At 69.3% G+C, this 54443-nt stretch carries 59 protein-coding genes, 1 tRNA gene and 9 pseudogenes (1 of these 69 running past the window's edge); 29 read left to right on the forward strand and 40 right to left on the reverse strand.

Annotation, left to right across the window (positions count from 1 at the left end):
- A pseudogene (locus tag RB628_RS19160) lies at positions 1-590 on the forward strand (hypothetical protein); the annotation flags it as partial.
- A 119-nt stretch (positions 591-709) separates the two neighbouring features.
- A complete protein-coding gene (locus RB628_RS19165) occupies positions 710-1594 on the forward strand; it encodes a hypothetical protein (protein WP_318321702.1) in 885 nt (294 codons plus the stop codon).
- Positions 1595-1787: 193 nt separating this feature from the next.
- On the opposite strand, the gene RB628_RS19170 is transcribed toward RB628_RS19165, so the two are convergent.
- The 5 genes from RB628_RS19170 to RB628_RS19190 form a co-directional block, all read right to left on the reverse strand.
- Positions 1788-3803 (reverse strand): beta-galactosidase, encoded by a 2016-nt coding sequence (locus tag RB628_RS19170; RefSeq protein ID WP_318321703.1) that lies wholly within the window; start codon positions 3801-3803, stop codon positions 1788-1790.
- Between the two features lie 48 nt (positions 3804-3851).
- Positions 3852-4763: a carbohydrate ABC transporter permease gene (locus tag RB628_RS19175; protein ID WP_318321704.1), complete on the reverse strand. Its 912-nt coding sequence runs from the start codon at positions 4761-4763 to the stop codon at positions 3852-3854.
- Complete coding sequence (locus tag RB628_RS19180; protein WP_318321705.1) at positions 4760-5758, reverse strand: sugar ABC transporter permease; 999 nt, start codon at positions 5756-5758, stop codon at positions 4760-4762. The genes RB628_RS19175 and RB628_RS19180 overlap by 4 nt, the downstream gene beginning before the upstream one ends.
- Positions 5758-7065, reverse strand: a complete 1308-nt coding sequence (locus tag RB628_RS19185) for an ABC transporter substrate-binding protein (protein WP_318321706.1) — start codon at positions 7063-7065, stop codon at positions 5758-5760. The genes RB628_RS19180 and RB628_RS19185 overlap by 1 nt, the downstream gene beginning before the upstream one ends.
- Positions 7066-8787: 1722 nt before the next feature.
- The gene (locus tag RB628_RS19190; protein WP_318321707.1) at positions 8788-8925 is read right to left on the reverse strand and encodes a hypothetical protein; all 138 of its coding nucleotides are present in this window, start codon (positions 8923-8925) and stop codon (positions 8788-8790) included.
- A 176-nt stretch (positions 8926-9101) separates the two neighbouring features.
- Here RB628_RS19190 and RB628_RS19195 point away from each other — a divergent pair, with 176 nt between their 5' ends.
- Genes RB628_RS19195 through RB628_RS19205 form a run of 3 tightly spaced genes read left to right on the forward strand, consistent with a single transcriptional unit; the run spans position 9102 to position 10067 of the window.
- Complete coding sequence (locus RB628_RS19195; protein ID WP_318321708.1) at positions 9102-9506, forward strand: RNA polymerase sigma factor; 405 nt, start codon at positions 9102-9104, stop codon at positions 9504-9506.
- Complete coding sequence (locus tag RB628_RS19200; protein WP_318321709.1) at positions 9466-9741, forward strand: RNA polymerase sigma factor; 276 nt, start codon at positions 9466-9468, stop codon at positions 9739-9741. The genes RB628_RS19195 and RB628_RS19200 overlap by 41 nt, the downstream gene beginning before the upstream one ends.
- Before the next feature lie 26 nt (positions 9742-9767).
- The gene (locus tag RB628_RS19205) at positions 9768-10067 is read left to right on the forward strand and encodes a hypothetical protein (RefSeq protein WP_318321710.1); all 300 of its coding nucleotides are present in this window, start codon (positions 9768-9770) and stop codon (positions 10065-10067) included.
- Positions 10068-10231: 164 nt separating this feature from the next.
- On the opposite strand, the gene RB628_RS19210 is transcribed toward RB628_RS19205, so the two are convergent.
- From RB628_RS19210 to RB628_RS19220, 3 genes and pseudogenes are all read right to left on the reverse strand, one after another.
- The gene (locus RB628_RS19210; protein ID WP_318321711.1) at positions 10232-11005 is read right to left on the reverse strand and encodes a glucose 1-dehydrogenase; all 774 of its coding nucleotides are present in this window, start codon (positions 11003-11005) and stop codon (positions 10232-10234) included.
- Positions 11002-11502 carry a cupin domain-containing protein gene (locus tag RB628_RS19215; RefSeq protein ID WP_318321712.1) on the reverse strand — a complete coding sequence of 167 codons (501 nt, stop codon included), beginning with the start codon at positions 11500-11502 and terminating at the stop codon, positions 11002-11004. The genes RB628_RS19210 and RB628_RS19215 overlap by 4 nt, the downstream gene beginning before the upstream one ends.
- Positions 11503-11512: 10 nt before the next feature.
- Positions 11513-12388 (reverse strand): annotated as a pseudogene (locus RB628_RS19220) (penicillin acylase family protein); the annotation flags it as partial.
- Here RB628_RS19220 and RB628_RS19225 point away from each other — a divergent pair.
- The 4 genes and pseudogenes from RB628_RS19225 to RB628_RS19240 all read left to right on the forward strand — a co-directional run.
- Positions 12382-13029 (forward strand): annotated as a pseudogene (locus tag RB628_RS19225) (siderophore-interacting protein); the annotation flags it as partial. The pseudogenes RB628_RS19220 and RB628_RS19225 sit on opposite strands and share 7 nt — an antisense overlap.
- A 34-nt stretch (positions 13030-13063) precedes the next feature.
- Positions 13064-13657 carry an HhH-GPD-type base excision DNA repair protein gene (locus RB628_RS19230; RefSeq protein ID WP_318321713.1) on the forward strand — a complete coding sequence of 198 codons (594 nt, stop codon included), beginning with the start codon at positions 13064-13066 and terminating at the stop codon, positions 13655-13657.
- A 200-nt stretch (positions 13658-13857) separates the two neighbouring features.
- Complete coding sequence (locus RB628_RS19235) at positions 13858-14187, forward strand: hypothetical protein (protein WP_318321714.1); 330 nt, start codon at positions 13858-13860, stop codon at positions 14185-14187.
- Positions 14188-14244: 57 nt separating this feature from the next.
- Positions 14245-14376 carry a hypothetical protein gene (locus tag RB628_RS19240; protein ID WP_318321715.1) on the forward strand — a complete coding sequence of 44 codons (132 nt, stop codon included), beginning with the start codon at positions 14245-14247 and terminating at the stop codon, positions 14374-14376.
- A 3-nt stretch (positions 14377-14379) separates the two neighbouring features.
- On the opposite strand, the pseudogene RB628_RS19245 reads toward RB628_RS19240, so the two are convergent.
- A pseudogene (locus tag RB628_RS19245) lies at positions 14380-14693 on the reverse strand (hypothetical protein); the annotation flags it as partial.
- A gap of 258 nt (positions 14694-14951) precedes the next feature.
- Between RB628_RS19245 and RB628_RS19250 the strand changes: the two are divergent.
- Together RB628_RS19250 and RB628_RS19255 are read left to right on the forward strand one after the other, a co-directional pair.
- Entirely contained in the window at positions 14952-15248 is a 297-nt protein-coding gene (locus RB628_RS19250) for a type II toxin-antitoxin system VapB family antitoxin (RefSeq protein WP_003999914.1), read from the forward strand.
- A 110-nt stretch (positions 15249-15358) separates the two neighbouring features.
- Complete coding sequence (locus tag RB628_RS19255) at positions 15359-16006, forward strand: LytR C-terminal domain-containing protein (RefSeq protein WP_318321716.1); 648 nt, start codon at positions 15359-15361, stop codon at positions 16004-16006.
- A gap of 21 nt (positions 16007-16027) precedes the next feature.
- Here RB628_RS19255 and upp read toward each other — a convergent pair whose 3' ends face one another.
- On the reverse strand, positions 16028-16663 hold the full coding sequence (gene upp / locus RB628_RS19260; RefSeq protein WP_318321717.1) for a uracil phosphoribosyltransferase: 636 nt from the start codon (positions 16661-16663) through the stop codon (positions 16028-16030).
- A gap of 178 nt (positions 16664-16841) precedes the next feature.
- On the opposite strand from upp, the gene RB628_RS19265 reads away from it, so the two are divergent.
- From RB628_RS19265 to RB628_RS19285, 5 genes are all read left to right on the forward strand, one after another.
- The gene (locus RB628_RS19265) at positions 16842-17027 is read left to right on the forward strand and encodes a hypothetical protein (protein WP_318321718.1); all 186 of its coding nucleotides are present in this window, start codon (positions 16842-16844) and stop codon (positions 17025-17027) included.
- Positions 17028-17290: 263 nt separating this feature from the next.
- On the forward strand, positions 17291-17845 hold the full coding sequence (locus tag RB628_RS19270) for a hypothetical protein (protein ID WP_318321719.1): 555 nt from the start codon (positions 17291-17293) through the stop codon (positions 17843-17845).
- A gap of 62 nt (positions 17846-17907) precedes the next feature.
- Positions 17908-18354 (forward strand): tRNA adenosine(34) deaminase TadA, encoded by a 447-nt coding sequence (gene tadA, locus RB628_RS19275; RefSeq protein ID WP_318321768.1) that lies wholly within the window; start codon positions 17908-17910, stop codon positions 18352-18354.
- Positions 18355-18427: 73 nt separating this feature from the next.
- Positions 18428-18512, forward strand: a tRNA-Ser gene (locus RB628_RS19280).
- A 646-nt stretch (positions 18513-19158) separates the two neighbouring features.
- A complete protein-coding gene (locus RB628_RS19285) occupies positions 19159-19356 on the forward strand; it encodes a hypothetical protein (RefSeq protein ID WP_318321720.1) in 198 nt (65 codons plus the stop codon).
- Between the two features lie 47 nt (positions 19357-19403).
- Here RB628_RS19285 and RB628_RS19290 read toward each other — a convergent pair whose 3' ends face one another.
- From RB628_RS19290 to RB628_RS19360, 15 genes are all read right to left on the reverse strand, one after another.
- Positions 19404-20624 carry a site-specific integrase gene (locus RB628_RS19290; protein WP_318321721.1) on the reverse strand — a complete coding sequence of 407 codons (1221 nt, stop codon included), beginning with the start codon at positions 20622-20624 and terminating at the stop codon, positions 19404-19406.
- 9 nt (positions 20625-20633) lie between these two features.
- A complete protein-coding gene (locus tag RB628_RS19295) occupies positions 20634-20864 on the reverse strand; it encodes a helix-turn-helix domain-containing protein (protein WP_318321722.1) in 231 nt (76 codons plus the stop codon).
- Positions 20865-21038: 174 nt separating this feature from the next.
- Entirely contained in the window at positions 21039-22214 is a 1176-nt protein-coding gene (locus RB628_RS19300) for a DUF3631 domain-containing protein (protein WP_318321723.1), read from the reverse strand.
- Positions 22211-22558, reverse strand: a complete 348-nt coding sequence (locus tag RB628_RS19305) for a hypothetical protein (protein WP_318321724.1) — start codon at positions 22556-22558, stop codon at positions 22211-22213. The genes RB628_RS19300 and RB628_RS19305 overlap by 4 nt, the downstream gene beginning before the upstream one ends.
- Complete coding sequence (locus RB628_RS19310) at positions 22555-23466, reverse strand: bifunctional DNA primase/polymerase (protein ID WP_318321725.1); 912 nt, start codon at positions 23464-23466, stop codon at positions 22555-22557. The genes RB628_RS19305 and RB628_RS19310 overlap by 4 nt, the downstream gene beginning before the upstream one ends.
- A complete protein-coding gene (locus tag RB628_RS19315; RefSeq protein ID WP_318321726.1) occupies positions 23463-24191 on the reverse strand; it encodes a DNA methylase in 729 nt (242 codons plus the stop codon). Before RB628_RS19315 ends, RB628_RS19310 begins: the two co-directional genes overlap by 4 nt.
- Positions 24192-24276: 85 nt before the next feature.
- The gene (locus tag RB628_RS19320) at positions 24277-24627 is read right to left on the reverse strand and encodes a hypothetical protein (RefSeq protein WP_318321727.1); all 351 of its coding nucleotides are present in this window, start codon (positions 24625-24627) and stop codon (positions 24277-24279) included.
- A gap of 16 nt (positions 24628-24643) precedes the next feature.
- Positions 24644-25108, reverse strand: coding sequence for a hypothetical protein (locus RB628_RS19325; protein ID WP_318321728.1), 465 nt, complete (start codon positions 25106-25108; stop codon positions 24644-24646).
- Between the two features lie 204 nt (positions 25109-25312).
- Entirely contained in the window at positions 25313-27442 is a 2130-nt protein-coding gene (locus RB628_RS19330) for an FtsK/SpoIIIE domain-containing protein (protein WP_318321729.1), read from the reverse strand.
- 108 nt (positions 27443-27550) lie between these two features.
- Positions 27551-27868 carry a hypothetical protein gene (locus RB628_RS19335; RefSeq protein ID WP_318321730.1) on the reverse strand — a complete coding sequence of 106 codons (318 nt, stop codon included), beginning with the start codon at positions 27866-27868 and terminating at the stop codon, positions 27551-27553.
- A gap of 2 nt (positions 27869-27870) precedes the next feature.
- On the reverse strand, positions 27871-28263 hold the full coding sequence (locus tag RB628_RS19340) for an RRQRL motif-containing zinc-binding protein (protein WP_318321769.1): 393 nt from the start codon (positions 28261-28263) through the stop codon (positions 27871-27873).
- On the reverse strand, positions 28263-29171 hold the full coding sequence (locus RB628_RS19345) for a DUF2637 domain-containing protein (protein ID WP_318321731.1): 909 nt from the start codon (positions 29169-29171) through the stop codon (positions 28263-28265). Before RB628_RS19345 ends, RB628_RS19340 begins: the two co-directional genes overlap by 1 nt.
- Complete coding sequence (locus tag RB628_RS19350) at positions 29168-29494, reverse strand: hypothetical protein (protein WP_318321732.1); 327 nt, start codon at positions 29492-29494, stop codon at positions 29168-29170. The genes RB628_RS19345 and RB628_RS19350 overlap by 4 nt, the downstream gene beginning before the upstream one ends.
- A complete protein-coding gene (locus RB628_RS19355; RefSeq protein WP_318321733.1) occupies positions 29491-29784 on the reverse strand; it encodes a DUF6284 family protein in 294 nt (97 codons plus the stop codon). The genes RB628_RS19350 and RB628_RS19355 overlap by 4 nt, the downstream gene beginning before the upstream one ends.
- Before the next feature lie 92 nt (positions 29785-29876).
- Positions 29877-30026 (reverse strand): hypothetical protein, encoded by a 150-nt coding sequence (locus RB628_RS19360; protein ID WP_318321734.1) that lies wholly within the window; start codon positions 30024-30026, stop codon positions 29877-29879.
- A 398-nt stretch (positions 30027-30424) separates the two neighbouring features.
- On the opposite strand from RB628_RS19360, the gene RB628_RS19365 reads away from it, so the two are divergent.
- From RB628_RS19365 to RB628_RS19395, 7 genes are all read left to right on the forward strand, one after another.
- Entirely contained in the window at positions 30425-31183 is a 759-nt protein-coding gene (locus RB628_RS19365) for a GntR family transcriptional regulator (RefSeq protein ID WP_318321735.1), read from the forward strand.
- The gene (locus tag RB628_RS19370; protein WP_318321736.1) at positions 31164-31781 is read left to right on the forward strand and encodes a GNAT family N-acetyltransferase; all 618 of its coding nucleotides are present in this window, start codon (positions 31164-31166) and stop codon (positions 31779-31781) included. The genes RB628_RS19365 and RB628_RS19370 overlap by 20 nt, the downstream gene beginning before the upstream one ends.
- 229 nt (positions 31782-32010) lie before the next feature.
- Positions 32011-32247: a hypothetical protein gene (locus RB628_RS19375; protein ID WP_318321773.1), complete on the forward strand. Its 237-nt coding sequence runs from the start codon at positions 32011-32013 to the stop codon at positions 32245-32247.
- Positions 32248-32283: 36 nt separating this feature from the next.
- Complete coding sequence (locus RB628_RS19380; RefSeq protein WP_318321737.1) at positions 32284-32577, forward strand: Dabb family protein; 294 nt, start codon at positions 32284-32286, stop codon at positions 32575-32577.
- 157 nt (positions 32578-32734) lie between these two features.
- Positions 32735-33613: an RNA polymerase sigma factor SigF gene (locus tag RB628_RS19385; RefSeq protein WP_318321738.1), complete on the forward strand. Its 879-nt coding sequence runs from the start codon at positions 32735-32737 to the stop codon at positions 33611-33613.
- A gap of 317 nt (positions 33614-33930) precedes the next feature.
- Complete coding sequence (locus tag RB628_RS19390; RefSeq protein ID WP_318321739.1) at positions 33931-34848, forward strand: RNA polymerase sigma factor SigF; 918 nt, start codon at positions 33931-33933, stop codon at positions 34846-34848.
- Between the two features lie 609 nt (positions 34849-35457).
- The gene (locus tag RB628_RS19395) at positions 35458-35706 is read left to right on the forward strand and encodes a hypothetical protein (RefSeq protein ID WP_318321740.1); all 249 of its coding nucleotides are present in this window, start codon (positions 35458-35460) and stop codon (positions 35704-35706) included.
- Positions 35707-35720: 14 nt separating this feature from the next.
- Here RB628_RS19395 and RB628_RS19400 read toward each other — a convergent pair.
- Together RB628_RS19400 and RB628_RS19405 are read right to left on the reverse strand one after the other, a co-directional pair.
- Positions 35721-36234, reverse strand: a pseudogene (locus RB628_RS19400) (GntR family transcriptional regulator).
- Between the two features lie 47 nt (positions 36235-36281).
- Positions 36282-36476, reverse strand: coding sequence for a hypothetical protein (locus RB628_RS19405; RefSeq protein ID WP_318321741.1), 195 nt, complete (start codon positions 36474-36476; stop codon positions 36282-36284).
- 210 nt (positions 36477-36686) lie between these two features.
- Between RB628_RS19405 and RB628_RS19410 the strand changes: the two genes are divergently transcribed.
- The 4 genes and pseudogenes from RB628_RS19410 to RB628_RS19425 all read left to right on the forward strand — a co-directional run bounded on the left by RB628_RS19410 (position 36687) and on the right by RB628_RS19425 (position 39557).
- Positions 36687-37145 (forward strand): MarR family winged helix-turn-helix transcriptional regulator, encoded by a 459-nt coding sequence (locus RB628_RS19410; protein ID WP_318321742.1) that lies wholly within the window; start codon positions 36687-36689, stop codon positions 37143-37145.
- A 28-nt stretch (positions 37146-37173) separates the two neighbouring features.
- Positions 37174-38942, forward strand: a pseudogene (locus RB628_RS19415) (MDR family MFS transporter); the annotation flags it as partial.
- A 9-nt stretch (positions 38943-38951) separates the two neighbouring features.
- Positions 38952-39077: a DUF397 domain-containing protein gene (locus tag RB628_RS19420; RefSeq protein ID WP_318321770.1), complete on the forward strand. Its 126-nt coding sequence runs from the start codon at positions 38952-38954 to the stop codon at positions 39075-39077.
- Between the two features lie 9 nt (positions 39078-39086).
- The gene (locus RB628_RS19425) at positions 39087-39557 is read left to right on the forward strand and encodes a PPOX class F420-dependent oxidoreductase (RefSeq protein WP_318321744.1); all 471 of its coding nucleotides are present in this window, start codon (positions 39087-39089) and stop codon (positions 39555-39557) included.
- A 58-nt stretch (positions 39558-39615) separates the two neighbouring features.
- Here the strand turns inward: RB628_RS19425 and RB628_RS19430 are convergent, their stop codons facing one another.
- The 13 genes and pseudogenes from RB628_RS19430 to RB628_RS19490 form a co-directional block, all read right to left on the reverse strand.
- Positions 39616-40407, reverse strand: coding sequence for a TetR/AcrR family transcriptional regulator (locus RB628_RS19430; RefSeq protein ID WP_318321745.1), 792 nt, complete (start codon positions 40405-40407; stop codon positions 39616-39618).
- Positions 40408-40565: 158 nt separating this feature from the next.
- Positions 40566-42077 carry an MFS transporter gene (locus tag RB628_RS19435; protein ID WP_318321746.1) on the reverse strand — a complete coding sequence of 504 codons (1512 nt, stop codon included), beginning with the start codon at positions 42075-42077 and terminating at the stop codon, positions 40566-40568.
- Positions 42078-42174: 97 nt separating this feature from the next.
- Positions 42175-44424: an ArnT family glycosyltransferase gene (locus tag RB628_RS19440; RefSeq protein ID WP_318321747.1), complete on the reverse strand. Its 2250-nt coding sequence runs from the start codon at positions 44422-44424 to the stop codon at positions 42175-42177.
- Positions 44421-45971, reverse strand: a complete 1551-nt coding sequence (locus RB628_RS19445; RefSeq protein WP_318321748.1) for a glycosyltransferase — start codon at positions 45969-45971, stop codon at positions 44421-44423. Before RB628_RS19445 ends, RB628_RS19440 begins: the two co-directional genes overlap by 4 nt.
- Positions 45972-45985: 14 nt before the next feature.
- The gene (locus RB628_RS19450) at positions 45986-47716 is read right to left on the reverse strand and encodes a HAMP domain-containing sensor histidine kinase (RefSeq protein ID WP_318321749.1); all 1731 of its coding nucleotides are present in this window, start codon (positions 47714-47716) and stop codon (positions 45986-45988) included.
- 156 nt (positions 47717-47872) lie between these two features.
- Entirely contained in the window at positions 47873-48610 is a 738-nt protein-coding gene (locus RB628_RS19455) for a response regulator transcription factor (protein ID WP_318321750.1), read from the reverse strand.
- Positions 48611-48952: 342 nt separating this feature from the next.
- Positions 48953-49436 (reverse strand): annotated as a pseudogene (locus tag RB628_RS19460) (amidohydrolase family protein); the annotation flags it as partial.
- Positions 49437-49448: 12 nt separating this feature from the next.
- Positions 49449-50327, reverse strand: a complete 879-nt coding sequence (locus tag RB628_RS19465) for a DUF2797 domain-containing protein (RefSeq protein ID WP_318321751.1) — start codon at positions 50325-50327, stop codon at positions 49449-49451.
- Between the two features lie 90 nt (positions 50328-50417).
- A pseudogene (locus tag RB628_RS19470) lies at positions 50418-50645 on the reverse strand (HGxxPAAW family protein); the annotation flags it as partial.
- Positions 50645-50797 (reverse strand): annotated as a pseudogene (locus RB628_RS19475) (NTP pyrophosphohydrolase); the annotation flags it as partial. The pseudogenes RB628_RS19470 and RB628_RS19475, both read right to left, overlap by 1 nt.
- Positions 50798-50892: 95 nt before the next feature.
- A complete protein-coding gene (locus tag RB628_RS19480; RefSeq protein WP_318321752.1) occupies positions 50893-51573 on the reverse strand; it encodes a class I SAM-dependent methyltransferase in 681 nt (226 codons plus the stop codon).
- Positions 51574-51657: 84 nt separating this feature from the next.
- Positions 51658-51786, reverse strand: coding sequence for a hypothetical protein (locus RB628_RS19485; protein ID WP_318321753.1), 129 nt, complete (start codon positions 51784-51786; stop codon positions 51658-51660).
- A 175-nt stretch (positions 51787-51961) separates the two neighbouring features.
- Positions 51962-52288 (reverse strand): GYD domain-containing protein, encoded by a 327-nt coding sequence (locus RB628_RS19490; protein ID WP_318321771.1) that lies wholly within the window; start codon positions 52286-52288, stop codon positions 51962-51964.
- Between the two features lie 818 nt (positions 52289-53106).
- On the opposite strand from RB628_RS19490, the gene RB628_RS19495 reads away from it, so the two are divergent.
- Together RB628_RS19495 and RB628_RS19500 are read left to right on the forward strand one after the other, a co-directional pair.
- The gene (locus tag RB628_RS19495; RefSeq protein WP_318321754.1) at positions 53107-53889 is read left to right on the forward strand and encodes a hypothetical protein; all 783 of its coding nucleotides are present in this window, start codon (positions 53107-53109) and stop codon (positions 53887-53889) included.
- Positions 53886-54443, forward strand: partial view of a DEAD/DEAH box helicase gene (locus RB628_RS19500; protein ID WP_318321755.1) — the 5' end (the start) only. 2712 nt of this gene lie beyond the right edge of the window; only the first 558 of its 3270 coding nucleotides appear in the window; its start codon is at positions 53886-53888; its stop codon lies beyond the right edge, outside the window. The genes RB628_RS19495 and RB628_RS19500 overlap by 4 nt, the downstream gene beginning before the upstream one ends.

Below are 54443 nucleotides of genomic sequence, written 5' to 3' on the forward strand. Positions count from 1 at the left end.
CGATCCCGGTGTCCATGCCGGTGCCAGTGTCCGTGCCGATCCCGGTGTCCATGCCAGTGGCGGTGCCGAAACCGACGCCGGGTCCGGTCCACCGACCCGCCCCGCGCACCCCACCACCCCGCCCCGCCCCGCACAAGAAGCGCACCCCACGCAAGCCCCTCCCCGCCGTACCGCAACCCGCCTACAAGGGGCAGGGTCTCCTCCAGGCCGCCACCGACCTCCTCGCCGGCCTCCGCCGCCACGACCCCGACCTGCTCCTGTCCGCCTGCGACACCGCCCACCTCGCACCCGGCGTCGCCACCTGGCTGGAACGCGACACCAGCCCCACCGCCGTACGACACGCACTGACCAGCAACCTGCCACCCGAAGGCATGCGCCGCCCCGCCGCCCTCCTGGCCCACCGCCTCACCGCACTGCTGCCGCCACCGGCGCCGTACCGCGCACCCGCCGGGCCATCACCCGTCCGGCATCCACTCCAGAACTGCGACGGCTGCGAGCGGGCCTTCCGCGGCCCGGAGCCCGGCAGATGCGGCGAATGCCGTCAACTCCACAGCGGACCAGCTCTCGGAGTCCTTCACCCCTCAGGGTGAACATCACCAACTTGGCTGCTGCCAGGCCACGTTGAGCTTTTACGCTCGCAGCGCCACTCACCTTGGCATGTGCCACAGGCACTTCCCAGCCGTATCGCCTCACACTCACAGGGACCCTCATGGTCAACGCGCCGCACGAGGCGATGCACCGCATCTTCCAGGAGTACCCGAAGCTCTTCTCCCGGGTCTCCGAGGTGCTGGGCGTCGCCTTCAGCCCACCCACCTCGACCACCGTCATGCCCACCGATCTCACCGAGACCCAGCCGGTCGAACGCCGTGTCGACACCCTGCTGCGGCTGGAGACGGAGGACGACGAGCCGCTTCTCCTCGCTATCGAGTCCCAGAGCGGGAAGGATCCCGACAAGCCTGCGAGCTGGGCGTACTACGCCTCCTACGTGCTCGCGAAGTACCGGCTGCAGCCGATGCTGCTGATCGTCTGCCAGGACCGCGCGACTGCTGAATGGGCGGCCCGCCCGGTCTCCTTCGGCCCTCGCCAGTGGCCCCTTCTCACCCTGCGCCCGCTGGTCGTGGGCCCGCACAACATGCCGGTGATCACCAAACCGGCCGAGGTCCGCAAGGACCTCGAGCTCGCCGCACTGTCCGCGATCACCCACGCCAAGAACCCGGACATCGGGGCCATACTGAAGGCAATGTCGACCGTTCTGCGGGACGAGACGGACGACGTCAAGAACCCCATCATCGAATTCGTCTCACAAGGCCTGGGCAAGCTGCCCGCCGCAGCGCAATGGAGGACACTGGTGGCCGTGGACCTTTCTTTCTACAAGTCGCCCATCTTCGAAGAAGTGCGCGAAGAAGCCCAGACCAAGGGTCGGGCCGAGGGTCGGGCCGAGGACGTCCTGACCGTCCTCACCGAGCGCGGCATCGACGTCCCCGAGGAAGCCCGTGAACGCATCACCGGCTGCGGCGACCCCGAGACCCTGAGCCGCTGGCTTCGGCGCGCCGTCACCGCCGCGTCCGCTGCAGAGATCTTCGAAGCCGAGTAACGCAGACGTGGAGCCCGCGAGGCGCAGGACCACCTGACTCGCGGGCCACGGACGGCCATGAGGGCGTCGGTCTCCCTTTTCCCCTCCCGATCGGGGAGGCGAAGTAAACCCACCCCAGGTCTGCGTCGACCATGACGCGGGCGACCGACAGAGGGCGTAACCGCACCCCCGTTGAAACGTCGGAGCGTCGGAGCTAGAGCCGCGCCTCCCGTACGACCGCCACCCCGCCCGGCGGCACCCGCACCGAGCCGCCCACCAGCGCTTCCCCGGTGAGGAGTTCGGTCGCCCCCGCCGCCACCGCGACCTCGGCTCCCTCCCCGGCGTGGTCGATGAGGAACAGGTAGTCCGCGTCGGCACCCCTCCGCACGACCGCCTCCACACGCGCCGGGGTCGCCCGCACCCCCTCGACACCCGCCTCCGCGCACATACGGGCGAGCAGCGCGCCCAGCGTCGACGCGTCCGGCCGTGTCGCCAGATACCAACCGGCGCCCGCACCGACCGGGTTGCGCGTCACCGCCGGAACCCCGGCCAACGGACCGTCCGTGTACGACAACACCGCCTCCGCCCCCGCACCCTCCAGCCGCAACCGCTCCGACCAGAGGGTTCCCGTGCCGTCACCGTCGCCGATGCCGACCGACTCCCCCGGCAGCAGGGGGAACAGCTCGTCCGCCCGCACCCCGAGGGTCTCGCGGAACGCGCCCGGGTAACCCCCCAGCCGCACATGGCAGTTGGCGTCCACGGCACCGCTGTGGAACCCGACGGCCAGCGTGCCGCCGCGCTCCGCGAAGCCCGTGAGGTTCGCCACGCCCTCGTTGTCGACCAGGTACAGGCTCGGGGCCAGCATCAGCCGGTATCCGTCCAGATCCGCGTCCGGCCGGACGAAGTCCACCGCGACGCCCGACCTCCACAGCGGCTCGTACCAGTCCCGTACGAGATCCTGGAAGCGGAGTTCACCGTTCGGCTGGGAGGGGAGTTCCAGCGCCCAACGGGCGTCCCAGTCCCAGACGATGGCCACCGAAGCCGTGCCCGTGCTGCCTCGCACCTCCGCCAACGCCCTCAGGTCCGCGCCCAGTTGGACCACGTCCCGCCAGATCTGGCTGTCCGTGCCGGCGTGCGGGAGCATCGCCGAGTGCCACTGTTCCGCGCCCGCCTTCGCGGCCCGCCACTGGAAGTACGCGATGCCGTCCGCGCCGTGGGCGACATGGGAGAGGGCGTTGCGGCGCAACTCCCCTGCCGTCTTGGCCCTGTTGACCGGCTGCCAGTTCACCGCACCCGTGGAGTGCTCCATCAGGAACCAGGGGCCGCCCGCGAGCGACCGCATCAGATCGCCGCTCAGCGCGATGTCGATCTCCGACTCGGGGTCGGTCGAACGGAGGTAGTGGTCGTTCGCGACGACGTCCAGCTCCGGGGCCCAGCGCCAGTAGTCCAGCGCGTCAAAGTTGTACATCACCATGAAGTTGGTGGTGGCCGGCAGGGAAGGGGCCGCCGCCCTCAGCACGTCCCTCTCCGCTTGGTACAGCGACAGCAGCTCGTCGCTGCAGAAGCGGCGCCAGTCAAGTTGGTGGGTCGGGTTCGGGACCGCGCCCGTCGCGCGGGGCGGGATGATCTCGGCCCAGTCGTAGTACCACTGGCTCCAGAAGGTGGTCCCCCAGGCGTCGTTCAGCGCGGCCAGGTCATCCCCGTACCGCGCCCGCAACCAGCGGCGGAAGGATTCCGCGCTCTCGTCGCAGTAGCAGGCGGGGTTGTGGCAGCCGTACTCGTTGTGTACGTGCCACATCGCGACCGCCGGATGGTCCGCGTACCGCTCCGCCAGGGCTCCCGCGATCCGCAGGGCGGCCTCGCGGTAGGCGGGGCTGGACGGGCAGAACGTCTGGCGGCTGCCGTACGACAGCCGGCGCCCGTCCTTGTCCACCGGGAGCGCCTCGGGGTGGGCGCGGAAGAACCAGGCGGGCGGAGCCGCCGTCGGGGTCGCCAGGTCGGCGGCGATGCCGTTCTCGTGGAGCAGGTCGAGGAGACGGTCCATGCGGGCGAAGTCGTGGACACCCTCGGCCGGTTCGAGCAGCGCCCAGGAGAAGATCCCGACGCTGACCATGGTGACCCCGGCCTCGCGCATCAGCCGCATGTCCTCGGCCCAGACCTCCTCGGGCCACTGCTCCGGGTTGTAGTCGCCCCCGTACGCGATACCGGGGACAGCGAGTTCGCGCTTCATCGGTCGGCATTCCTGTTCTTGCGGAGGACAGCGGAGGACAGCGGGGCGTCAGCCCTTGTTGGCGCCCAGAGTCAGACCGCTGACGAACTGGCGCTGCAGCGCGAAGTACACGATCAGGGTCGGGATCGCGGTCAGCAGCGCACCCGCGGCGACCAGGTTGGGGTCGGTGAAGTACTGGCCGGAGAGGTTGTTGAGGGCCGAGGTGATCGGCATGTTCTCGCCGGTGGAGATCAGGACGAGGGCCCAGAAGAAGTCGTTGTAGATCCAGATGGAGAGCAGGGTGGCCAGGGCTGCCATCGCCGGGCGGCACAGCGGCAGCACGATCTGCCAGTACATCCGCCACACGGACGCGCCGTCGACCAGCGCGGCCTCGGTCAGCTCGTGCGGGAGCATCCGCATGTAGTTGGCGAGCACGAACGCGCAGAAGCCCGACTGGAAGGCGATGTGGATGAGGACGAGGCCGAGCGCGGAGTCGTACAGCTTGCCGGACTCGGTGATCCCCGGCAGGTCGATGAGCAGGTACAGCCGGTACAGCGGCGTGATGATGACCTGCTGCGGCAGCAGGTTGCCGGCCGTGAAGACGAGGAGCAGGAACAGGTTGATCCGGAAGTCGAAGCGGCTGACGTAGAAGGCGACCATCGACGACAGGAACAGCGTCAGCAGCACCGCCGGGATGGCGATGATCAGTGTGTTGACGAAGTAGTGCGACATGTCCGACTGCGTGAACGCGTTCGTGAAGTTGTCGAAGCTCAGCTTGTCGGCCCAGGAGACGTAACCCTTCTCGCTGGTCTCCGAGTACGGGCGCAGCGCCGCGTAGATCGCCCACAGCAGCGGCGCGAGCCAGGCCAGTGACATGACGACGAGGAACACGTGCAGCAGCACGCGGGCGGGGCGGACGGGGGCGCGCCCCTTCGCGGACCCCTTCACGGGCCCCTGGACGGCCAGGGTGGGAGCGCTCATGCCCGCCGCTCCTTCCGGAAGGTGCTGACCAGGTACGGGATGATCACGACGAGCGAGATCACCAGCAGGACGACGGCGATGGCAGAGCCGTAACCGATCCGGCTGGACTCGCCGATGATGTTGTTGGTCACGAGGATCGAGAGGAGTTCGGTGCCCTGGGCGCCGCCGTTGAAGACGTACACGAGGTCGAAGGCGCGCAGCGACTCGATGATCGTGACGACCAGGACGATCGTGTTCGTCGGGCGCAGGGTCGGGAAGATGACGTTCTTGAACGTCTGCCACTCGTTGGCGCCGTCCAGCGAGGACGCCTCACGCAGGGACGGGTCCACGCCCTTCAGACCGGCCAGGTAGAGGATCATCATGTAGCCGGTGTGCCGCCAGGACGCGGCGACGAGGATGGCCCAGAGGTTGAGGTCCGGGTCGCCGATCCAGTCGATGTAGTGGCCGGGCTTGTTGGCGCCGATGAGGCTGTTGATCAGGCCCGTGTCCGGGTTGTAGACCAGTTGCCAGACGAAGCCGATGACGGCCATGGAGACCACGACCGGGAGGAAGAAGGCCGTCTGGTAGACGCGGCTGAAGCGGATGTTCTTGTCCAGCTGCACGGCCAGGAACAGTCCCAGCGGGGTCGGGATGGCGATGAGTACGACGAACCAGATGACGTTGTGCTGGACGGCCGGCCAGAACTGCGGGTTGTCGGCGAAGAGGTCACGGAAGTTCTGGAGCCCCACCCACTCGATGGCGCCGAAACCGATGCCGTCCCAGGTGGTGAAGGCCAGCGCGATCGACGCGAGGGCCGTCACCCACACGAGGGCGATGTGCAGAAACGTCGGCAGGCCCGCCATGAAACCCAGGGCTACCCGGTCACGGCCCGTCAGCAGCCGGCGGTGGCCCGAGGCCGGCTTGCGGCTCTGCGGGGACGAGGGGGTGCCGGTACCGCCCGGGGGCGGCTCATCGGCCGCCCCCGGGACCACGGGAATCGAATCGAAGGTGCTCATCAGGACGCGAAGATCGTCTTCTTCTGGCGCTCGATGGACGAGAGCAGGCTGTCGATCCCCTTGGGGTCGCGGATGAACTTCTGCAGCGCGGGCTGCATCACCGTCGAGGTGAAGTCCGGCCGGCTGTCGCGGTCCATGAACTGGGTGAGGTTCTTCGCGCCGCTGATCATCTCGTACGCCTTCTTCTGCAGGGCGCTGTACGAGGAGGTGTCGGCGGTGGTGGAGGCCGCGACGACGTTCGGGTCGGCCTTGAGGTAGATCTCCTCGGCCTCGGGAGTGCCCAGGAACTCGAGCAGCTGCACGGAACCGGCCTTGTTCTTCGGGGACTTGCTGAGCATGAAGCCGTCGGTCGGCGCCTCGACCGTGTCCTGACCGAAGGACGGGTCGATCTCCGGGAAGGCGAAGAAGTCGAGGTCCTCAAGATCGGTGGCGTTCGTGAACTGCTGGCCCACGAAGGTGCCCAGCAGATACATGCCGGCCTTCTTCGAGACGAGCGTCTGAGCCGCGTCCTGCCAGGTTCGGCCTGTTGAGCCCTCCTGGTGATAGGGAAGAATTTCAGCCCAGTTGTCGAAGGTGGCGCGAACCTTGGCGTCGGTCCAGGATGCCTTTCCGGCCATCAGCTCGGTGTGGAAGTCGTAGCCGTTGGTGCGGAAGTTGATCTGGTCGAAGGTGCCGAGCGCCGGCCAGGCGTCCTTGTCCCCGAACGCGATCGGGACCAGGCCGTCCGCCTTCATCTGCTTGCACAGCGCGATGAACTGCGCCCACGTGGTGGGCACTTCGTAGCCGCGCTCCTGGAAGACGCTCTTCCGGTAGAACATCGCCCACGGGTACGTGTACAGCGGCACGAAGTAGTACTTGCCGTCCGCGCCCTTGCTGAGCTGCTTCATCGCGTCGGGGAAGTTGCTCCCGATCTTCTGCCACACGTCGTCGATCGGGCTGGCCAGGCCCTTTCCCGCGAAGAACTGCATGCGGTACCCGGCGAACCAGGTGAACACGTCGTCCGGGGTGCCCTGGAGGTAGGAGTTGATCTGCTCCTGGAACGTGTTGTGGTCCTTGGTGTTCACGTCGACCTTGATGCCGGTCTTCTTCGTGAACGCCGCGTAGATCTCGGCGAAGGCCTTCTTCGGGACGGCGTCCGACGAGTTCGAGCCGAGGGTGACGGTCTTCGCGTCGGAGCCCGAGTCGCTGTCGCCGCAGGCGCTCAGCAGCGGAACAGCAGCGCCGAGGGCAGCCGCGCCGCCGATCCCGCGCAGCAGGGTGCGACGGCTCGGACCGGGGACGGACAGACCGGAGGGAGTGTGGTGCATGACGGCTCCTGAGGACAGACCCCCCTGAACGGGGAGCAAGGTCACAGCTACGCTGGTCCATGCTGATCCAAATCGACCAGAAATCAACTTGACCAAACATCGTGGCGGCAATAACAGCCTCATGTCCGGTCATGCGTCAAGAGGTGACGCCAGCCGTTCCTGAAACGTGATGGACATCAAGGCGTTAACCTTTGCCAACAGGGAGATGCCAAACAGCGAGCCAGACCCTCCCCTCGGCGGTTCGGCCGAGCGGCGCGCATCCGCCGCCACGAACGGTGGCTTTCAGCCGAGGCGGGTGGACCGGCCCGGAACGACACGGGTGGCGATCACCCCACCGTCAGCCGGAGCCGGCAGGAGCCCGGCCCATGCCCAGCACGACCACCGCCCCGGCACCCACAGCACCCACCACCGCCCCTGCCGCCACCGCCGCCACGGCACCCCCGGCCCGGCCCCACATCCGGCCCACGGTCCCGCTGGGACGTCGTCCACCTGCCGGCCTGCGCGCTCGGCCTGGCGCTGGTCACCACCCTGTCCCCGCACCGTGTGTGGGGCCTCTGCGCGGCCCTCGGCCACGGCACGGCAGGGGCCCTGGCCGCCCGGTCCCCGCACCCCTGGGAGAGCCGGGCGCTGCGCGCGGCCGCCGCCGGCGCGGTACTGCTTCCCCCGGTCCTGCTGATCGCGCTCGGCGGGGCCCGGTCCAAAGTGCACCCCGCAGGCCCGTACGGCCCTGCTGTTCGCCTTCCCCGCCGTGGCCCTGCCCCTCGCCGTCGGCGGGGTCGACTGCCAGTGACCGGGCCGATGCGCCTGGGGCTCACACTGGCGGGCCGGGCCGGGGCGGTTCCGGAGCCGGACCCGGAGCCGTGGCCGGACCCGGAGCCGTGGCCGGAGTCGGAGCCGTGGCCGGAGTCGGAGCCGGAGCCGGAGTCGGGGTCGTGGCCGGAGCCGGGGCCGGAGCCGGAGTCGGGGTCGTGGTCGGACCCGGGATCGGCCGGAGCCGGAGTCGGGGTCGGACCCGGAGCCGTGGCCGGAGCCGGGATCGGCCGGACCCGGAGTCGGGGTCGGACCCGGAGCCGTGGCCGGAGCCGGGATCAGCCGGACCCGGACCCGGAGCCGGAGTCGCGGCCGGAGCCGGGATCGGCCGGACCCGGACCCGGAGCCGGAGTCGCGGCCGGAGCCGGACCCGGACCCGGAACCGGAGTCGCGGCCGGAGTCGGAGTCGGACCCGGAACCGGAGTCGCGGCCGGAGTCGGAGTCGCGGCCGGGCTGGCGATGGGCGCCGCCGCGGCCCTGAAGTGGACCGGCCTGGCTCCTCCTCCCCGACGGCCTCGTCCTGATCGCCGTCACAGCGGGCCGCCGCACGGCCGTACGGGCTACCGCGACCGCTCTCCCGACGGCCACCGCGGCCGTCGTACCGGTCGCCCTGGCCGACCCGCACGCCTTCGTCGAGCACGTGGTGCTGTTCCCGCTGGGCAAAGGACGGCGCCCACTCCCCGGCGGCGAGCCCGCTGCCCGGGCGTCTGCCTGCCGAGTACTCCCCGGCGGCTTCGTCCTCTCGGCCGAGAAATCGTTCTGGATCCAGAAGTCGCCGATCGCGCTGGCGGCGCGGGTCAGTCCGAGCAGGGCGGCGAAGGTGGCGGGACGGTGCATGCTGGTGTCTCACCTGATCTCGCAGAGGGTGAAGGGGAGTTGGGCGATGTGAGCGGGCCTGCTGCTCTCGGGCCGTCACGGTCGGCTGTCGCTCCAGGCGCGGACGCGGCGGATGCTGGTGCAGTCGGGCCGGTCGCTGTCGTGCGGGAAGGCGCCGCCCGTGGCGCGCAGATCGGTGAAGATCTGCAGTAGGTCCAGCTCGCCGTCCAGCACGCGGTCGACGTAGCCGTCGCCACAGGTGCAGGGCGCGATCGGAGCCCGGATGCGGCGGCCGAAGCCGCATGTGAAGGCGCAGTACCTGGAGTCGGACTTCGCCGATCTGTTCAGCGACGGTCCGAGGTGACGTACATCATATGGAACCCACCGGTGGCCGCACGGCAGAGCCAGGTATGGAACCACCATTCCGGGCCCGCGTCCGTGCGGGCGACGAGAACTCCTTCCGAGTGCTTTTCCAGGGGCACGGGCGGGCCGTGTACAACCACTGTTTCCGCCTGACCGGGGACTGGTCGGTCGCCGAGGACTGCGTCTCGTTGGTGTTCCTCGAAGCCTGGCGGATGCGGGAGAAAGTCGAGCCGCACGGCGGCAGTCTCCTGCCGTGGCTGCTGGGGATCGCCACCAATGTGGTGCACCACCGCAGACGTACGGCCCGGCGGCACCGGACCCTGATGGAACGCATGCCTCCGCCCGGCCTGTTGCCGGACTTCGCCGACGAGGTGGTCGGCCGGCTGGAGGACCAGGAGCAGATAGCCGCGGGTGCGCAAGGCGCTGGACCAGTTGTCGCGGCCGGACCGTGAGGTGGTGGCGCTGTGCGTGTGGGCCGGGCTGGACTACGCCGCGACCGCCGAGGCACTGGGGATACCGGTGGCCACCGTCCGTTCCCGGTTGTCCCGGGCGCGCCGCCGGCTGGAGAAGCTGGCGCTGAAGAATCTTGAGCAGGACCTGGAACCTGCGGCTGCGGAACGGCAGCAAACAGGTGACCGCCACGAGGCGGTCCGGCCGGGCAGAGGGAACGGAAAGGGACCGTGGTGAGCAGGGACCGGGAGCAGGACGGAGACGTGCGAGAAGTGCGCCGGCTGCTGGCCGTGCCGGCCGAACGGGACTTCCCCGACGGCCGACGGATTCAGCGGGAGGAACATCTGATGCGCAGTTTGCGAACGTTGGCGGGACAACGTACCGGCGGGCGCGGGCGCCGGGTGGGGCAGCGGCCGGCGACGGGGCTGGCGGCGGCAGCGATCGCGGCAGGCGTGACGGTGGCGATGCCGGGCGGGACGGACAGCGGGAAGAAAACCGAACAGGGGACCGCGAAGAAGACCGAGAAGAGGACCGAGGCGGTGCCGGCCACCCTCCCTGCCTGAAGGCCAGCCTGCTGCCGTTGTCGTTCGGAACGGCGCCCATCGACGCCCGACCGAACGGCAAACCGGCACGACCATCCTTCATGCACCTGTGACCTGCAGAAAGAGGATGTGGAACAGCTTCTGACGCCCCGCTCACCACACCGCAGCGGGATTCGCCGTGGCATTCACCACGTGGGACGGGCGGACACCCCGCCGTCCACCACCAGGTCGTGGCCGCTGACCCAGGACGCCAGCCGTGAGGCGAGGAACACGCACGCGTCGCCGATGTCCTCGGTTCGCCCCAACCTCCCTACGGGCACCGCCTGTTGCCATCGCCGCACTCCGTCCGGCCAGTCGTCCGCCAGCCCTTCCCGGTCGACGAGCCCGGGCGAGACGGTGTTGACGCGGATGCCGTGCGGCCCGTATTCCAGCGCGGCCGACCGGGCGTGCGTCACGACCGCCGCCTTCGAGGCGCAGTAGTGGGCGTGGCCGGGCGCCGGACGTGCGGCCTCGATGGAGGCGATGTGCGTGATGCTGCCGCCGCCCTCCTGCTCCCGCATGACCTCCGCCGCGGCCTGCGTACAGGCGAAGACACTGAGGACGTTCGTGTCCACGACACCTCGCCAGTCCGCGACCGTCATTTCGGCGAGCCCCTGGACCGGCTGCACCCCCGCGTTGTTGACCAGCGCGGTCAGCCGCCCGCCACCCCAGTCGGCGGCCTCCCGCACCACTCGCCGGCAGTCGTCCTCGACGGTGAGATCGCCCCGCAGTACGACGGCCAGCCCGCCCGACTCCCCGATCCGCGCGACCGCGTCCCGCGCGCCCTCGTCCGACGTCCGGCAGTGCACGGCGACGGCGGCCCCCTCCGCCGCGAACCGCAACGCGATCCCGCGCCCGATCCCGCCACCGGCCCCGGTGACAAGGGCGACCTGGCCTTCCAGAAGGCTGCTGTGACTCATGGGCGACACAGTGCCTCGATGCGGGCCGCCTCGGCCGGATAACGCGCGGCCAGCTCGCCGGCGTCGCCGTGCTCGTACCCGTCGTACGTGAACCCGGGCGCCATCGTGCACCCGAAGAACGCCCACGCCCCGCCCCCGACGACGCGCGCACCCATCCAGGTGCCGGCGGGCACGGTCAGCTGGGGCTCCTGCCCGTGCAGGAGACCGGGCCCGAGGACGGCCGTGCGGGAGGTGCCGTCCGGCGCGAGGAGCAGCAGTTCCAGCGGATCGCCGAGGTAGTGGTGCCAGACCTCGTCGGACGGCAGCCGGTGCAGCGCGGAGAAGTCGCCGGGCTCGGCGGTCAGCAGCGCGACGATCGCCGAGCCCTCCGGCCGCCCGTCGGCCCGCTCGGGTCCCGCCCACGTACGACGGAACAGCCCGCCCTCACGTGGGATCGGCTCCAGCCCGTAGTGGGCGACCAGGTCGGCGGGCGTCGGATTTCCTGAGGTCGGGGTCACCCGGGAAAAGCTACCTCGCGCAAGAGGCACGCCAGTTGGGCACGTTTCTCCGGCAGGTACACATCGGGCAGGTCGATCTCGGGAAGGAGAACCCGGCACGCGGCTCGCTCACCCAGCCGTGCACCACCGTGGCATCGGCGACGGGGTCGAGCCGCAGCACGCGCACGGTACCGAACCCCTCGGCCACCCGCTCGTGCACGGCCGCACGGGCCGCGTACGACGGGTACTCCCGCGTCAGCCGCGCCCAGTCGGTGACGACGGGGACGAGGTCCCCCCTTGTCCACAGGGGGAGTTGATCGCGGTGGTGGGCGGAGCCCGGGACGCCGGAGGCGCCGAAGGGCACCGCCCGGAGGCTGTCGTCACGCCGGGCCAGATCCCAGACGTACCGGGCGGCGGGCCCGCGCGCGCTGAGGTCGGTGAGCCCGGGGACGGGGGAGGTGCAGAGCACGCAGTCGTGGTCACCGGAGAGCCCCGGTTCCTCGTACGAGGTGCTGCCGAGGGCCCGCCAGGGAAGCAGCCGGTGACGCTCGCCCCAGGTCGTGGACACCGGTTCGGCGGCCACCTCCGCGACGGCTTCCCGCACCAGGGCGGCGCGAGCGGTCCCGTACAACTCCCTTGCCTTGAGCAGCACTTCGAGCGTGAAGCCGATCCGGGGGAGCAGGCCGAGCCAGGGGCGGAAGATCTCGGGGTACACGGGCGGGACGGCCAGCGCGGCGAAGGCGGGGTGGGCGGCGAGGCGGCGTACGACGGCGGAGCGCAGGGCCGCGTACGTCGCCGCCTCCGTGCTGTCGGCGTCCATCCGGCGGTCCCGGCGCAGAAGCCGGTCGCGGAGGGTGGTCTCCTCGGCCGTCAGGTCGTCGAGGGTGGCGAGGAGACCGAGCCGAGGACGTCACCCCGCTCTTCCGGCGCCTCCACCTCACCGACGGGGGCATGCTTTCGGCCACCGGCGTCCACCCCACGATGTGGGTCCGGCTGTTGTTCGACAACGCGTGCAAGCCGCACCAGCGGGCGTACACGCTGGTCGACCCGGACCACGAGGCCGGCACGTTCAGCCTCGAGTTCGCACTCCACGAGGGATGCGCCGGCGACTGGGCGCGGGCGGCGAAGCCCGGGGACACCAACGGTGCGACGGTCCAGGGAACCGGCTTCACGCGGCCCCAGCCGGAACCCCCGCACCTCTTCGCGATCGGCGACCCGGCATCGCTGCCCGCGCTCAACTCGCTGCTGGACACGCTGGGTTCGGTCCCGGCCACGATCTGGTTCGAGTCGGACCACGGCACCGACGGCTACCCCTTCCGGACAACCCCCGGCCACCACGCCGTCCGCACGGTCCCCCGCCGTGACGCGGGCGCCCACCTGGTCGCCGAGGTCCGCTCCGCCTTCCCGGACCTCCTCGGGCACACCGCGGACCCGTACGTCTGGACAGCCTGCGACACCGCCACCACCCGATCCCTGGCGGACTACTTCCGCAAGGAGGCGGGCCTGCCGAAGCAGCGGGTGCACGGACTGGGGTACTGGCGGCCGTAGGGCACCCCTGCCGCGATCGGGGCATGATCGACCCATGGACGTCACTCTCCACCTCGCCCAGGAACCCGAGGCCGACGCGCTTCTCGGCCGCAGCCCGCTCGCCGCGCTGACCGGAATGCTGCTGGACCAGCAGGTCCCGATGGAGTGGGCGTTCAAGGGACCGGCCACCATCGCCCAGCGCCTGGGCGCCGACGACCTCGACGCGCACGAGATCGCGGTGTACGACCCCGAGGCCTTCGCCGCGCTCCTCTCCGACAAGCCGGCCGTGCACCGCTACCCGGGCTCGATGGCCAAGCGGATCCAGCAGCTCTGCCAGTACCTCGTCGAGCACTACGACGGGGACGCCGAGGGAGTCTGGCGGGACGCGACGACCGGCCAGGACCTCCTGGGGCGCCTCACCGACCTGCCCGGCTTCGGCAGGCAGAAGGCCCAGATCTTCCTGGCCCTCCTCGGCAAGCAGCTCGGCGTTCGGCCCAAGGGCTGGCGCGAGGCCGCCGGCGCGTACGGCGAACCGAAGTCGTTCCGCTCCGTCGCCGACATCACCGGCCCCGATTCCCTGGCCAAGGTGCGTGCGCACAAGCAGGAGATGAAGGCGGCGGCGAAGGCCGCGAAGACCTCCGGCAAGTAGGGCCTGCCCGGCGGCGCCGGCGGTGACGGGGTCCCCGAGAGAAGAGCGCGCCCGCCGAGGCCCGGCTGACGACACCGCCACCCCGCATCTCCGACATGACCCGCCGGCGCCGCCCGCACCGAGCCCGCCGGTAGGCCGAGCGGGCGGATCTCGGGCCCGGAATGATCGGTCCTGTGCGGGTCACGGGGAGATGACCTCCCATGAGCCCTGCCGCACGCACCCCGTACGCCGGGCGTCGGGCTGCCTGGCTCCGGGTACTCGTCCTGCTGCTCGCACTCCTCGTGCCGGGAACGGCAGCGCACTGCGGAGCGGCCGAGCCTGTCGTCACGGGCGCGGCGGCCGTCGAGTACGACCTCCACGACACCGCCCTGCGCCCGCCGGGCCGCTACGGCCACCGCCCCGTCGTACCCCTGCGGCCCGCGCCCCGCCCGCCGTCCGCACGGCGCCCCCCGGCGACGGCGGCCCACCCGTTCCCCGTACCGCCACTGCCCACCCTGTCCCTCCTGCGCTCAGTGGTTTTGCGCTGCTGACAGAGCCGGCTCACCGGTCCATCAGCCAGTACGACACACGGGACAAGGAACACCGACATGGCGATCGACCCCTACGCCGTCCTGCGCGCCCTGCTGCGCGCGGAGGCCGCACGCAACGCACCGAAAACCCGGCTGCCGCAGGGCAAGGAAGCCAAGCCGCAGCAGCCCCCGAAGGAGCCGGGTCGCTGACGACTACGGGCGGCGGGGGCGGGGCTTCTGCCGGAGCCACCGTCTCCGCCGTGCCGTCCCGATGAGGGAGCGGGTGATCTCCCGCCCGGTCCGGGTGCCCAGCAAACCGGCGAGGGACTTGAACATGCCGCTGCCCACCACCTGTTCGACGGCGGAGGGGTCCTCCTCGGACGCCCTGGGCTTCACCGGCTGCATCCCGTCCGGCCCCTCGGCTCCACCGGAGGTCCGCACGGCCGTCAGCTTCTCGTACGCGGCTCTCTGCCCACAGCCTGTGCGTAACGGTCGTGGAGCTGCGAGGACCTGACCGCCTCGTCGAGGACGCACGTACCCGGCGGCGATCTCCAGGGCTCCTGGGGGGAGTGCGCAAGCGATCCCCTGCGCGCCGGGTGGTGAACCGGGCGCGTTTGCCGGTGGCAAGGGCTCCGCGATGGCCTGTGCTGTGGCCGATGGCACACTCACGCGGTCACTCGCGCCGGGCCGCTCTCCCGGTTTGCACCGGTTTACGGCATCTTTTCCAGCGTCGCACTCCGTCTCCATGGCTGCGCCCGGAACGTCTGGACCGGTAGGCTTTCCGTGTGATCTTCAAGCGCATCGGAAACGGCCGGCCGTACCCCGACCACGGCCGGGAAAGCACCCGGCAGTGGGCGGATGTCGCGCCACGCCCGGTCCGCCTCGATCAGCTCGTGACGACCAAGGGCCAGCTCGACCTGGAAACCCTGCTCGCCGAGGACTCGACGTTCTACGGCGACCTCTTCGCGCATGTCGTGAAGTGGCAGGGCGACCTGTATCTGGAGGACGGTCTGCACCGCGCGGTCCGGGCGGCTCTCCAGCAACGTCAGGTGCTGCACGCCCGCGTCCTGGAACTGGACTGACGTTCTTCCGGGGTCTCTTTACCTTCTTTATTGACCCTTTCGGGTAGTACCCCGGCCAGGTCAATGATCATTTAGTAGGCATCACCGCCCGGGCGCACTACGCTGCGCCCATGAGCATGCTGACTCCCCCCGGTATGGGCGGCCAGTACCGCATCACGGGGGACAAGTACCCGCGGATGCGCCGACCCCGGGGGCGCCGCAGGCTGGCGCTCGGACTCGTGGCCTCCGTCGCCGCCCTCGGCCTGATCGGCTGGGGCACCCTGCAGCTCATCGACGTCTTCACCGGCGGCGGCAGCAAGGCCACGGCGGCGGGACCCAAGTCGGACTGCGCGTCCAAGGCGAGCCCCTCGCCCACGGCAACGGCCCCCAGAGCGCTGCCCAGTCCCGGCCAGATCACCGTCAACGTCCTCAACGCCACGCCCCGCAGCGGCCTCGCCAAGAAGACCGCGGACGAGCTGCAGAAGCGCGGCTTCCGCATCGGCGACGTCGGCAACGCGCCGAAGGCCTACGACAAGAAGATCGCCGGAACCGGGATGGTGCTCGGCGCGAAGTCGGCCGCCGAGGCCGCCCTGCCGGTGCTCGGCACCCAGCTCGCCGGCGCCCAGGTGAAGACCGACGCCCGCACCTCGGCCACCGAGGTCGACCTGCTCATCGGCACCACGTTCGCGGCCCTGAACAGCAAGAAGGACGCCGATCAGGCCCTGGCCGCGCTGACCGGTCCCGCACCGGCGCCCTCCAGCAGCCAGAAGGGCTGCTGAGCCGCGTACCGCTGACTGCTGCTACTCGGCCGCGCCGTACAGGCGGTCACCCGCGTCACCCAGGCCCGGGACGATGTAGCCGTGCTCGTTCAGGCGCTCGTCTACCGAGGCCGTCACGACCGTGACCGGGGCGCCCGCCAGTTCGCGTTCCATGACCTCGACGCCCTCCGGGGCCGCCAGCAGGACCACGGCCGTCACGTCGTCGGCGCCGCGCTTGATCAGCTCGTTGATCGCCGCGACCAGGGTGCCGCCGGTGGCGAGCATCGGGTCGAGGACGTACACCTGGCGCCCGGAGAGGTCCTCCGGCATGCGGGTGGCGTACGTCGACGCCTGGAGCGTCTCCTCGTCGCGCACCATGCCCATGAAGCCCACCTCGGCGGTCGGCAGCAGCCGGACCATGCCGTCCAGCATGCCGAGGCCGGCCCGCAGGATCGGCACGACCAGCGGGCGCGGGTGGGACAGCTTGACGCCGGTGGTCGAGGCGACCGGCGTCGTGATGTCGACCTGTTCGGTACGCACGTCGCGCGTGGCCTCGTAGGCGAGCAGGGTGACCAGCTCGTCGGCGAGACGGCGGAAGGTCGCGGATTCGGTGCGCTGGTCGCGCAGCGTGGTGAGTTTGTGGGCGACCAGAGGGTGGTCGACGACGTGGAGACGCATGTTCCTAACAGTAGCCGTGGTCCGGTACAGCGGCTCCGCTCCCCCGCACTGCGGGCCTGCTCCGCAATACAGCGATTCAGCTTCCCCGTACACCGGCTTTGCCCGCCGTTCGCCCTTCCGGTGGCATCAAACCGCCCGAGGGAGGGAAAGTGGGAGGACGGACTGGGGGTGTCAACCTATGCCTGACCGCGAACACGACCATGACCAGAAGCCGTCGGAGACCGAGGCCGAGCGGCGTCGGCGACGGGCCGTCTTCCTGCGCGAGCTGACCGAGGCCCGCGAGTTGCGCGACCGCGTCCAGCCCCGCCGCGCCAAGGTCGCCCGCCTCCGCCACGCCATGCGCATGCGTACGTTCCGCTGGTAGTACGCGCGTTGAGGGGGTGGCCGTGCGGGGGCCACCGGAGAAGCCGGTTACGATCCGCTCGTGGCGGCAACGAGAGCGCTGCTGAAGGGTTCGGCCGACAAGCGATCAAAAGAGCCGGACACAGGGGGCCGAAGACGTCCCCTGAACGCTCCGTTTCTGCCACGATTCCGAGTGGGTGGGGCTCGGCGCACAGCAATCCCCACCCGTAACCTCCGCCGGGAGGACCCCCAACCGGCACCCCTAGGACCAGTGGGAGAGTCACGGTGTACTTCGCCGCACTGCTCGCGCGCACCGAAGACGGGTGGGAAGCGAGCGACACAGAGCTCGACGATGTGGAAACCCTGTCGGACCTGACCGAACTGGCCCGTGAAGCCTCCCCCGAGGACGACACGGTGCTGGTGCTCATCGAGCAGGAGGACGCCTGGTTCGGCGTCGTCCGCGTCGACGGCGAGGACGACCCCCGTATCTACGTCTCGGACGCCGCCGCCGCTGCCCGTAGCTCGTACGGCGAGATCCTGCTCACGGCCGAGCTGCTCGGCCGTGATCCGGACGACGACGGGACAGATCTGGACGCCCTCGACCTCGACGGCACCGAGGACGGTGAGACGGACAGCGATCCGGACACCGACCCTGACGCCGCCGACGACGAGATCGGCACCTCCGCCGAGGTGGTGCCGCACGGCCCCGTCGGCGACACCGAGATCCTCGACGACCTCGGCGTCGCCGAGAAGGAACTGCGCGCCCTGGACGCCGACGACGCACTGGGCGCGATCGCCGAGGCCCTGGGAGCTTCGGAGGTCCTGGAGACGGTGCGCTGAGCGAAGAGGGTTTGATCGGCGGAGGGGCGCCCGACCCCGTACGTGATCCGTGGCGGGCCGCGATGCGGCTCGCCCTGGCCGAAGCCGAGCGCGCGCTGCCGGGCGGTGACGTGCCCGTCGGCGCCGTCGTTCTGGCCGCCGACGGTACGACGGTGCTCGCGACCGGGCACAACGAGCGCGAGGCGACGGGCGATCCGACGGCGCACGCGGAGGTCCTCGCACTGCGGCGCGCCGCGGCGGACATCGGCGAGTGGCGGCTGTCCGGGTGCACGCTCGTCGTGACACTGGAGCCCTGCACGATGTGCGCGGGTGCTCTCGTGCAGTCCCGGGTGGACCGCGTGGTCTACGGCGCCCGCGACGAGAAGGCGGGCGCGGCCGGCTCCCTCTGGGACGTCGTACGCGACCGACGCCTCAACCACCGCCCGGAGGTGATCGGCGGCGTCCTCGCGGACGACTGCGCCGGCGTCCTCACCACCTTCTTCCGCAACTCCTCCCGCAACGACCGCTGACCGCGGATTCACCGGCGGTGGACCGACGAATACGGATTTCAGACACGCCACACCTTGCTGTAAGGTCTCCCTCGGTAGCGTGTCCGAGCGGCCGAAGGAGCTCGCCTCGAAAGCGAGTGTGGCGCAAGTCACCGAGGGTTCAAATCCCTCCGCTACCGCAGGTAGACGAGGGGCCCGATCCGATGGATCGGGCCCCTCGTGCTGCTCCGTCTCAGTTTCCGTCTCAGTCGTACCGCCGCTGTGCCTCGTCCTGCCGGATCCGACAGAACACCCTCCACACCGATCGCCGCGACAGCACAATTGAGATCGCAGCCGCTGAGCTACACGGCGTAGCCGCACACCGAAAGGAAGGGTGAGGCATGGAGTCGGATTGGATCACCCTGGTCGTATCGTCAGGCGCAGCGGTCGCCATCGTGCTAGCCATCTCGCGGATGCGGGTCACCCTGCGCGCGGTCTTCCATCGGCCTCGTGAAACCTCCGTGATCGTTGACGTAGGTAAAAAGCGAGTGCAGCTAAGCGGCACAGAGCTCTCAACGATCAGTAGTCAGGAGCAACTCGAGCTCGCTGAGCGGTTGCAGATCTCGCCTGAACAGTTGCTCGGATTGCTAAGTGAACTCCAACTCATTCTCGACCAAGCGGCCCAGGCCGCGAGTGAGAGGTACAGACGGGAGTTCCTTCGCCGACAGGCACACGAAGACAGTCCCGAGACTGTCACCGGGGGCGGGGCAGATGACTGAGAGTGCCACCAACCCGGTCTCCGACGCTACAGGCGGGGCGTCCCTCGAAGAGCCGACAGTCACCACGGTGACCGCTCACTTCAAGATGGTTTTCCTCTGCGTCATGGTGGTGACAGTCCTTGCACTCACAGCCAGTCTCTATATTGCGATCTTCGTAGAAAAGCCGACGGAGGCCGCCAAATCAGCCATGGCCACCTGCTCCAACCTGGCGAGCCTGGGATTTGGAGCAATGGTCGGACTCCTGGGTGGCAAGACCGTGCAGTAAGCGGCCAGAGTGGCACGCTGCGTGTGCAGCACTCTGGCCAGCCCGTCTCACTTATTCCAGATGAGTCCGTCGACCTGTCTGGCGACGTCGCTGCGGACGGAGTCCACCATGTGCTGGTACCGCGCGGCCATGGCCGTCGTGGACCACCCCATGAGCCCCATGACCGCCCGCTCAGAGACTCCGAGGATCAGCAGGACCGTGGCGGCGGTGTGCCGAGCATCGTGCAAGCGGCCGTCTCGTACCTTCGCGTCGTCCAGCAAATCCTTCCAGTCGTCGTAATCCGTTCGGGGTGATGTGCCCCGACCGGTCGGCGTGGCGAACAGCCACCCCTCATCCGTCCAGTCGCATCCGGCCGCCGCGCGTTCGGCGCTCTGCTTGGCCTGATGCACCCGGAGCAGATCAACGAGCTGTGCGGGCAGACCGACCGCGCGCCGTCCCGCACGGGACTTCGTGTCGGCCGTCTCGGGGTTCGTCCGCTGGCGCTGCGGGCAGTAGCCCGCCTTCCGGCCGCAGGAGTCTCCACATCCGTGGGCGTAGCGCGGGCGGCGGCGACTCCGACGGACCATAAGAACGCCCCGTTCGAGATCCACGTCAGCCCACTTGAGGCCTAGTGCCTCCCCCTGGCGGAGACCAAGCGCGAGTGCCACAGCCCAACGTGCGGAGTTCCGGCCGTCGTCGGCGGCCTGCAACAACCGCTGGACCTCTTCGACGTTGTACGGCTCGACCTCCTCCTCCCGTAGGCGAGGCGCCTTGGCGAGTTGGACGGGGTTTCGTCCCAAGTAGCCACGCCGGACCGCCTCGTTCAGCGCGGTGCGAAGGGTGCGGTGGATCTGGTGAATCGTCCCCGCCTTACGGCCCTCAGCCTGCATGTTCCCGTAAAAGCGCTCGATGTGCTCAGGTCCGAGCTTGTCGAGCCGGTGGGCCCCAAGTGCCGGAATCAGGTGTTTCCGTACGGCCACGCCGTAGCCGACCATGGTGTTCTCGTTCACAGCGAGGGGCGCGATGGTGTCGATCCAGTGGGTCAACCACATCTTGACCGTCCATGGCTTGCCCGGCTTGGCCAACGTCTTGGCGTCACGCTGCTTCTCCAGCTCGCGGACGGCGGCCGTTACTTCTGCGCGGGTCTTGCGTTCGACGTGGCGCCGGTCGGGGGTTCCGTCGTTGCGGATGCCGACGGTCACGCGGCCGTGCCACTTGCCGTCGCTGCCCTGGTAGATGGACGAGCGACCGTTCGGCTGGCGGGTGCGCTTGTTCTTGTCTTCTGCCATGCGTACTCCTCAGGCTGCGGCGGCGATGGTGGGGCGCTGGCTCTTGCGGCGGCGAGTGACGAACTCGGGTACGGCGTCGGCGGGGACTCGGCGGAGTTGCCCGACGGTGATGGACTCCAGCTCTCCGGAGCGGATGAGCCGATAGCAGACGGTGCGGCCGATCTGGAGACGACGGGCGGCCTCTTCGACGGTCAGCAGTACGAGGGTGGAATCAACGGCGGTGAGGTGGGCCGTGGCCATGCGGAAATCTCCTTGAGGCAGAAGGAGGGGTTCAGGGCCTTCCCGGAAGTCCGCTACATCCGCTACACCGCTACATCGCAGGTCAGCGGGTGGTTTTTTGTAGCGGACGGGTCGGATGTAGCGGCTACGGCCGTTTCGGGGCGGAGGCCGTAGCCGCTACATCGGGGGTTGCCGCTACAGGTTCAGGGGCTCTGAGCTGGGATGTAGCGGTGTAGCGGATGTAGCGGCCCTGGGGGGCGGGCAGTAGCGGGCCCAGGCGTCTTCGAGGTCTTTGGTGAAGAAGCCTTTGAGGACTCCGCCGGCGGTGCGGATGTTGCGGGAGATGACGGGGTCCCCGTCGGCGGTGACGTACTCGCTGAGCATTCGGGACAGGCGCCGGTTGTCGAGCGGCTTGCCGTTGAGGTCAGCCCACGGTGCGTCGTCGAGGGCGTTGAGCCGGTCGAGGATCGCGACGGTGGGCAGGCGGTCGACGCCGATGAGGACGTGGTCGCGCAGGTCGGTCAGGAGCCGGATGCCGACGCTGCCTTTGTCGTTGGCCCGGGATGCCTTGACCAGGGTCAGGCAGGCTTCGCGGGCCCGGCGGGGCCAGTCGCCGCCGGCCGCGTCCGCCACGGCGAGCAGGGGTTCCCACACGTCCGCCGGCCGGTCGGTGACCCCGTCGGGCATCTCGGGGAAGGCGCCCGTGATGCGCTCTTGCACGGTTTCGGCCCACTTGGCGAGCCGGTCACGGATCTGGTTGCCCTGCGGTACGTGGATGCGGGTACGGAACTGTTCCACCTTCTCGTTGCGGGCCCGGCGGCGCATGCGGACGATGACGGAGCGGGTCAGGATCGTGTCGGGCAGGGAGCCGAGTCCGGCGACCGCGACGGCGCAGTACGAGGGGAAGCCCTGTACCTGCTGGTTGGAACCGTCCCCGACGCACCGGTACATGACCCGTCCGCGCGCGTGTCCGGCGTTGATGAACCCGCGAAGCTGCTCGTTGTCTCCGGCTTTGGGACCGAAGATCGTGTCGATTTCGTCGAACAGGATCGTGGGCCGGCCGCCGTCGATCCCGGAGACGGACCGGAACAGGGCGGATGCCGAGGCGTCAGCAGCCGCCATGGAGCGCGGCACAAGGGTTTCCACCACGTCCAGGGCCCGTGACTTCCCCGAGCCCGGCTCGGGCGAGAGGAACGCGAGACGGGGGGTGGAGTCGAACGCGTCGAGCAGGTGTGCGTGCGCGTCCCACAGCGTCACCGCGACGAACGCGGCTTCGGTGGGGAAGACGTTGAAGCGGCGGTGGAAGGCTTCCACCTCGTTGAGCAGTGCGGCTCCGTCGATGGTGGGCGGGGTGGGGGTCGGGTTGGTCATGCGGCGGCCCTTCCTTCCGAGGTGGTGCGGAGTGGGCAGGTGTCGCGGTGCGCGGTGTGGTCGTCGATCAGGGCGAGCACACGGGTACGGCCGACTGCGCTGCGGTCACGGCCGCACGCGCACTTTGAGGTGGCGGTCGGGGTGGCGCCGCGCGGGGCGGTGATGTGGAGCCAGGCGATGGGGTAACGGCCTTCGCTGCGCGGCGGGTTGGGGCGAACGGCAATGGGGACGCCTTCGGCGACGCCCTTGGGTTCGCCCTCGGCCGTCCGGGGTGCGGCGGGTTGGGCGGCGCGTGGGACGGTCGGGGGTGCGGTGAGGCTCTTAGGGACGCGGGGGGAGGTCATGTGGTCCTGCCCCGGGGCGAGTTGTGGGTGATCGACCAGTCCAGGGCGCGTCGGATCACGTCGTCGTAGTAGCGCTGCGGCTGTGTGGCGTTGGCCCCCGCCGCTCCTCTAAGAGCGTCCTCGACCCGTACGCGGGTGAGGTCGCCGGACGCGATGAACCGGCCCAGGGCGCGGGCGGCGCGCAGCAGTGTGGCGTTGCGAGTGCCGTCGGCGGCGGTGGCGACGCTGTGCACCTCGTTGGCGAACGCTACATCCGCATACCGGCTGGATTGCCCCGCTACGGGCCCCGAGAGGGCCTGTACGCGCTTGGGGGCCGGTTTCAGGATGCTCAGCAGCCATCCGGGCACCGGGGCCACCACAGGGGCGCTGAGAGCTTCGTACGACCCGGCGGGGGTGGTACTGCCCGCCGCGACGACGTACCCGCCACCAGCGCGGGTATCGACCAACGGGCCGATGGTTCCTGCGGTATTGGTCAGCCGCACGCCGTCCGGGGCGGTGAAGTACAGGTGTGATCCGCCGCTCGCGGTCCGCACCCGGTAGGTGTCGGGCACCTGCTGTCCGGCGCGCTCGCAGAGCGCCCCAAAGGTCGTCGCGCCGTCAGGTGCGTCCGAACTTCCCTTCCCGTTCCTGCCGTTGGGTTTGGGCATGTCCAGGTCGACGACCAGCAGGCCGGCGGGGCCGGTGGCGATGCCGACGTTGTACGGGGCCCGCGACCAGGCCGTACGGATCACGTCGGGGTCGGTGGTGGCGCGTTGCTCCCACTTGCGGTGTCCCGTCGCGCACGGGCCGGTTCCGGGGCACGCGGTTTCGCCGTGCAGGGCGGGGCGCTTGGTGCCGGGGCGGAGGGGGAAGACGGGCCAGCCCCGTTCGGCGGCGTCCAGTGCGGCGTTCAGCAGGTGCTCGTTCACGCGGCCACCCCCAGCGCTGCGGTGGCGAGGAACGCGCGGCCGATGTGCTCGCTGTAGGCGGGTGGGATGGCTTCGGTGAGTTCCTCGCGTACGTCGGTCCACGTGATGCCGAGTGCGGCTTGCAGCTCGGGGACGGAGGGTTTGCCCCCGCCGTTGCCGTACGCGGCCACATACGGGCCGTCGAAGTAGGCGCCGTGCCGCCATCCGCGTACGCGGCCCCGGTGCGGGACGTGCGCCGGCCGTGCGGCCGTCCAGCCGCCCAACTCGAAGTTGCGGTGCCGGATCACCCCGAGGGCGAACATCTCGCCGCAAAGGGTGAGGTCTTTGCGGATCTCCGCGCGGCCGTTGGGTTGCTCGATGACGTACGGCAGACCGGTCCGTTCGAGCAGGGTGCGGGTGGGTGCGACCAGGTCGACATGGTCGCCGCCCCATCCCTGTGAGGCGTTGGTGCCCACGGTCAGGGCGCATCCGTGCTGGCACGGCGGGGACGCGTGGACGAACGCGTACCGGCGGATCCCGCCCGTGGTGATCAGGTGGGTGAGGTATTCGAGGGCGTCACCCCGGTGGTAGGGGAAGGGGTAGTTCGGGCGGTCGGCGATGTCGCAGCCGTCCACCTCGAATCCCGCCCGCTGGTAGCCGGTTGCGGCGCCGCCGGCGCAGGAGAAGAGATCCAGCAGGCGCGGCCGTGGGCCGTGCGCTCGCCGGATGTCGGTGGGTTGGGTCATGCTGGGAGACCTCCACAGGTCAGTCAGTGGCAGGTGGACAAGGGCGGCCCCGGTTCTTGGCGGAAGGGGGCCGCCCTTGGCATAGCTACTGGTTGTTCGCCGCCCAGTAGGCGTACTGGCGGCGGACGTAGGCGCGCGGGTCGCCGGTGACGTCCGCCTGGTCGGTGCCGATCAGGTACCAGGCGGCGGCTACGGCGGTTTCGGTGATGTCGGCGTGCGGGTCGTCGGGCTCGTCCATGAGCGCGATGCGGTCCAACAGGGCGGCCTTACGCAGGTAGAAGTCGCGGTCCAGGCCGGTGAAGCACTTGAGGCCGGCCAGGAAACGGGCCGTCCAGCCGATTTCGCTGAGGATGCTCGGGGCGTCGGCGTAGGCCACTTCCGGCACCGGATGCGGTTCGCGGTGGCCGGTGCTGTCCGTGGTTGCGGGCGTGGTCATGACGGTGGTCTCCCTGTCAGCCGTAGAACTTGTTCCGCTTGATGACTGCCTTGCGGATGTTGACGGTGGTCCCGCCCTTGTGGCCGCTCGCGCTGAACACCTGTACGGCGATCCAGCCGCCGAAGATGACGGCGGCCAGGGTGATGAGCTGGGTGACGAACGCGGTCAGGGCCGCGATGAACGAGGTGAGGAGCAGGAGCCCGCCGCACACCGCGAGGAATCCGACGCCTCCGAGGGCGACGTTCACGGCCGCGCGGGAGACGGCCGGCGGGGTGGCGACCGGTTCGGGGTGGACGGGGTTGATGGCGTAGCCGGTGACGACGCGGCCGTCCGGCAGCACGACGGACGCGACCGCCGGGACGGTGCCCGGCTGGACGGGAACGAGTGGCGCCGGGGCGGCGGTGACGGGCTGTATCGGGGTGGGGTAGTGGACGTCCATGGCGCGCTGTTCGGGCGCGGGTTGGGTGTGGTCGGGGTACATGCGGAATCCCTTCCGGCAGTAAGGCAGGGAGGCGAGAGCACCCCCTTGCGGGGCGCGTGTGGAGGGGGTTTTCGGGGTCTGGCCTGGGGTGCCTCCCTGCCTCCCTGGCTGATCATTTATGCAGGTCAGGGCCAGGGAGGCGGGTCAGGGAGGGGGTCAGGGAGTTCTCCCTGTCTCCCTGGCCCGCCGGGGGTCGGCTCCCTGTCATCCAGTGGCGGAAGCGGAACCCTCGTCGTCGCGGTTGGCGAGGGCGCGGGCAACGCGTTCGGCATTGACGTTCATGAGGCCGTCCGACTTGTACGGCTCGGCTCCGTGGGCTTCGAGCACGCGCTTGAGGTCGCCGTTCGTCCACGTGCTGTAGGCGTCCGCGTCCAGCGCGGTCAGCCGTTGCAGCACGTCGCGGGTGAGCACGCGCGGTGCGTTGCCGAGCACGCTCGCGATGTCGGCGAGCGGGTCGCGCTGCTCGCCGGTGTCGATGGCGTGCAGGGTGGTGACGCCGTCGCGCAGGGCTTTCGCGCGGTCGGTGATGGCCTTGGCCTCGTCGTCGTCGATGAAGTGCGTGCGCACGGTGATCGACGACTGTCCCTTGGGGATGTCGATGCCGTCCGAGGCGACCACGAGGGTTCCCTTGTCGAGACCCTGACGCAGCAGGTGCGGGGCGGCTCCGCCGTTGATGGCCTTCTCTCCCAGGGCCATGACGGCTTGGGACTCGGTGCCCAGGGCGAGCGAGGCGCGGGTGTGGGCGCCCTCACGGACCAGCTTGGGAAGGTTCTGGTCGGTGGGGTCCTGGGTGCCCTGCCACATCAGCACGTCGACGACGCGGCCCTGATTGTGGATCTCACGGACACCCATGAAGTACCGGGACGTGGCCTTGGCTCCGCCGTAGGGCCGCTTGTCCTCGTCCTTGGCCGGGCACATGAACGCCTTCTGCGCCTCGTCGACGATGCAGATCAGCGGATCGAACAACGCCTGCGGGTTGTGCAGGCGCTCCCCGATCCGGCGGTTCATCTCGGCTACAGCCGCTTCGACCATCTCGGTCGCCTGGATCACGTGGTCATCCGTCGGGCCCTGGATCAGCACCGTGGCCAGATTGTCGAACACGTCCCAGTCGCCCACGCCCTTGAGGTCGGCGATCCGGAACTCAACCCGCTTGTCCAGCGCGGCCCACAGCGCGAGTGCGCGCAACGCGGCGGTCTTGCCCTGGTTGGACACACCGGTGACGAGCACATGGCGCTGATACAGGCTCAGGCCCGCCGCGTCGCCGCGCAGATCCTGGCCCCACGGGGCGCGGCCCTTGGCGTAGTCGGCGGTCATCGTCTCGTCGGTGACCAGCGGAGACGGTCCGATCGGCTCATCCAGGGCCCCGGAGTCGGCCACCCACAGGCGCACCGTGCGGGCCGCTTCCGGAATGGTGATGAACACCTCGTGCTCATGCCGGGTCAGGTTCTCGGCGAGCTTGCGGCGGCGCTGCTGCACTTCGATCGTCGACACCCCGGAAGGAAGGGTGACGTCGACTTCGACGCCGCATCCGGCGATGCGGATCGGTCCGAGCATGCTCGCGCCGGCGTCGCCCATGTCCTTGATGGCGTTGCGCAGTGCGGGTACTCCGAGGTCGCGCAGGGCCTTGACGACGATGGACGGGGTGAGCGGTTCGCCCTCACTCGATCGGATGTTGGCGGGCAGTGCCCACTGGGGTGCGGCTTGCTGGTTGCTGCCGACGGTCCACAGGGCGAGCAGGGCGAGCAGCGGGCCGATGATGAGGGCGGGGCCCCATACGACCTGCACGATTTGGATGAGCAGGGCGATGAACTCGATGGTCGCTTTCAGGGGGGTGATGACGTCGGTGACGTCGTGGTTGTTGATCGCCATCACGACCCCGAGCGCGACCAGCACGCCGATGCCCACTCCGGTACCGACCGCAAGGCCCTTGGCGGCCTCTACGGGTGAGTGGAGCAGGTCCATGCGGCGGTGGTGGCGTGCCTGGCGGAAGCGCTGCAACCTTTCCTCCCACTCCTCGGCAGCTTCCAGGTTCCCCGCGGCTTCCGCCGTGCGGATCATGCGTTCGTAGCGGGCGCCGGTCTTGCCGTCCCAGGTGCGGCGGGCCACGATCCGGCCCCCGTTGAACGTGTAGAGGCTGTGACGCGCCACCGCACGAGCGGCGCTCTTGGTGTTCTCGTGAGTGACGGCGGTCTTCACGGCCCGCCCGGAGCGCACCCACAACGGCACCAGGGGCGCGGGCGGGGCGTCGGGCACCACGGTCAGCACCGTGGGCGTCACGTCCGACTGAGGGCCGGTGGGCGGGGTTTTGACGAGGCGTACGACGTTCTCGGTCATGCTGGTACTGCTCCTGACTGCCCCCTCGGGGGCGGGATTTGGAGGAAAGGGCGCCGGGGTGGCCGGGTCCGTGGAAAGAGCGGGCACCCTGGCGCCTGGTCCGGCTGGTCAGAACCAGCCGGAACGCTTCTTCGCCGCCTTCTCGCGGGCGGCTTCCGTGATCAGGCGCTGCTTCTCGCCGTGCAGCGCTGCGAGTTCGGCGGTCAGCCGCATCTCCGCGTTCGACTCCGTGGTCTCGATCTGCCGCTCGGCACGGGCGGCGCTCTTGCCCCGGACGATCCGGTAGGAGCCGCCGGCCAGGGCGCGGGCCATGGCCCGGCGCTCCGCACCGTTCAGCGGCCACGACTCGCCCCGCTTGACCGCTGCCAGCTTGACGGCGGCCTTTCGGATCTCGCGGTCCATGCGGCGGATCTCAGAATTGGACATCCTCAGCCCTCTTTCGGGGTCGGCTCGGGGAAGGCGCACAGGACACACATGCCGAGCGAGCGGGGCATGCAGTAGCTGTAGATGACCTTGCAGTTGGGGCAGGTGCGGCGGGCGAGCATCGCGAGAGCGAGGGCGCCCCACTTGCGGGAGGTCATCGGCCGTACCGGCTTGGCGAGTTCGAGGCGGTAGAGGTAGGCGACCCGGACCGTGCCGGTACGTCGGTTGACGCGCATGACCTGCGCCGCTATCGGCTGGCCCCCCGGCCGCAGCCCCCGCGCCCGCAACTGTCGGCGGGTGGCGAACTCCTGATCGTCGGGGGCGTACTTCCACGGGTAGGTGGGCACCCCGTAGCGGGCGCCGGTCGGGTCGAAGCACTTGCCGTACGCGGCGGACATCACGCAGCCGCCGTAGCGGCGCGCTCGGCCTTGAGAGCGTCGCGCAGCATCCGGGCGTTGGCCGGGGAGGTGTGCACTTCGAGGCGGATGCCCTCGGCGGTGAGCTTCGCGTCAGGCCAAGCGGCCGTCACCTTCCGTGCCTCAGCGAGCAGTTGATCCGGCGTGCGCCTGGATCGGGTCGGACGGGCGGCGGCGGGAAGTCGACCGGTTGCCCTGCGCGGGCGGGTCGACTCGGCGGCCGTGACACGCGCCTCGATCACCGGGACGGGAATCGAGGCGGGGACGGCCGGTACGGACTTGAGAGGGAGAGCCGATTTCACGTGCTCCCCTGCCACCGGATCGGGTATCCGCACCGGACCCTCGGTGATCGCGGCGGGGGTCGATTTCGGCAGGTCAGCCATAGACCGTTTACTCACGGTCTCAGTCGATTCCTCCGCATTTACGATCGGAGTCGGAATCGGGTCGGGGATCGGGTCGGGTCGGTGGTGCAGCACCTTGGCGACCAGATCCGACCCGAAGTAGATCGACCCGACCGGAAGCGACGTCGCGAGCAGGACCAACACCCAGTTGGCGTACTCGCCGGCGGCGAGCCGTCCCCAACCGGCCGTGGCGTCGTGCAGTTCCGGCACGAGGCCGTGCACGTAGTTGAGGACCAGCGAGGCGAGCGTGTAGGCACCCAGCACCCGCAGCGCAAACCTCCGGTCCTTGCCATCGAGCACGAGGGCAGCGACCAGAGCCAGCGCCATCAGGCCGTCGACCACGAACGGGTAGAGGGTCGCGGCGGTGTCATCCGCGCCGACCGCGCCCGCGATGTCACGCAACGCGTTCCAAGACACCCGAAACGCCATGGCGACGACCGCGACCAGGGCCAGCACAAGAGCGGCCCGACCCTTGCGGTTCAGGTTCATGCCGCACCCGCTTCCACCACAGCGTGCACGTCGCCGTAACCGGTCAGCTCCAGCACGGCACCCGCGAAGTCGGCGGTGGTTGTCAGCACGCACGTCCGGCCGTCGCTCTGCACGCCGTAGGCCACGGCGGCGGGGGCGGCGCCCAGGGCGTCCCGCCATGCCTCGAAGGCGGACAGGTCGTCATGGAACCGCAGCCTCAGCCGGTCCGGGTAGATCGTCGACACCTGCATGTCCGGTGCGGGCAGATGCCCGAAGTCCACCGTCAGCAGGCGCAGCGCGCGCAGCGCCACGGCCAGGCCGTCAAGCGTCAGTGTCTCGCTCACGCTCCCACCTCCGGCAGGAACGAGCCGTGCCCGGCGTGCTGCCGTACCGAGGCGGGCGTGTTCGTCAGGTCGCGGCGGGCCGCCAGCAGCCGACGGCGGGCCCGGCGGATGCGCTGCGCGTCCACCTCGTTCGGCATGCGGTCCATGGCCTTGATCTGCGCGTCGATCAGGTCGACGTCCGCGAGAATGACGGGCAACTCCCACTCAATCGCGTTCAGCTCAGCGGACGTCGGCTCGATGAAGTCGGCGAACGCGGTAACAGCGTCCTGAACAGTGACGATGTGCTTCATGGGTCGTGGTTCCTCTCACAGGGCGGTACGGCCCGAAGCGGCGTCCCGGGGGGCAACCCGGGGCGCCGCGCGCCGTTGATGTGGTGGGTTGGTCAGCCGTTGCGGCCGTAGGCCTCGTTCAGCTCCGCCACCGCGTCCGTGCACTCGCCGGACGCGATGCGGTCGTAGACCTCCTGACCGCGCTGCACGGCTTCCAGAGAGGTCAGGTCGGTGGTGGGCTCCTGCGACTTCGCGTCGAACATGTGGGGCTCCTGACGTGTCGTAGGTGGTGGGCCCGCGCCGAACGGATCGGCGGGCCGCGTGCTCCTGCCTGCTTTGCTGCGTACGCCCGTAGTGGCCGGGCAGGGGCTGATGTGTCGACGGTCGTCACCCGGCCGTCGCGGGGACGGGGTCAAGCCCCGTCAACTTCAAAGCACTCTGTTGAGTTTTCAAGTAACAGCCGCTTCCTTCGTACTCGCCCCCTCGGGCTTTCCTCCGGGCATACCTGTATTGCCATGCCGTACGTGACACCCCGTCTGACTTGTCTGGAGGAGTGCCGTGGCAAAAGACTGCACGAGTCAGGCTTGGAGAGTCAAGCCCCCTGGTCTAACTTGTACGGAGGAGTCGGAGCAGAGGGGAAGTATTGCCAGTGCGACGCGGAATGACGAAGGCCCAAGAAATCGCCTATGACCTGCGGGAACAGATCCTGTCCGGGGCGCTCGTTGGGGGTGAAGCACTCCCCAGCGAATCCAAGATGATGGGTGAGTACGGCTACAGCCGCGAGACCATCCGCGCCGGCGTACGCGTCCTGATCGAGGAAGGTCTGGTCGTCACTGGGCAGGGGCAGGGGAAGTACGTCCGCGAGGACTACCCGCCTGTCGTGTGGAACTGGACGACACTGGAGAGTCGGAGCCGCCACGCCACAGCCGTTGAGGGCCGAACCGCTGGTGACCAGTGGGCAAGCGCGGTCTCAGAGAACGGGAACGCCCCCCGGCAAGACATCTCTGTGTCGATCGTGGAACCCCCGCCCCACGTGCGTGAACGCCTCGAACTCCCGGATACCGGCTTGGCCGTGGCGCGCAAGCGCGTCCGGTTCATAGACAACCGACCGTACGCACTCGCCGACTCGTACTTCCCTCAGGAACTCGTGAGCGGTACGCCATTGATGGAGCCGCGAGACGTCGCCGCGCCGGGCGGCATTCTGGCCTCGGTGGGGCTCGTCCAGGTCAAGTACGTGGACGAAATCGCAGTGCGCATGCCTACGCGTCCAGAGGCTGAACTACTTGCCCTACCTGCGGCAACCCCTGTCGCAGAGCACACCCGAACGGGCTATGACGCGGACAACCGGCCCCTCCGCTGCATGGTCACCATCCTTCCCGGAGACAGGCACAAGATCCTTTATGAAGTCAGCACGGACTGAGTACCTCCGCCCCGCAGCAGCCGAGGACGTAGCCGCTCTTCTGGCCCTGCGAACAGAGGCGGAAGGGTGGCTACACACCAAAGGAACCGACCAGTGGAGCGACCCGGAGACCGGCGAACGCGCCATCGGGAAGTGGCGCGCGAGCATAGACGAAGGGCGGGCATGGGTGGTGGTCGACGACCACGACACGGTGCTGGCAACCGTCAGTCGCGGGCCCGTCGACCGTGACTTCTGGACGGACACAGACCGCCCCGAATCAGCGCTCTACCTCTACAAACTGATAGTCGCGCGAGAGGCATCCGGCCGGAACCTCGGTACACGGGTCATCGACTGGATGTCCCGACTGGCGGCACTGGAAGGGCGAACCTGGGTGCGCATCGACACATGGCGCACGAACACGGGGCTTCACGCCTACTACGAACGCTTGGGCTTCAAGCACGTACGCACTGAGGTTCCGTCCCACAGGCGTTCGGGGTGGCTGGCCCAACGGCCGGCGGGTGAGCTAGCCATGCCGGATGACCTCTTGCTCGTCGGCCCCACCGAGGGGCGGCACCCGGGCGTGGCAGCGCACGCCGAATTGCCACTTCAGAGCCGGTGACGCTCGGATCTCCTCCGTCTCAGTTTCCGTCTCATTCACCCCCGTCCAGCGCCGTTCACAACAGTTCGCGCGCCGGTCGGAAGTACGGAAATGAACGGGCCTGAACGACCCTGGATCATGCTAATGTGACCGCAAACAAATCTCGAAAGCGAGTGTGGCGCAAGTCACCGAGGGTTCAAATCCCTCCGCTACCGCTGTAGAAGGGCCTCGCCGGACGGCGGGGCCTTTCGTGCGACGTCAGTCGGGTGTCGTGCGGCAGGGTCTGGTCGGGTCTGAGGGGGAGGCCGCGGTGGCGGTGAACGCGAAGAAGATTGCCGTCTATGCACTCGTGGTCTTCGTGGCATACGTGATCATCACGGACCCCAGGGGGGCGGCCGACTACGTCGGGATAGCCTTCGAAGGCATCTCGAACGCGGCCAGCGCCATAGGTGACTTCATGACCTGGGTCGCCGACGGCGCCAAGTAGCAGCCAGTCAGCCCAAGCAGCAGCCGGGGAGTACACGTGATCCGCCATCTGGTCCTCTTCAAGCTCAACGAGGGCGTCCAGCGCGACGAACCGCGGGTCGCGGCGGGCGTCGAGGCCTTCCGTGCCCTGGCCGGCCAGATCGACGAACTCCGCTTCTGGGAGTGCGCCTGGAACATCACCGACCGCCCCATCGCCTACGACTTCGCGATCAACTCGGCTGTCGACGACACGGACGCGCTGAAGCGGTACCTGGAGCACCCGGCCCACCAGGCGGCCGCCGCTCCCTGGCGCGAGTTCGCCACCTGGGTGATCGCCGACTACGAGTTCTGAGCCCTGCGACAGCCAGGTGACCGCGGCACGGCCACCCAGGCAGCCCCACACTGGACGGTGTGGGGCGTTTTCGCGTCTTATGCAACAACTCTTCCTCAACACGGTGTTATGGGGTGCTTGCACACAGTGCACATGTCTTGTGATGCTATGACCGCTTTTGACGGATGAGTTGATCGATGAAGAGGTGGCGTTGACCGTGTCGGCCAGTACTGCGCCACCCAAGGAAGCCGCGCCCCAGGAGACCGCCCCTCAGGAGACCGCCCCTCAGCGGAGTCGCGGCGCGGACACCCGGGCGCTCACCCAGGTGCTCTTCGGCCAGCTCAAGATGCTGGACCCGGGTACGCCGGAGCACAACCGCGTGCGCGGGGCGCTCATCGAGGCCAACCTCCCGCTCGTGCGCTACGCGGCCGCCCGGTTCCGCTCCCGCAACGAGCCGATGGAGGACGTCGTCCAGGTCGGCACCATCGGGCTGATCAACGCCATCGACCGTTTCGACCCGGACCGGGGTGTGCAGTTCCCGACGTTCGCGATGCCGACCGTCATCGGCGAGATCAAGCGGTACTTCCGGGACAACGTCCGCACGGTCCATGTACCGCGCAGGCTCCACGAGTTGTGGGTGCAGGTCAACGGTGCGACCGAGGACCTGACGACGGCGTTCGGGCGCACGCCGACGACCGCCGAGATCGCCGAGCGGCTGAGGATCAGCGAGGACGACGTGCTCTCCTGCATCGAGGCCGGCCGCTCGTACCACGCGACCTCGCTGGAGGCGGCGCAGGAGGGCGACGGCCTGCCCGGCCTGGTCGACCGCCTCGGCTACGAGGACCCGGCGCTGGACGGCGTGGAGCACCGCGACCTGGTCCGCCACCTCCTGGTCCAACTCCCCGAACGCGAACAGCGGATCCTGTTGCTGCGTTACTACAGCAATCTCACCCAGTCGCAGATCAGCACGGAACTGGGTGTCTCCCAGATGCATGTGTCCCGGCTGCTGGCCCGCAGTTTCGCGCGGCTGCGGTCGGCGAACCGCATCGAGGCGTGACCGGACAGTACGTAAACGACCCGGCAGTACGCGACCGGGTGGCACGTAACCGGACGCAGCATCGAGTCGTCACCTGAGAGAGCGAATCGCTCAGTGGCGCACTTCCCGGCAGTTCTGGTGCGAAAAACCGTCAGACCCCCTCTTTCCAGGGCCGATTCGCGTCCCACATGTCGACATGTCACTACAGCGTGTTGCCGACATGTGACATTCTGCCGGAAGAGCGTTTGCCGTGGCTTCGGCTCCGGTATTCAGGTGAAGGCTGCGTTCCTCAGATCAGGAACGTCCGCCGCGACCGTCCGCGACCCAAAGGGGGTGGCATGTCCGCAGACCAGGGCAGCTCCAAGGTGCTCACGCTCACGAAGAGCGAGTCGGCGCCCGCCGAGCTTCACGACGTCCCGGCCCTCGTAGTGGAGGTCGAGGCAGAGGCAGCCCCGGCCGTCCAGGCCCTCCCGGCCGCTCCGCCGGCCACGGGAGCCATCGACACCCGCACCCTGTCCCGTTCCCTGTTCCTGCGGCTCGCCGCCCTCGACGAGAACAGCCCCGAGCGTGCGTACGTCCGGGACACCCTCATCGAGTTGAACCTCCCCCTGGTCCGGTACGCGGCGGCCCGCTTCCGCTCCCGGAACGAGCCGATGGAGGACATCGTCCAGGTCGGCACGATCGGCCTGATCAAGGCGATCGACCGCTTCGACTGCGAACGCGGCGTCGAGTTCCCGACGTTCGCGATGCCGACGGTCGTGGGCGAGATCAAGCGGTTCTTCCGGGACACCTCGTGGTCGGTGCGCGTGCCGCGCCGTCTGCAGGAGCTTCGCCTGGCCCTCACCAAGGCCAGCGACGAACTCGCCCAGAAGCTGGACCGCTCGCCGACGGTCACCGAACTCGCCGCGGTCCTGGGCGTGTCCGAGGAGGACGTGGTCGACGGCCTCGCGGTCGGCAACGCGTACACGGCCTCGTCCCTGGACTCCCCGGCCCCGGAGGACGACGGCGGCGAGGGCTCCCTGGCCGACCGCCTCGGCTACGAGGACACCGCGCTGGAGGGCGTCGAGTACCGCGAGTCCCTGAAGCCGCTGCTGGCCAAACTCCCGCCGCGCGAGCGCCGGATCATCATGCTGCGCTTCTTCGCCAACATGACCCAGTCGCAGATCGGCGAGGAGGTCGGCATCTCGCAGATGCACGTGTCCCGCCTTCTGACCCGGACCCTGTCCCAGCTGCGCGAGGGCCTGATCTCCGACTGAGCCCAACGGCTGCCGGCCCGGCAGACCCGGCTCCGCGGCTGACCCGATCCCCGTCCGAGGGTTTCTTTCTGACGGGGTATCAGCGACGATGTCGCGATGCTTCGACCGACCCGCGCGACGCATGACCGCCGGGGCGCCATCACCCTGACCACCTCGGCGGCCGTCGTCACCTGCGCCCTGGCGGGGGTGTTGGCGGCGTGCGGGGACGGCGGCGGACACGACGAGGGGTATGTCGCGGTCGAGCGCCCGGCGGTCGACGGTACGGCGATTGCCCCTACCGGGAAGGTGACGTTCGTACCGCTGGACGGACGGCACCAGCCCGAAACCGCGGCGCCCAACTCACCTTCTTGGCAGGAGAGTCGACCGCACTCGTCGGCAACGGCCCCCCGATCGCCGGTCCTACCGGAAGAGGGCGCCAATTCCGCAGGTACGAACGCGAACTCAGCGTCTCCTACGCCGGCACCGGCGCCTTCACCTGCACCTTCACCTGCGTCCACGTCACCTGCGCCACCGCCAACGGTGCCGTCGACGTCACCGCCTGCCGGTCCAGCCCACCTCACCACGGGTGCGCCCGTACGCGAGCCCACGGGCGAACGCTGGTGCGAAAAGGTGACGCTCACCTTCCACAACACCGGTGGCTCAGCGGTGCGTTCGGGCACGGTGACCTTCGGCACACACATCATCGACGCGCTCGGTATCGACTGGGCGACGATCGAGTCGAGGGTGCCGCTGCCGACGCCGATCGGGCCGGGGGCGAGCAGGGAGGAGACCTGGACGGTGTGCGTGGAGGAGTGGCGGGTGCCGTGGGGGATGCGGGTGGAGACACGGGTCGTCGGGGTGGAGTGGGCGCGGGGGTGATCCCCGCTGTCCGATCACCCGATCCGGAGCTCGTAGCGCAGGCGTTGCCGGTGGGAGGGCCAGGTCATCAGGCCGGCCTGGAGGGGGCGGTCGGCGGCGTCCAGGGTGAGCCTGGTCAGCCGTAGGACGGGCATGTCCGGGCCGATACGCGGCGCCTGCCGCTCCGCCGCGCCCGGCAGCCCGGCCGTCACGTCCTCCCGCGCCCGTACGCCCACGTGCCCGAGCCGCGCGAGCAGGGTGACGGCCCCGCAGGGAATCCTGTCGACGCCCGCGAGTACGGTGCCTCCGGCGATGGGCACGGGGTAGTGGCTGTCGGTCAGCTCACAGGGCTCACCGTCGAGTCCGATCACCCGGCGCCGTACGACGACAGCCTCGCCCTCGGCAACACCGAGCAGCCCGCCGGCCTCCTCGGACGCCGGCACCTCCCCCGCGTGCACGATGCGCTGGGTTACCCCGCCGCCCCTTCGCGGCGGCTTCCTCGCTCCAGGCGTCGCCCTGCCCGCCCTGCCGCGGCGCGAGACAGGGCATGGAGGTGCCGACCCAGTCGCCTCCGGGGGCCACGGCGGGCGTCGGTCCTACTTCAGCGCCAGCCAGGCCACCGCCGCGACCACCAGTACGGCGACGACCACGCCGACGATCAGGCCGATGCGGGGGCCCGCCGGGGTGGGTGCCTGGCGGCTGCCCTGGGGGGTCTCGTCGACGAACGCTCGGAACATCTGGGTGCTGCCCGCGGGGTCGTAGTTGCCCTCGGGGCCCTGGGTGTTGGCCATGATGCGAGACCCTAGCGAACTCGGCGGGGCCCGCCCAAGCTGGCCCCCTCCCCCGACACCTCCACCTGGGCGTTTACATTCGCCAATACTTGCCTTTGCCAAGTTTTTAGCCCACCCCCTCCCGTTTCATTTGCCTGTAGCAACCATTCTTTTCTATGGTTGCTACAGGCAACGAATACAGCGGACGCAGGTCAGGACTCAGGGGGTGAGGTGGCCGAGCAGGCGCAGTACGAGGAGCTGGCGCGTCAGTTCAGTGCCTTCGGGGCCGTCAAGCGGGAGATGGGGCGGATCATGCCGCACGAGTGTCCCGGCGGTTCCGCCGCCGTGCTGGCGCTCCTCGACCGGCACGGGGACATGCGGATGAGCCGGCTCGCCGAGCTGCTCGCCGTCGACATGTCCGTGACCAGCCGCCATGTCGCTCACATCGCCGCACGCGGGTGGGTCGAACGGCTGCCCGACCCAGCCGACAAGCGCTCCCGCGTTCTGCGGCTGACCCCTTCCGGGCGAGCTCAGACCGGCGAGCTGTCGCGGCGGACCACCGAACTGCTCGCCCACCGGCTCGCCGGCTGGAGCGACGAGGAGGTCGGGCAGCTCGCCCGGCTCATGGGACGGCTCCGGGACAGCTTCGGCCGGTCTCCACCACCCCCCACGCCCGCCCAAGCGACCTAGCAGACGCGGAAACAGACAAGGAAGTTCAATGGCAACGACCACACCGGCCGGTGTGCGGGCGGCGCACGCCAGGCACGGGGGAGGCTCCCACGGCTCCGCCGACGGCGCGCCGATGTCGCACCGGCAGATCCTGGAAGCGCTCACCGGGCTGCTGCTCGGTATGTTCGTCGCGATCCTGTCGTCGACGATCGTCTCCAACGCCCTGCCCGACATCATCAAGGACCTCGGCGGCGGCCAGAGCGCCTACACCTGGGTCGTGACCGCGTCGCTGCTCGCGATGACCGCGTCCACCCCGCTGTGGGGCAAGCTCGCCGACCTCTTCTCCAAGAAGCTGCTGATCCAGTTCGCGCTCGTCGTCTTCGTGCTGGGGTCGGCCGCCGCCGGTCTCTCGCAGAACGCGGCCATGCTCATCACCTTCCGTGCCGTGCAGGGCATCGGCATGGGCGGACTGTCCGCCCTCGCCCAGATCATTCTCGCGGCGATGATCTCCCCGCGTGAGCGCGGCCGCTACAACGGCTACCTCGGCGCCACCTTCGCGACCGCGATGGTCGGCGGCCCGCTGATCGGCGGTGTCATCACCGACACCAGCTGGCTCGGCTGGCGCTGGTGCTTCTACGTCGGCGTGCCCTTCGCCGTCATCGCCCTCATCGTGCTCCAGCGCACCCTGCACCTGCCCGTCGTCAAGCGCCAGGTCAAGGTCGACTGGGCCGGCGCCTTCTTCATCTCCGCGGCCGTCTGCCTGCTGCTCGTCTGGGTGACCTTCGCCGGCGACAAGTACGACTGGGTGTCCTGGCAGACGTACGCGATGGTCGGCTGCACGGTCGCACTGCTCGGCGTCTTCGTCCTCATCGAGTCGAAGGCCGACGAGCCGATCATCCCGTTGCGGCTCTTCCGCAACCGCACGATCACCCTCGCCTCGCTCGCCTCGCTCTTCGTCGGCGTCGCGATGTTCGCGGGCACCATCTTCTTCAGCCAGTACTTCCAGCTGGCCCGCGACAAGTCGCCGACCATGTCCGGCGTCATGACGATCCCGATGATCGGCGGCCTGTTCGTCTCCTCCACCGTCTCCGGCCAGGTCATCACCCGTACGGGACGCTGGAAGGCCTGGCTGCTCGCCGGCGGTGTACTGGTGACGGCCGGTCTCGGTCTGCTCGGCACCCTGCGCCACGACACCGCGTACTGGCACGTCGCCGTCTACATGGCCCTCCTCGGCCTCGGCGTCGGCATGATGATGCAGAACCTGGTGCTCTGCACCCAGAATCAGGTCTCCCCCACCGACCTGGGCGTCGCCAGCTCGGTGGTCACCTTCTTCCGCTCCCTCGGCGGCGCCATCGGCGTCTCCGCACTGGGCGCGGTGCTCAGTCACCGGATCGCCGACCACCTCAAGGACGGTCTGGCCACCATCGACCCGAAGTACGCCTCGGCGCTCTCCGGTTCCACCTCCGACACCATCCCCGACCTCGACGCGCTGCCCGCACCGCTGCGCACGGTCATGGAGGGCGCGTACGGCCACGGCATCGGCGACGTCTTCCTCTACGCAGCCCCGGCCGCCCTCCTCGCGCTCGTCTTCTCCCTGTTCATCAAGGAGGTCCCGTTGCGGACGAAGGGCGCGCTGGCGCAGGCCGCGGAGGAGAGGGGGACCGTCTCCACTCCGGTCGCCCCGGTCGCGGAGCAGGCGACGGAGACGGTGGCTGTCGAGACCGCCGGCGAACCTGCCCGTGCCGGGATTCCGGTATGTGTCACGTCCGCGGTGCCGGGAGCGCGCCCGTTCCGCAGGCCGCCGTCACGCTGATCTCCACCATCCACATACGCGACTCCAAGACCCCCGCCAGCCCCCACCTCATCCTCCGGCCCACCACCTGGGCGGAATTCGTGGCGGCCGGGCCGGGTGTACCAGGGAGGGAACAGGCCCCGCAACCCCCCTGCGCCTAGGCTGGCCTTATGGCACCGAACATCGCTACGAACACCACCGTGTCGCTGGCCGAGCTGCTCGACTTCGTACGGCCCCGCCACCGGGCGATCCTGCTCACCCGGCGCGCGGACGGGTCCCCGCAGGCCTCGCCGCTGACCTGCGGGGTCGACGACTCTGGGCGGGTCGTCGTGTCGACGTACCCCGAGCGCGCCAAGACGCACAACGCCAAGCGGGACGAGCGCGTCAGCCTGCTTGTGCTGAGCGACGACTGGAACGGGCCGTGGGTCCAGATCGACGGCACGGCGGAGGTCGTCGACTCCCCGGAGTCGGTCGAGCCGCTCGTGGAGTACTACCGGAACATCGCCGGTGAGCATCCGGACTGGGACGAGTACCGCGCGGCGATGGTGAAGCAGGGGAAGTCGATCATTCGCGTGACGCCTGTGAAGTGGGGGCCGGTTGCCACCGGCGGGTTCCCGGCGCGGCTTGCTCCGCAGGAGTAGGGCCTCGTCCCTGGGGGCTTCGCCCCCAGACTCCCGTTCGCGCTGAACGCGCTCGTCCTCAATCGCCGGACGGGCTGATGCTGCCCACCCGGGTCACCATCGCCTCGATCCCCGCCACCAGCAGCTCCAGCGCGAAGTCGAAGTCCCGTTCGCGCATCTCCTCCACCGTGCCGCCGCCCCGCGCCGCCATCATGTCCGCCGACTCCTGGATGAACTCGGCGGCCTCCGGGGCGGCCCCGACAGCGCTCATCGCGTGCCGGAAGTAGGCGTCCTGGGTCATGCCGGCGGCCGTACAGCGGGCGATGAAGTGGCCCTCGATCGTGCCGAATCCGTACACGAACTGGAAGACGGCGGCGATGGCGCCCGTGAGCCCGCGCGCGGGCAGGCCGGTACGGCGGAGGACGCGCTGGACGGCACGCGAGAATGCCTGTGAGTGCGGGCCGATGTTGAGGTAGGTCCCGGCGAGCGGCGACACCCAGGGGTGGCGGACCAGCAGGGCGCGGTACTCGCCGGCCAGCATGCGCAGTTGGTCCCGCCAGTCCTCGCCGTCGGCCTCCGGGTCGGGCAGGCGCAGTTCGGCGGAGGCCGCGTCGAGGGCGAGTTCGAGCAGGTCGTCCTTGGTGTCGACGTACCAGTACACGGACATCGCCGTGACGTTCAGCTCGGCGGCAAGACGCCGCATTGAGAACCTGGCCAGCCCCTCCGCGTCCAGCAGGCGGACGGTCACTTCGGTGATCCGGTCCCGGTCGAGCCCGGAGGGCTGCCCGCCACGGCCGCCGCTGCTCCGGCGCACGGTTTTACCGTCCAGCCACACGCTGGTCCGCGCGGGCCCCTCGGCTGCGCTCACCATGGCCGTACCTTTCGTCAGCCTTCCGACACGGGCCATGCTAGGCGCCCCCTTCAGGGGCGCGGGGCTGTGGCATGTGCGGCTCCGCCGCGTGGGCGCGATCGACCACAGACCACCCGCAGCCGCAGCCGCAGCCGCAGCCGAACAGAACCCCCGAACTCCTAGGCGACCGCGCCCACACCCACCTCGGACTCTGCCCGCTCAGCCCTGCGCAACAACACCGCCGCGACCACCCCACCGAGCAACACCGCTGCCGCCCCTACCAGCTGACTGGTCTCCAAGCCGGAGGCGAACGCATCCGTGATCCGCGCCCTCTCCGCAGCCGACCCCGCCTCCGCCAACGCCCCCGGCAGGGACACCGCCGCCACGGGAACGAGCGCCGCGAACCGCGAGTTCAGCACAGCGCCGAGCACCGCGACCCCCAGCCCCTGCCCGAACTCGGCCACCGTGCCGTTGATCCCCGCCCCGACGCCTGCCTTCTCCGGCGGAATCGAGCTCATGATCGCGTGTGCCATCGCGGGGCTGGCCACCGCGGCCCCCGTGCCGATGAGCAGCAGCCCCAGCAACGTACCCGCGTAACCGCCGGAGGCAACCGTCGCTATGGAGGCCAGGCCGCACGACATCAGTGTCATGCCCAGCCCGACGGCGAGCGGGGTCCCGACCCTGGCCGCCCATTTCGCCGCGACACCGGTGAAGTTCAGGGCGACGATCGCGAGCGCGAGCGGTGCCGTGCGCAGCCCGGCCTCCAAGGGGCCGTATCCGAGCACGAACTGCATGTGCTGGGTGAGCAGGAAGAGCGACCCGCCCATCCCGAACGTGATCAGTACCGCGCCCGCGACCGCGCCCGTGAACCGGCGGTTCCTGAAGAAGTGCATGTCGAGCATGGGGTGCGGGATCCGGCTCTCCCAGTACGCGAAGGCGCCCAGCACCACGACCGCGACGGTCGCCGGCACCAGCACGCGGCCGGACGTCCAGCCGTGCTCGGGGCCGGAGATGATCGCGTACACGAGCGAGGACATGCCGATCGTGGAGAGCAGTGCGCCCAGGAGGTCGGGGCGGTCGCCGGCCGGATTCCTCGACTCGGGCACGAGGGCCACGACCGCCACCAACCCGAGCGCCGCGACCGGGAGGTTGATGAGGAAGATCGCGCCCCACCAGAAGTGGTTCAGCATGAAGCCGCCGAGGAGGGGGCCGGTGGCGAAGCCGAGTGAGTTGACGGCGGCCCAGATGCCGATGGCCTTCGGCTGTTCCTCGGGGGTGAAGATCTGCATCGCCACGGCGAGGGTGGTCGTCATCAGCAGCGCGCCGCCGACGCCCATCCCGGCGCGCGCGGCGATCAACTGGCCGGTGCTGTCGGCCAGTCCGGCAAACAGTGAGCCCACGCCGAACAGGACGAGGCCCGCGATCAGCATCTTCTTGCGGCCGTAGCGGTCGGCCGCGCTGCCCGCGGTGAGCAGCAGGCCCGACTGGACCAGCGAGTACGCGTTGATCATCCACTGGATGTCGGAGGTGCCGGCGCCCAGCTCCCGGGTGAGGGAGGGGATCGCGACGTTCAGGACGGTGTTGTCGAGCAGCACGGTGAGCTGCGCGAGACAGATGACACCGAGGATCAGCCAGCGCTGGGGGTGACCCTGGCCCTGGCCCTGAAGGTCGCCTTGGGGGGACGTAGACATGTTGTACACCGTAGAACAATTCCTATACGGCGTACAACAAACAAAGGGCGGTGGCCCGGAGCGATCCCGCTCCGGGCCACCGCCCTCGTATGAACGGTCAGCTGCCGCTCGTCGGCTGGGTCAGGTCGTAGAAGGTGGCAGAACCCACCGTCACCTCCTTGAAGTTGCTCTCGACCCACGAGCTGATCTGGGACGACGTACTCGTCGTACTGCTGCCGCCCATACCGCCGCCGGAGCCGCTGGAGATGAAGTAGTGGATCTTGCCGTCCTCCACGTACTTCTTGAACTCGGCCAGCGTCGGGGACGGGTCCGTGCCGTTGAAGCCGCCGATCGCCATCACCGGGTCGCCGGTGGAGAGCTGGTAACTCGCCGCGTTCTGGGCGCCGACGGCCGCCGCGGCCCAGGTGTAGTCACTCGCGTTCTCCTCCAGCAGGGCCTTGGCCTCGCTGCTGACGCTGGCACCGTTGAGCAGACCGCCCACGCCACCGCCGCCGCCCATGCCGCCGCCCTCGCCTGTCTGGCCGCCGGGGCCACCCTGCTGGGTGTTCCCGTTGCCCTGCTGCTGGTTCTGGGTGTTGCCGTTGCCGCCGCCGGGGAAGCCGCCGCCGTTGCCGCCGGTGGGAGGCTGCCCCATGCCGCCACCACCCTGCTGGGTGTTGCCGTTGCCGTTCTGCTGACCCTGCTGGCCACCCATACCGCCACCACCAGGACCGCCGCCCATACCGCCGCCGCCACCGCCGGGGCCACCGCGACCGCCCGACACCGACGGGCCCGCCGTGACGATCGAGCCGGTGTGGCCCTCGTTGAGAGTGGTGAGGGAGTACGCGGCCGGACCCGCCAGCGCCGTGACGAAGCTCAACCCGACGACCGCCAGGGCCAGTTGGCGACCGAGCCGGTTGACGAAGACCAGACCCAGCGCGGCCGTCAGACCGCCCACCAGTACGAGCCACTTCAGCCAGGGCAGGTAGTCGGAGGACCGGTTGAGGAGGACGTACCCCCAGACCGCGGTGGCCGTCATGGCACCCGCGAGCGTCAGCGACGCCCACATCCTGTCCCGCTCCTGCCAGAGCAGGGCCGCACCCATACCGATCAGCGGCGCGATGTAGGGGGCGAGGGCGACCGTGTAGTACTCGTGGAAGATGCCCTGCATGAAGCTGAAGATCACCATGGTGATCAGCAGCGAGCCGCCCCAGAGGAGGAACCCGGCGCGGGCGCTGTCCGTGCGGTTGGCCTTGCGGCCGGCCCAGATCGCCGCGCCGAGCAGGATCAGTGCGGCCGGGATCAGCCAGGAGATCTGGCCGCCGATGCTGGAGCTGAACATCCGGTCCCAGCCGGTCTCGCCCCAGTTGCCGCCGCCTCCGCCGCCTCCGCCGCCGACACTGCCGGTCTCCTCGCCGTTGAGACGGCCAAGTCCGTTGTAGCCAAAGGTCAGTTCAAGGAACGAGTTGTTCTGCGAGCCGCCGATGTAGGGGCGCGAGGACGCCGGCCACAGCTCGACGATCGCGACCCACCAGCCGCCCGCGACGATCATCGCGAGCCCGGCGGCCAGTACCTGTCCGATGCGCCTGCGGACGCTGGTCGGGGCGAAGATCACGTACACCAGTGCCAGCACCGGCAGGATCAGGAATGCCTGGAGCGTCTTGACCAGGAAGGCGAAACCGATCGCCGTACCCGCCCAGAGCAGCCACTTCGTCTCGGCCTTCTCCATGGCGCGCTGGGTGCAGTAGACCGCGGCGGCCATGAGGAGCGCGAGGAGCGCGTCCGGGTTGTTGAAGCGGAACATCAGCGCGGCGACGGGAGTCAGCGCGAAGACCGCCATCGTGAGGAAGCCGGCCGTGGCGCTGAACCGGCGCCGCACGGACGCGTACAGCACACCCGCCGTGGCGACGGCCATCAGGACCTGCGGGAACAGGATGGCGAAGGAGTTGAGGCCGAAGAGCCGGACCGACAGCGACATCGGCCACAGCGAGGCCGGGGGCTTGTCGACGGTGATGGCGTTGGCCGAGTCGAGGGAGCCGAAGAAGAAGGCCTTCCAGGACTGGCTGCCGGCCTGAACGGCCGCAGAGTAGAAGGAGTTGGCGTATCCGGAGGCGGTCAGGTTCCAGGTGTACAGCGCGCCGATCACCAGAAGTGTGGCGAGGAACGCGGGCTGCGTCCACCGATGGTCCTCTGGCCGTCCGCGCCACAGTCTGCGCACGAAGGGCTGCCTGGGCTCACCGGAGGAGGGCGCCGGCCCGTCGGTGCCGGCAACCACCGTCTGCTGTACGGCTGTTGAGTCCGGTGGCGGACACGAGGGGCTCGCACCCCCCGGGCCCGAACGGGTCGTCTGGTCGAAGTGAGTGGTCATCGCGGGTTCCTCGGATCCTGGCTGTCATGCGGGCGCACCGGCTGGAGCCGCGTGGTCGGGTCCCCCCAGGTACGGTCCGCGACATCACCGGCGCGGAACTGGTCGGTGGGGTAAGGGGAGTTGCCGTACGAGGCGTTCGTGTACGAGGCGTTCGTGTACGAGGGGTTCGTGTACGAGGGGTTCGTGTACGAGGGGTTGCTGTACGAAGTGTTGCTGTACTGGCCCGGCGTGTGCGCCTGGTACGCCTCGTACGTCGGTGAGTTCGGCGTGTGCGAGGCGACCACCATGGACGGGGAGGCCGGCTCGTCGCGCTGGTCCGGGAACACCCAGGCCCTGAAGAGCAGGAACCGCAGCACCGTTGCCGCGAGGTTGGCGGCGATGAGCACCGCCAGCTCCGTGGAGTGTCCGGGGTCGCTGGTCGCCGCGTTGAGGGCGGCGAGCGAGCCGCTGGTGAGGGCGAGCCCGATGCCGAAGACGACGAGGCCCTGCGCCTGGTGCCGTATCGCCCCGCCCCGGCCGGTCACCCCGAAGGTCAGGCGCCGGTTGGCCGCGGTGTTCGCGACGGCGGAGACCAGCAGCGCGAGCGCGTTGGCGATCTGCGAGCCGGCGAAGCCCCGGAAGGCGCTGTAGAGCACCAGGTAGAAAAGGGTCGACAGACCGCCGACCACACAGAACCCGACGAGCTGGCGGGCCAGCCCCTTCGGTACGTCCTTGATGTCGCGGTCGCGCGGATCGTCGCCGAAGGGCCGGGTGAGCCGGTCCAGCGGCAGCGAGCCGGTGGCCAGTGCCTTGCCCACGCGCAACACCCCCTTCAGGTCGTCGGTCGCCGTCTTGACGATGTGGACGGTCGAGTCCGGGTCGTCGACCCAGTCGACCGGTACCTCGTGGATGCGCAGGCCCGCCCGCTCGGCGAGCACCAGCATCTCGGTGTCGAAGAACCAGCCGGTGTCCTCGATCAGCGGCAGCAGGATCTGGGCGACATCACGCCGGATGGCCTTGAATCCGCACTGCGCGTCCGTGAAGCGGGCCTGGAGCGAGCCACGCAGGATCAGGTTGTACGTCCGGCTGATGAACTCCCGCTTCGCACCGCGCACGACGCGCGAGGAGCGGGCGAGCCGGGAGCCGATCGCGAGGTCCGAGTGACCGGAGATCAGCGGTGCCACCAGCGGCAGCAGCGCGTTCAGGTCGGTCGACAGGTCGACGTCCATGTAGGCGAGGATCGGCGCGTCGGACGCGGACCACACTGTCCGCAGTGCTCGGCCGCGCCCCTTCTGCTCCAGCCGGAAGGACCTGACCTCCGGTATCTCCGCCTCCAGCCGCGCCGCCACCAGGGGAGTGGTGTCCGTGGACGCGTTGTCCGCGACCGTGATGCGGAACGCGTACGGGAACGTGCGCTTGAGGTGCTCGTGCAGTCTGAGCACACATGGCTGGAGGTCCTTCTCCTCGTTGAAGACGGGGATCACTACGTCCAGGACAGGCGTACCGGCTGCCGCGGCCGGGAGGTGCTCCCGCGCCGGCAGGGTGCCGGGAGAAGAGTCGGTTCGCATAGGACCGACTTTCGTCAAGCCCCCTGTTCCACCCATGTGGTGGCACTGTGCTGTACCTGTGAGTCCGATTGCCAGTCTGTTTCGGGGGCGAGAGCAGGCAGGTGCACCGTAAAGATGGTCTGTCCGGGCACGCTGTCGACGGTCACGGCACCGCCGTGCGCGGTCGCGACGGCCTGCACGATGGCGAGCCCGAGACCTGTCGAGCCGGTGGATCGGGAGCGCGCGGAGTCGCCGCGCGCGAACCGTTCGAACACATGCGGCAACAGGTCGGCCGGAATGCCCTGCCCGTCGTCCTGCACGTCCACACACAGCCACGGCCCGCGCCGCTGCACGCGTGCGGTGACGGTCGTACCGGGCGGGGTGTGCGTGCGGGCGTTGGCCAGCAGGTTCACGAGGACCTGTTGCAGCCGGGCCGCGTCCGCCGACACCAGCGCGGGCTCGTCGGGCAGGTCGAGCCGCCAGTTGTGGTCCCGGCCGGCGGCGCGCGCGTCGCTGATGGTGTCCACGACGAGCGGTACGAGGTCGGTCTGGTCGAACTGGAGCGGACGGCCCGCGTCGAGGCGCGCGAGCAGCAGAAGATCCTCGACGAGCAGGGTCATCCGCCCCGCCTCGGACTCGATCCGCCCGAGGGCGTGCCGGGTGTCCGGCCCGGTCTCCTCACGTCCACGTCTGGTCAGCTCGGCGTACCCGCGAATCGAGGCAAGCGGCGTACGCAGCTCATGGCTGGCGTCCGCGACGAACTGACGTACGCGCATCTCGCTCTGCTGGCGTGAGTGCAGGGCGCCGTGCACATGGTCGAGCATGCGGTTGAGGGCGGCGCCGACCTGGCCGACCTCGGTGTGCGGGTCGGTCTCGGACTCGGCGACCCGCTCGTTGAGGGTTACCTCGCCGGTGTGCAGCGGGAGTTCGGAGACGCGGGTGGCGGTCGAGGCGACCTTGCGGAGGGGGCGCAGGGCCACTCCGACAAGCACGGACCCTGCGATACCGGCGGCTACGAGGCCTGCGGCGGTGACGCTGACCTCGACGAGGATCAGGGTGCTGATGGTCGTGGTGACGGACTCGGTGGGCAGGGCGACGTAGTAGGTGCCGCGCTCGCCGGTGACGTACGTGACGCGGTACTCGCCGAGCCCGGTGAGAGTGGCGGTGTGCAGGCTGCCGTCCCGGGAGACGGCGGCCAGTTCGGCCATCTGCGTCTCGTTGAGCTGGACCGCGTCCATGCCGGTCACACCGCTGTCGGTCGTACCCGTGCTCGACTGCATCCTGGCGACGTACGCCTGGGTGACGCCGCCGTTCGTGTCGACGGCGGCGGCCACGGTGTACTCCTGCGTCCCGCCCTTCTCCATGAAGTCCGAGAGCCGCTGCTCGACGGTCTGCGTACCGGCGCCCGCACCGGAGGTGGTGCTGTTGGCGCTGGAGGACGAGGAATCCGTGGAGGACGAGGAGGAGGACGAGCCACTGCTGTCCGGCGCCCCCTCGGGCGGGCTGCCGTTGACACCGCCAGGCCCGTCCGGGGGACCGCCGACGCGCTTGGCGGCCTCCGTGACCTGGCTGCCCAGCTGCTTGTAGAGGTGCTGTTCGAGCGCGATGGTCGTCACCGTACCCATCACGGCGCACACCACGGCGATCAGCGAGACCGCCGAGACGACAAGCCGCGTACGCAGGGTCCGCGGCCTGCTCTGCCGCTGCGCCTTCTGCTGCGACCTGCTCAGCCTCCGCTGCCCGCCCGCTTTCCTCTTGCTGCTCACCGTGCTGCCCTCCTGCCGGGCTCGACTACGTCTTCCGGAGCGGCACCACCATTGACGCGCCCTACATTGTCACCGCGCGCCGTCCCGCCCGCCGGGGAATCGAACGACCCGGGACTCTGAGGGCGGACACACGCCCGCCCGTGACCGAGGACGGGATCAGCCGGCGGGCTTGATCAGATACCCGGCACCGCGCCGGGTGTGGATCATCGGCTCGCGTCCGGCGTCTATCTTCCGCCGCAGGTAGGAGATGTACAGCTCGACGACGTTCGCCTGGCCGCCGAAGTCGTACGACCACACCCGGTCGAGTATCTGCGCCTTGCTGAGCACGCGCCGCGGGTTGCGCATCAAGAAGCGCAGCAGCTCGAACTCGGTCGCGGTGAGGTGGATGCCCTCCCCGGCCCGCGACACCTCGTGGCTGTCCTCGTCGAGGGTGAGGTCACCGACGACCAGCACGGAGTCGGAACGCCGGTCGGCGGCACCGGAGCGCCGGATCAGGCCGCGCAGCCGCGCCACGACCTCTTCGAGGCTGAAGGGCTTGGTGACGTAGTCGTCGCCGCCCGCGGTCAGGCCGGCGATCCGGTCCTCGACCGCGTCCTTGGCCGTCAGGAACAGCACGGGTACGTCGGGCATGTCGCGCCGCAGCCGGCCGAGGACGGTGAGGCCGTCCATGTCGGGCAGCATCATGTCGAGAACGACGGCGTCGGGCCGGAACTCGCGCGCGGTCTGCACCGCACCCGTTCCGTCACCCGCGCTGCGGATCTGCCAGCCTTCGTAGCGAAGGGCCATGGACAGCAGCTCGGTGATCGACAGCTCGTCGTCCACCACAAGCACTCGGACGGGGCTCCCGTCCGGCCTCAGCAGTTCGGTGCGCCCCTGGGGCGAGGTCGTGGTCATAGCGGAAACCATGTCGGTGTCCTCTGAGAGCAAGCTTTCCGGAACCTGTGATTTTCCTGAGAAACTCACAGGCGCCTCTCAGGGAATTCCTGGGAATTCCGGCCCCGGGAAGCCGGAGGAGCAAGCGCGGAACCACTCCCCGCGGCACGCCGAACCCCTTCCCTACCTGCGGTTTCCGTAACCCCGCGGAGCGTTGGACCAGCTACCGGGAAGACCCGGAGGCCACCGAGGGGCATCCTGTGCGTCTCCTGGGCGAACCTGATCCGAAGTTACGCATCCCACTCCCGTACGCCCCGTTTGTCCCCACGGGCCGCCCCTTCTCACCTCGGACTCATGCCGATGTCAGGCCCTCCTCATCCGTATCCGCCAGAGCCCGAACAGCCGCGCCCGTTGTCGTGGCACACGGCCCGGAGCCAGTCGTCGCCGAGGTCCAGGCGCTCCAGGGCGTGCAGCTGGTGCACGTACGGATACGGGATGTTCGGGAAGGCCGAGCCGAGCAGGACGCGGTCGCCGAGGTCCGCCAGCCGGGGGAGTACGGGCCGGGGAAACGGGCTGATCCGCTCCGCGAAGTCGGTGAACGCCATGGTCGTGTCCAGCCGCACCTCTTCGTACCGCTCGGCGAGGCCGAGGAAGTCCTCGTACTCGGGCATCCCCACGTGCGCGACGATCAGCCGCAGCCTGGGTGCCGGGCCAGCACGCGCCCGATCGGCTCGGGCCCGGTGTGCCTGCCGGGCGCCGGCCCGGAACCGCAGTGGATCACCACGGGTGTTCCGGCCTCGGCGAGCAGCCCCCAGACCGGGTCGCAGAGTTCGTCTGCCGGGTCGTACGGCGTCCGGGCTCAGAACAGCTCGTCCTGCACCCCCGCCGCCTCCTTGAACTCCCGCACGGGGACGGTAAGTCCACCGCTCCCGACGGGTACCAGCTCCCACCCGGTCATCAGCCTGGTGTCCAGCACCACCACTCCCCGCCCGTCCTCGGCCGCGAGATGCAGATCGGGCCCGGCCGCCGCCACCAGCTCGCCTCCAACGACACCCCCGGCCGCCAGCTCGCTCACCGCACCCACGGCCGGCGCGAGCCCCGTCAGCCCGAACACCCCGGCGTGGTCGACGACTTGACAGGACGTCCGCTCCAGCGACTCGGGCCAGCCGCCCAGCCTCACCGCCCGGGCGTGCAGCGCCTCGACCTCGGCGGCTCGCTCCGCCGCCGACCCCGGCAGCGCGGCCCGCACCGCCCGCTTGCCGGCGTACGGAATCCGGTCCGGCACTCCGAGCGCGGCGCGCAGCAGCTCCTCCGTACGCCGGGCGGCCATCAGCGGGCCGACTCCCAGCCAGCTGAAGACGACGGCACCCTGCTCAAGCAGCCGCGCCGAGCCCCGCTCCAGCGCCGTGATGCCGACCTTGGTCATCCCGGGCCCGAACCACGCCAGATATACGCGATAGGGGCGTGGATCGTCCGCGATCGTGTCTGCGGCGACCGAGTGCGCCCGGTCCAGCCGCGCGCACTCCTCGCACCGCGCCCCCGTACTCCGCCCCGGCACTCCCGCCCGTATCGGACAGGCGTTGCCCCGCGCTCCCACACATGTCCGTACGCCCCCTTCCGTGACCCCGAAGGCCACCCTCTTCCCCCACGTCAGCGCACTACGACGCCCACCGTCCCACCGCAGCACGGGACCGTCCGCCGACCACCGCAGCCCCGAGCATCTCCACGCCTGTGCCATCCCTTGCGAGGGTAGGGGATACCACTGACAACACCCCTTCGGACGACAAAGGTCCAGGCGAGAGGGCGAGAGGGCGAGGCGATCAGCAAGTCAGACACGTTCCGGAACGACCTCGGCGACCTCGACGGCGATGCCCGTACCGCTCGCACCGCCGGCGACGCCCGTACTGCCCGCGCGCCACCCCCGCCCCCGCCCCGCCAGCCGGCACCCCACGCACCCGGGATGCCCCGCCCGCGCCGAGCGGTCCCGGGCCCGCATCCGCCACTCGCTCCGTGGCCGCACACCCGGTGGCTTGCCCCACCCGGCGAGATGCAGGGCAGCACCCGCCCGTCCGCATCCCGGCACACGGTGGTGGCGACCCGGTGCAGCCACCCGCGCCGAACGGCCTCCCCGCGCTCCACCACCCCGACGACCCGATCCTCTTCGTCCACCTGTTCGACGAGTTCCACGCGCCCCACCGGATCGGTCATGGGCGAACGGTGACACAGGAGGGGGCAGGAGAAGAAGCCGGAGACGAGTCCAGGTACGAGGCCGAACACAGGAGCGCGAACGAAAAAAAGGGGGGTCACCTCGTCGGCCGCCGCCACACCAGGGTGTACCTCCAGAAGAGCCGCCGCCGCACCCGGCACCCAGGCAGCACCCGGCGGGCCCCCCTCACCACCTCCGCGAACCCCGTCTCCGGCGCCCGCGTCCGCGCGGTCATGGCAACCGGCCGCTCCGCCGTCCGCCCCCGGTTCTTCACCCAGGCCATGACGACGTTCGCCGGAACGGCGACCATTCCCAGCAGGTGGTCGACGGGACTCTCGGCCCGGGCCACCCCCACCACGACCAGCGTCCCGCCGGGCGCCAGTTGCCGCCGGAAGAGGGCGAGCGCGTCGGCGTACGGAAGGTGGTGGACGACAGCGACGCAGGTGATGACGTCGTACGCACCGTCCGGACCCTCCGCCGGCGCGGTCATCGCGTCCACGGCGGAGAAGGTGACCGGGGCAGCCGGAGAGGCGGGTTCACGGGCGCGCGCCCGGTCGACGATCGCGGGGTCGGAGTCGACGCCGAGCACCGACGACGTACTCCGCCGGGCCAGCAGCCGCGCCAGGTCGCCGCTGCCGCAGCCGACGTCCAGGGCACGGCCGTACCGCCTCGGCAACTGCCGCATGATCCACGGGTGGTAGTGGGCGTTGTGGTCCCAGGGGTGGGTGGCATGGAACCGTTCGAGTGCGCGCAGAACAGACGGCGACAAGATCGTCATACCGCCATCCTGACGCGGACCGGGAACGCGGACAACGGTGCGGGGCCCCAGCGTGAACGATGGAGCCCTGCACCCGGAGAGCCCTCAGGGGGTCAACTGTTCTGCGGGGCCACCCGTCCGGCCGGTCAGGTAGGCGGCAACGGTGTAGGTGCCCTCCGTGTCGTGGACGACGGTCGTGTCCGACGCGTTGCCGCTCGTACCGATGAGCTGCACGTACGGCTCAGCCAGGGAAGGGCTGGGAGGGCGGACTTCGTCGATGTGCAGTGATCGCGGGCAGGCCTGCCTGAACACCGAAGGCCCCGGAGTGATCCGGGGCCTTCGACCGCTGCGCACACGGCGAAGTCCGTGCTGGGGTTGCTGTACTTCTCGGCCGTACCGCTCTGGACCGCTACGCGCCAGGAGCCCGGTACTGGACTTGCTCGGCTCTACGCAGGGCCGCCATCGTTTCATCGACGGTCAGGAGAACGGTCGTCTCGAACGAACTCAGCGCGCCACCTCCGCTGATCGCCAACGCGACCGCGGCCATGGACACGTTGTCCGGAGCTTCCCAGAGGCCGTAGCCGTCGTGCGTGCCGAAGGCGTACCAGAAGCCGTGAAGCTTCCCGCCGACGGACTCGATGTACGACTGAGCGGCCTGGGCGCGATCCTCCGGATGGCCGATCAGTCTCGCCCAAGTCTCCGGGGTGTAGCTGAACCTCGACAGGTAGAGCGGCATCATGTCTCCCTTTCGTTCCATCAAGGGATGCCCCCGCGGACGGGGAAGGCGTCGGCGGCGGCCCGCGTATCCCCCGAACGGCGGGAGACGACGACCGGCACGGCGACAGTCGGTGGCCGCCACAACCGACGGCAATCCGCCACGACGGCGGGTGCGCCGGACGTTCAGGCGCACGGGTGCCTCGCTGTACCCCCACCGACGTCGGCCACGTTGGACGACCAGATCGAGCAGCTCGGCGTTCTCGGCGAAGGCTCCGCCTCCGGCTGACATCAACCGTTGCCGTACTTCTCTGCTGTACGACCCGGAATCGCCAAAGGCCCCGGAGTGATCCGGGGCCTTTGACCTGTGTGCACTCGGCAGGATTCGAACCTGCAACCTTCTGATCCGTAGGATCGGGCAGGAGACTGCGAGGAGTGCCAGCAGCCTCCTGCCCTGATCGCTCGGGTTAGCGATCGTGCGTGTCTGTGTGCAGTCGTTGCCGTCAGAATGGCCGTCAACTTCAAGAGTCAGAGCCGCAGTGGCAGTCTCACATGGACAGAATCAGCACCGACCTCCTTGCTCGCCGCGAGCGTCTGCTACGCAGTCAGTCTCAGCTGGCTGAAGGTCCATGACCTCGATTGATGGCGTTTCGCTGCAGATCCCGGCTCACTGTTGACCGCCTCTGAGATGGCTGAGACACCCCTCCAAGGGGGGTGGTTGATACGAGAGTGCGAGTAGCCCCTGCACGCGGCGACCTAGACGGAAACGCCAGCAACCGCGACCATAGGTCCCTCGTGTGTTGGGGGCGGGCGGGGGCCCGATGGGGGAGGACGACACGCATGGACTGGACTGAGGCATACACCGTTGAGCAGACGGTCCTGCCAGCCACTGGATATGTGGTGTCCGACGACCAAACCCTGGGCATGGCTCCCACAATTCAGGAGCTGCTTACAGACTCGAAGGGCGTAGAAGAGGTTCGTAGGTCCCTAGAGTCGATTACCCGTACAGATTTTGATAAGACTCGCCTGGAAGCAATCCTACATTCGGAGAGCGAACCTGAGTCGTGGCGCGTCGGTGAAGCTCTCGCCGAGTATCACCTAGCATCTGAGTGCTTTTGCTTCTTCCCATGGCCATCTGGCCGGGATCTAAAAAATCCGGGCACGAGTTCGGGTGGCGTTGATTTGATCGGCTTTGAAATCAAACAGTCAGGGGAAACTGCTCTAGCTCTGGCTGAAGTTAAAACCAGTGAGCAAGAGAAGAGCCCACCCGATCTAATGCAAGGCCGACATGGCATGAAAGGGCAACTGGAGGGACTCCGATCGGGAGATAACCGGAAACTGTGGGCAATTAAATATCTAGGCATGCACGCACAAGGAAAGGACTGGTTTCAACATTTCCAGAAATCCATGGTAAGATATTTTGCCGACCCGACAGACGTCCGCCTATATGGGACACTGGTCCGAACGGTTAGCCCGAATGTTGCCGATCTGCGCGCACGAGCAAGATCTCTTGCCAAAGATTGTCCGAGTAAAACTAAGATTACACTCACGGCCATTTATGTGACTCCGCAAGGTATGGAGATCCTGGCAGGCGCTCAAGTCGCATGGGAGACCTCGCCATGACTGTAAGCATGGCAGCGTTTAGTGAGCTGTCAGAGCACTGGGCGATCGCAGCCCTAGGGCCCGACCGCATCCAGGCAGCTACTTTGACTGCGTCGCGACTCTATGTAGCTCGAAATGTGGGATCTTTCATTCATGGTCCACAGGTTGAGGAAAGTGACGACGAAATTGTCCGCCGCGCCGCTCTGGCCTACGAGATGGTCGCAGCAGAGGGAATCCCAAGTCTATTCCGTGCCCAACGCGGCGTAACGGATGAGCAAGCTAATATTTCTGAAGCAGCCGCTTACAAGGCGTTTGAGCTTCGCCGTAGCCTGCCACTCGAAGATACCGACCTTCGAGACTTTACATATCAGATTCTTCAGCTAGGGTCGCTCGCATATACAGCGGATCGATGGGCTGAATTCCGGGCTTGGCTCCGTGATCGGGATGTAACTCCGGAGCGTCTACCCCAGGTAGTTGAAGATTGGGAAGGAGAGATTCTCCGCACTCTGGCCGAAATCTGGATCCGACTACTGCGAAAAGAGGGTTGGGAAGACCTAACTGCGGTCTGTGAGTCC

Origin of the sequence: Streptomyces sp. ADMS (assembly GCF_033441795.1) — a bacterium.
GTDB lineage: Bacteria > Actinomycetota > Actinomycetes > Streptomycetales > Streptomycetaceae > Streptomyces.

Bases quoted from the DNA above. Each gene is read 5' to 3' on its own strand.
- RB628_RS19180 (WP_318321705.1), bottom strand. From the start codon at position 5,758: ATGAGCACCTTCGATTCGATTCCCGTGGTCCCGGGGGCGGCCGATGAG.
- RB628_RS19445 (WP_318321748.1), bottom strand. From the start codon at position 45,971: ATGCGAACCGACTCTTCTCCCGGCACCCTGCCGGCGCGGGAGCACCTC.
- RB628_RS19235 (WP_318321714.1), top strand. From the start codon at position 13,858: ATGAGCCCTGCCGCACGCACCCCGTACGCCGGGCGTCGGGCTGCCTGG.
- RB628_RS19325 (WP_318321728.1), bottom strand. From the start codon at position 25,108: ATGTACCCCGACCACACCCAACCCGCGCCCGAACAGCGCGCCATGGAC.
- RB628_RS19430 (WP_318321745.1), bottom strand. From the start codon at position 40,407: ATGGTGAGCGCAGCCGAGGGGCCCGCGCGGACCAGCGTGTGGCTGGAC.
- RB628_RS19170 (WP_318321703.1), bottom strand. From the start codon at position 3,803: ATGAAGCGCGAACTCGCTGTCCCCGGTATCGCGTACGGGGGCGACTAC.
- RB628_RS19300 (WP_318321723.1), bottom strand. From the start codon at position 22,214: ATGACCAACCCGACCCCCACCCCGCCCACCATCGACGGAGCCGCACTG.
- RB628_RS19370 (WP_318321736.1), top strand. From the start codon at position 31,164: ATGAAGTCAGCACGGACTGAGTACCTCCGCCCCGCAGCAGCCGAGGAC.
- upp (WP_318321717.1), bottom strand. From the start codon at position 16,663: ATGCGTCTCCACGTCGTCGACCACCCTCTGGTCGCCCACAAACTCACC.
- RB628_RS19480 (WP_318321752.1), bottom strand. From the start codon at position 51,573: ATGACGATCTTGTCGCCGTCTGTTCTGCGCGCACTCGAACGGTTCCAT.
- RB628_RS19355 (WP_318321733.1), bottom strand. From the start codon at position 29,784: ATGAAGCACATCGTCACTGTTCAGGACGCTGTTACCGCGTTCGCCGAC.
- RB628_RS19340 (WP_318321769.1), bottom strand. From the start codon at position 28,263: ATGTCCGCCGCGTACGGCAAGTGCTTCGACCCGACCGGCGCCCGCTAC.
- RB628_RS19390 (WP_318321739.1), top strand. From the start codon at position 33,931: ATGTCCGCAGACCAGGGCAGCTCCAAGGTGCTCACGCTCACGAAGAGC.
- RB628_RS19330 (WP_318321729.1), bottom strand. From the start codon at position 27,442: ATGACCGAGAACGTCGTACGCCTCGTCAAAACCCCGCCCACCGGCCCT.
- RB628_RS19315 (WP_318321726.1), bottom strand. From the start codon at position 24,191: ATGACCCAACCCACCGACATCCGGCGAGCGCACGGCCCACGGCCGCGC.
- RB628_RS19295 (WP_318321722.1), bottom strand. From the start codon at position 20,864: ATGGCCACGGCCCACCTCACCGCCGTTGATTCCACCCTCGTACTGCTG.
- RB628_RS19425 (WP_318321744.1), top strand. From the start codon at position 39,087: ATGGCACCGAACATCGCTACGAACACCACCGTGTCGCTGGCCGAGCTG.
- RB628_RS19495 (WP_318321754.1), top strand. From the start codon at position 53,107: ATGGACTGGACTGAGGCATACACCGTTGAGCAGACGGTCCTGCCAGCC.
- RB628_RS19435 (WP_318321746.1), bottom strand. From the start codon at position 42,077: ATGTCTACGTCCCCCCAAGGCGACCTTCAGGGCCAGGGCCAGGGTCAC.
- RB628_RS19230 (WP_318321713.1), top strand. From the start codon at position 13,064: ATGGACGTCACTCTCCACCTCGCCCAGGAACCCGAGGCCGACGCGCTT.
- tadA (WP_318321768.1), top strand. From the start codon at position 17,908: ATGCGGCTCGCCCTGGCCGAAGCCGAGCGCGCGCTGCCGGGCGGTGAC.
- RB628_RS19195 (WP_318321708.1), top strand. From the start codon at position 9,102: ATGGAACCACCATTCCGGGCCCGCGTCCGTGCGGGCGACGAGAACTCC.
- RB628_RS19365 (WP_318321735.1), top strand. From the start codon at position 30,425: ATGACGAAGGCCCAAGAAATCGCCTATGACCTGCGGGAACAGATCCTG.
- RB628_RS19360 (WP_318321734.1), bottom strand. From the start codon at position 30,026: ATGTTCGACGCGAAGTCGCAGGAGCCCACCACCGACCTGACCTCTCTG.
- RB628_RS19185 (WP_318321706.1), bottom strand. From the start codon at position 7,065: ATGCACCACACTCCCTCCGGTCTGTCCGTCCCCGGTCCGAGCCGTCGC.
- RB628_RS19165 (WP_318321702.1), top strand. From the start codon at position 710: ATGGTCAACGCGCCGCACGAGGCGATGCACCGCATCTTCCAGGAGTAC.
- RB628_RS19335 (WP_318321730.1), bottom strand. From the start codon at position 27,868: ATGTCCAATTCTGAGATCCGCCGCATGGACCGCGAGATCCGAAAGGCC.
- RB628_RS19305 (WP_318321724.1), bottom strand. From the start codon at position 22,558: ATGACCTCCCCCCGCGTCCCTAAGAGCCTCACCGCACCCCCGACCGTC.
- RB628_RS19175 (WP_318321704.1), bottom strand. From the start codon at position 4,763: ATGAGCGCTCCCACCCTGGCCGTCCAGGGGCCCGTGAAGGGGTCCGCG.
- RB628_RS19320 (WP_318321727.1), bottom strand. From the start codon at position 24,627: ATGACCACGCCCGCAACCACGGACAGCACCGGCCACCGCGAACCGCAT.
- RB628_RS19240 (WP_318321715.1), top strand. From the start codon at position 14,245: ATGGCGATCGACCCCTACGCCGTCCTGCGCGCCCTGCTGCGCGCGGAG.
- RB628_RS19455 (WP_318321750.1), bottom strand. From the start codon at position 48,610: ATGACCACGACCTCGCCCCAGGGGCGCACCGAACTGCTGAGGCCGGAC.
- RB628_RS19345 (WP_318321731.1), bottom strand. From the start codon at position 29,171: ATGAACCTGAACCGCAAGGGTCGGGCCGCTCTTGTGCTGGCCCTGGTC.
- RB628_RS19210 (WP_318321711.1), bottom strand. From the start codon at position 11,005: ATGAGTCACAGCAGCCTTCTGGAAGGCCAGGTCGCCCTTGTCACCGGG.
- RB628_RS19255 (WP_318321716.1), top strand. From the start codon at position 15,359: ATGAGCATGCTGACTCCCCCCGGTATGGGCGGCCAGTACCGCATCACG.
- RB628_RS19290 (WP_318321721.1), bottom strand. From the start codon at position 20,624: ATGGCAGAAGACAAGAACAAGCGCACCCGCCAGCCGAACGGTCGCTCG.
- RB628_RS19465 (WP_318321751.1), bottom strand. From the start codon at position 50,327: ATGGCACAGGCGTGGAGATGCTCGGGGCTGCGGTGGTCGGCGGACGGT.
- RB628_RS19440 (WP_318321747.1), bottom strand. From the start codon at position 44,424: ATGACCACTCACTTCGACCAGACGACCCGTTCGGGCCCGGGGGGTGCG.
- RB628_RS19490 (WP_318321771.1), bottom strand. From the start codon at position 52,288: ATGCCGCTCTACCTGTCGAGGTTCAGCTACACCCCGGAGACTTGGGCG.
- RB628_RS19265 (WP_318321718.1), top strand. From the start codon at position 16,842: ATGCCTGACCGCGAACACGACCATGACCAGAAGCCGTCGGAGACCGAG.
- RB628_RS19405 (WP_318321741.1), bottom strand. From the start codon at position 36,476: ATGGCCAACACCCAGGGCCCCGAGGGCAACTACGACCCCGCGGGCAGC.